60 protein-coding genes, 9 tRNA genes, 5 rRNA genes, 2 pseudogenes and 2 other annotated features (2 of these 78 cut by a window edge) are annotated in these 56,371 nt (G+C 44.0%); all 76 genes and pseudogenes read left to right on the forward strand.

The genetic code is table 11. From position 1 onward, the window contains the following. Window positions 1-2,003 (forward strand): 23S ribosomal RNA (locus tag NYE43_RS00490) (it extends 925 nt beyond the left edge of the window). Between the two features lie 53 nt (window positions 2,004-2,056). Then, window positions 2,057-2,172: ribosomal RNA gene (gene rrf / locus NYE43_RS00495) — 5S ribosomal RNA — on the forward strand. Between the two features lie 22 nt (window positions 2,173-2,194). Next, window positions 2,195-2,270, forward strand: a tRNA-Val gene (locus tag NYE43_RS00500). Between the two features lie 3 nt (window positions 2,271-2,273). Further along, window positions 2,274-2,349 (forward strand) — tRNA-Thr (locus tag NYE43_RS00505). 37 nt (window positions 2,350-2,386) lie between these two features. Then, window positions 2,387-2,462: transfer RNA gene (locus tag NYE43_RS00510), tRNA-Lys, on the forward strand. Window positions 2,463-2,469: 7 nt separating this feature from the next. Continuing rightward, window positions 2,470-2,552: transfer RNA gene (locus NYE43_RS00515), tRNA-Leu, on the forward strand. Window positions 2,553-2,594: 42 nt separating this feature from the next. Then, window positions 2,595-2,669: transfer RNA gene (locus NYE43_RS00520), tRNA-Gly, on the forward strand. Window positions 2,670-2,683: 14 nt separating this feature from the next. Then, window positions 2,684-2,769 (forward strand) — tRNA-Leu (locus NYE43_RS00525). Between the two features lie 9 nt (window positions 2,770-2,778). Next, window positions 2,779-2,855 (forward strand) — tRNA-Arg (locus NYE43_RS00530). Between the two features lie 22 nt (window positions 2,856-2,877). Further along, window positions 2,878-2,954, forward strand: a tRNA-Pro gene (locus NYE43_RS00535). Between the two features lie 7 nt (window positions 2,955-2,961). Further along, window positions 2,962-3,037, forward strand: a tRNA-Ala gene (locus NYE43_RS00540). A gap of 175 nt (window positions 3,038-3,212) precedes the next feature. Further along, window positions 3,213-4,762 (forward strand): 16S ribosomal RNA (locus NYE43_RS00545). A gap of 169 nt (window positions 4,763-4,931) precedes the next feature. Then, a 23S ribosomal RNA gene (locus NYE43_RS00550) occupies window positions 4,932-7,859 on the forward strand. Between the two features lie 53 nt (window positions 7,860-7,912). Further along, a 5S ribosomal RNA gene (gene rrf, locus NYE43_RS00555) occupies window positions 7,913-8,028 on the forward strand. Together the 16S, 23S and 5S rRNA genes with 9 tRNA genes alongside form the textbook arrangement of a ribosomal RNA operon. Before the next feature lie 244 nt (window positions 8,029-8,272). Next, the gene (gene ctsR / locus NYE43_RS00560) at window positions 8,273-8,737 is read left to right on the forward strand and encodes a transcriptional regulator CtsR (RefSeq protein ID WP_010332747.1); all 465 of its coding nucleotides are present in this window, start codon (window positions 8,273-8,275) and stop codon (window positions 8,735-8,737) included. A gap of 13 nt (window positions 8,738-8,750) precedes the next feature. Further along, entirely contained in the window at window positions 8,751-9,308 is a 558-nt protein-coding gene (locus NYE43_RS00565; protein ID WP_095714843.1) for a UvrB/UvrC motif-containing protein, read from the forward strand. Then, on the forward strand, window positions 9,308-10,399 hold the full coding sequence (locus tag NYE43_RS00570) for a protein arginine kinase (RefSeq protein WP_059291687.1): 1,092 nt from the start codon (window positions 9,308-9,310) through the stop codon (window positions 10,397-10,399). Before NYE43_RS00565 ends, NYE43_RS00570 begins: the two co-directional genes overlap by 1 nt. Further along, window positions 10,396-12,828, forward strand: a complete 2,433-nt coding sequence (gene clpC / locus NYE43_RS00575) for an ATP-dependent protease ATP-binding subunit ClpC (protein ID WP_010332750.1) — start codon at window positions 10,396-10,398, stop codon at window positions 12,826-12,828. Before NYE43_RS00570 ends, clpC begins: the two co-directional genes overlap by 4 nt. A 91-nt stretch (window positions 12,829-12,919) precedes the next feature. Next, window positions 12,920-14,296: a DNA repair protein RadA gene (gene radA, locus NYE43_RS00580; RefSeq protein ID WP_044153447.1), complete on the forward strand. Its 1,377-nt coding sequence runs from the start codon at window positions 12,920-12,922 to the stop codon at window positions 14,294-14,296. 3 nt (window positions 14,297-14,299) lie between these two features. Further along, window positions 14,300-15,382, forward strand: a complete 1,083-nt coding sequence (disA, locus tag NYE43_RS00585) for a DNA integrity scanning diadenylate cyclase DisA (protein WP_003242042.1) — start codon at window positions 14,300-14,302, stop codon at window positions 15,380-15,382. Window positions 15,383-15,501: 119 nt separating this feature from the next. Next, window positions 15,502-16,602 carry a PIN/TRAM domain-containing protein gene (locus tag NYE43_RS00590; protein WP_059291688.1) on the forward strand — a complete coding sequence of 367 codons (1,101 nt, stop codon included), beginning with the start codon at window positions 15,502-15,504 and terminating at the stop codon, window positions 16,600-16,602. Window positions 16,603-16,616: 14 nt separating this feature from the next. Next, a complete protein-coding gene (ispD, locus tag NYE43_RS00595; protein ID WP_095714844.1) occupies window positions 16,617-17,315 on the forward strand; it encodes a 2-C-methyl-D-erythritol 4-phosphate cytidylyltransferase in 699 nt (232 codons plus the stop codon). Next, window positions 17,308-17,784: a 2-C-methyl-D-erythritol 2,4-cyclodiphosphate synthase gene (ispF, locus tag NYE43_RS00600; RefSeq protein WP_101864922.1), complete on the forward strand. Its 477-nt coding sequence runs from the start codon at window positions 17,308-17,310 to the stop codon at window positions 17,782-17,784. The genes ispD and ispF overlap by 8 nt, the downstream gene beginning before the upstream one ends. 88 nt (window positions 17,785-17,872) lie before the next feature. Beyond that, a complete protein-coding gene (gene gltX / locus NYE43_RS00605; protein WP_044153440.1) occupies window positions 17,873-19,324 on the forward strand; it encodes a glutamate--tRNA ligase in 1,452 nt (483 codons plus the stop codon). A 2-nt stretch (window positions 19,325-19,326) separates the two neighbouring features. Further along, window positions 19,327-19,556: a binding site (T-box leader), on the forward strand. 80 nt (window positions 19,557-19,636) lie between these two features. Continuing rightward, entirely contained in the window at window positions 19,637-20,290 is a 654-nt protein-coding gene (cysE, locus tag NYE43_RS00610) for a serine O-acetyltransferase (RefSeq protein ID WP_059336716.1), read from the forward strand. Continuing rightward, window positions 20,287-21,687 carry a cysteine--tRNA ligase gene (gene cysS, locus NYE43_RS00615; RefSeq protein WP_059352661.1) on the forward strand — a complete coding sequence of 467 codons (1,401 nt, stop codon included), beginning with the start codon at window positions 20,287-20,289 and terminating at the stop codon, window positions 21,685-21,687. Before cysE ends, cysS begins: the two co-directional genes overlap by 4 nt. 3 nt (window positions 21,688-21,690) lie before the next feature. Beyond that, window positions 21,691-22,123: pseudogene (locus NYE43_RS00620) on the forward strand (mini-ribonuclease 3). Beyond that, window positions 22,107-22,856, forward strand: a complete 750-nt coding sequence (gene rlmB / locus NYE43_RS00625; RefSeq protein ID WP_059336713.1) for a 23S rRNA (guanosine(2251)-2'-O)-methyltransferase RlmB — start codon at window positions 22,107-22,109, stop codon at window positions 22,854-22,856. The pseudogene NYE43_RS00620 and the gene rlmB overlap by 17 nt, the downstream one beginning before the upstream one ends. A gap of 6 nt (window positions 22,857-22,862) precedes the next feature. After that, complete coding sequence (gene rae1 / locus NYE43_RS00630; protein WP_044153431.1) at window positions 22,863-23,375, forward strand: ribosome-dependent mRNA decay endonuclease Rae1/YacP; 513 nt, start codon at window positions 22,863-22,865, stop codon at window positions 23,373-23,375. A gap of 62 nt (window positions 23,376-23,437) precedes the next feature. Continuing rightward, window positions 23,438-24,094: an RNA polymerase sporulation sigma factor SigH gene (gene sigH / locus NYE43_RS00635; protein ID WP_003225758.1), complete on the forward strand. Its 657-nt coding sequence runs from the start codon at window positions 23,438-23,440 to the stop codon at window positions 24,092-24,094. Between the two features lie 92 nt (window positions 24,095-24,186). Next, a complete protein-coding gene (gene rpmG / locus NYE43_RS00640) occupies window positions 24,187-24,336 on the forward strand; it encodes a 50S ribosomal protein L33 (protein ID WP_003156421.1) in 150 nt (49 codons plus the stop codon). A gap of 33 nt (window positions 24,337-24,369) precedes the next feature. Further along, window positions 24,370-24,549, forward strand: a complete 180-nt coding sequence (gene secE, locus NYE43_RS00645; protein WP_010327716.1) for a preprotein translocase subunit SecE — start codon at window positions 24,370-24,372, stop codon at window positions 24,547-24,549. Window positions 24,550-24,732: 183 nt separating this feature from the next. Beyond that, window positions 24,733-25,266, forward strand: a complete 534-nt coding sequence (gene nusG / locus NYE43_RS00650; protein WP_010332761.1) for a transcription termination/antitermination protein NusG — start codon at window positions 24,733-24,735, stop codon at window positions 25,264-25,266. A 167-nt stretch (window positions 25,267-25,433) separates the two neighbouring features. Beyond that, window positions 25,434-25,859: a 50S ribosomal protein L11 gene (gene rplK / locus NYE43_RS00655; protein ID WP_003156430.1), complete on the forward strand. Its 426-nt coding sequence runs from the start codon at window positions 25,434-25,436 to the stop codon at window positions 25,857-25,859. A 94-nt stretch (window positions 25,860-25,953) separates the two neighbouring features. Next, a complete protein-coding gene (rplA, locus tag NYE43_RS00660) occupies window positions 25,954-26,652 on the forward strand; it encodes a 50S ribosomal protein L1 (RefSeq protein WP_003225765.1) in 699 nt (232 codons plus the stop codon). A gap of 47 nt (window positions 26,653-26,699) precedes the next feature. Further along, window positions 26,700-26,839, forward strand: a sequence feature (ribosomal protein L10 leader region). 64 nt (window positions 26,840-26,903) lie between these two features. Continuing rightward, entirely contained in the window at window positions 26,904-27,404 is a 501-nt protein-coding gene (gene rplJ / locus NYE43_RS00665) for a 50S ribosomal protein L10 (protein ID WP_044153425.1), read from the forward strand. Between the two features lie 43 nt (window positions 27,405-27,447). Continuing rightward, window positions 27,448-27,819 (forward strand): 50S ribosomal protein L7/L12, encoded by a 372-nt coding sequence (gene rplL, locus NYE43_RS00670; protein WP_003156436.1) that lies wholly within the window; start codon window positions 27,448-27,450, stop codon window positions 27,817-27,819. 90 nt (window positions 27,820-27,909) lie between these two features. Further along, window positions 27,910-28,515, forward strand: a complete 606-nt coding sequence (locus NYE43_RS00675) for a class I SAM-dependent methyltransferase (protein ID WP_101861385.1) — start codon at window positions 27,910-27,912, stop codon at window positions 28,513-28,515. 249 nt (window positions 28,516-28,764) lie between these two features. Next, window positions 28,765-32,346, forward strand: a complete 3,582-nt coding sequence (rpoB, locus tag NYE43_RS00680; RefSeq protein ID WP_044153423.1) for a DNA-directed RNA polymerase subunit beta — start codon at window positions 28,765-28,767, stop codon at window positions 32,344-32,346. Window positions 32,347-32,407: 61 nt separating this feature from the next. After that, window positions 32,408-36,007 (forward strand): DNA-directed RNA polymerase subunit beta', encoded by a 3,600-nt coding sequence (rpoC, locus tag NYE43_RS00685; protein WP_341060602.1) that lies wholly within the window; start codon window positions 32,408-32,410, stop codon window positions 36,005-36,007. Window positions 36,008-36,186: 179 nt separating this feature from the next. Then, the gene (locus tag NYE43_RS00690; RefSeq protein ID WP_341060604.1) at window positions 36,187-36,435 is read left to right on the forward strand and encodes a 50S ribosomal protein L7ae-like protein; all 249 of its coding nucleotides are present in this window, start codon (window positions 36,187-36,189) and stop codon (window positions 36,433-36,435) included. 114 nt (window positions 36,436-36,549) lie between these two features. Then, complete coding sequence (rpsL, locus tag NYE43_RS00695) at window positions 36,550-36,966, forward strand: 30S ribosomal protein S12 (RefSeq protein ID WP_003156445.1); 417 nt, start codon at window positions 36,550-36,552, stop codon at window positions 36,964-36,966. Between the two features lie 41 nt (window positions 36,967-37,007). After that, window positions 37,008-37,478, forward strand: coding sequence for a 30S ribosomal protein S7 (gene rpsG / locus NYE43_RS00700; RefSeq protein ID WP_003225784.1), 471 nt, complete (start codon window positions 37,008-37,010; stop codon window positions 37,476-37,478). A 52-nt stretch (window positions 37,479-37,530) separates the two neighbouring features. Beyond that, a complete protein-coding gene (gene fusA, locus NYE43_RS00705; protein WP_095714790.1) occupies window positions 37,531-39,609 on the forward strand; it encodes an elongation factor G in 2,079 nt (692 codons plus the stop codon). A gap of 119 nt (window positions 39,610-39,728) precedes the next feature. Next, window positions 39,729-40,919: an elongation factor Tu gene (tuf, locus tag NYE43_RS00710; RefSeq protein WP_010332768.1), complete on the forward strand. Its 1,191-nt coding sequence runs from the start codon at window positions 39,729-39,731 to the stop codon at window positions 40,917-40,919. Window positions 40,920-41,016: 97 nt separating this feature from the next. Continuing rightward, the gene (locus NYE43_RS00715; RefSeq protein ID WP_286109127.1) at window positions 41,017-41,955 is read left to right on the forward strand and encodes an alpha/beta fold hydrolase; all 939 of its coding nucleotides are present in this window, start codon (window positions 41,017-41,019) and stop codon (window positions 41,953-41,955) included. Window positions 41,956-42,214: 259 nt separating this feature from the next. After that, the gene (gene rpsJ / locus NYE43_RS00720) at window positions 42,215-42,523 is read left to right on the forward strand and encodes a 30S ribosomal protein S10 (RefSeq protein ID WP_003156464.1); all 309 of its coding nucleotides are present in this window, start codon (window positions 42,215-42,217) and stop codon (window positions 42,521-42,523) included. A gap of 39 nt (window positions 42,524-42,562) precedes the next feature. Further along, window positions 42,563-43,192, forward strand: coding sequence for a 50S ribosomal protein L3 (rplC, locus tag NYE43_RS00725; protein WP_059291697.1), 630 nt, complete (start codon window positions 42,563-42,565; stop codon window positions 43,190-43,192). Window positions 43,193-43,219: 27 nt separating this feature from the next. Further along, window positions 43,220-43,843, forward strand: a complete 624-nt coding sequence (gene rplD, locus NYE43_RS00730; RefSeq protein WP_003242004.1) for a 50S ribosomal protein L4 — start codon at window positions 43,220-43,222, stop codon at window positions 43,841-43,843. Continuing rightward, on the forward strand, window positions 43,843-44,130 hold the full coding sequence (gene rplW, locus NYE43_RS00735) for a 50S ribosomal protein L23 (RefSeq protein WP_003225793.1): 288 nt from the start codon (window positions 43,843-43,845) through the stop codon (window positions 44,128-44,130). The genes rplD and rplW overlap by 1 nt, the downstream gene beginning before the upstream one ends. A gap of 31 nt (window positions 44,131-44,161) precedes the next feature. Then, window positions 44,162-44,995, forward strand: a complete 834-nt coding sequence (gene rplB / locus NYE43_RS00740; RefSeq protein WP_003225795.1) for a 50S ribosomal protein L2 — start codon at window positions 44,162-44,164, stop codon at window positions 44,993-44,995. Window positions 44,996-45,052: 57 nt separating this feature from the next. After that, window positions 45,053-45,331 carry a 30S ribosomal protein S19 gene (rpsS, locus tag NYE43_RS00745; protein WP_003156472.1) on the forward strand — a complete coding sequence of 93 codons (279 nt, stop codon included), beginning with the start codon at window positions 45,053-45,055 and terminating at the stop codon, window positions 45,329-45,331. Between the two features lie 16 nt (window positions 45,332-45,347). Continuing rightward, window positions 45,348-45,689, forward strand: a complete 342-nt coding sequence (gene rplV / locus NYE43_RS00750; RefSeq protein ID WP_003156475.1) for a 50S ribosomal protein L22 — start codon at window positions 45,348-45,350, stop codon at window positions 45,687-45,689. A 3-nt stretch (window positions 45,690-45,692) separates the two neighbouring features. Then, entirely contained in the window at window positions 45,693-46,349 is a 657-nt protein-coding gene (gene rpsC / locus NYE43_RS00755) for a 30S ribosomal protein S3 (protein WP_010332773.1), read from the forward strand. Window position 46,350: 1 nt separating this feature from the next. Continuing rightward, window positions 46,351-46,785: a 50S ribosomal protein L16 gene (gene rplP / locus NYE43_RS00760; protein ID WP_003225801.1), complete on the forward strand. Its 435-nt coding sequence runs from the start codon at window positions 46,351-46,353 to the stop codon at window positions 46,783-46,785. Further along, window positions 46,775-46,975, forward strand: a complete 201-nt coding sequence (gene rpmC, locus NYE43_RS00765) for a 50S ribosomal protein L29 (RefSeq protein ID WP_003156482.1) — start codon at window positions 46,775-46,777, stop codon at window positions 46,973-46,975. Before rplP ends, rpmC begins: the two co-directional genes overlap by 11 nt. Window positions 46,976-46,997: 22 nt before the next feature. Next, window positions 46,998-47,261, forward strand: a complete 264-nt coding sequence (gene rpsQ, locus NYE43_RS00770) for a 30S ribosomal protein S17 (RefSeq protein WP_003178345.1) — start codon at window positions 46,998-47,000, stop codon at window positions 47,259-47,261. Window positions 47,262-47,302: 41 nt separating this feature from the next. Further along, window positions 47,303-47,671 (forward strand): 50S ribosomal protein L14, encoded by a 369-nt coding sequence (rplN, locus tag NYE43_RS00775; RefSeq protein ID WP_003225805.1) that lies wholly within the window; start codon window positions 47,303-47,305, stop codon window positions 47,669-47,671. A gap of 36 nt (window positions 47,672-47,707) precedes the next feature. After that, the gene (gene rplX, locus NYE43_RS00780; protein ID WP_003156486.1) at window positions 47,708-48,019 is read left to right on the forward strand and encodes a 50S ribosomal protein L24; all 312 of its coding nucleotides are present in this window, start codon (window positions 47,708-47,710) and stop codon (window positions 48,017-48,019) included. Between the two features lie 25 nt (window positions 48,020-48,044). Further along, a complete protein-coding gene (gene rplE, locus NYE43_RS00785; RefSeq protein WP_044153413.1) occupies window positions 48,045-48,584 on the forward strand; it encodes a 50S ribosomal protein L5 in 540 nt (179 codons plus the stop codon). Between the two features lie 22 nt (window positions 48,585-48,606). Beyond that, complete coding sequence (rpsN, locus tag NYE43_RS00790; RefSeq protein ID WP_003156488.1) at window positions 48,607-48,792, forward strand: 30S ribosomal protein S14; 186 nt, start codon at window positions 48,607-48,609, stop codon at window positions 48,790-48,792. Between the two features lie 31 nt (window positions 48,793-48,823). Next, on the forward strand, window positions 48,824-49,222 hold the full coding sequence (gene rpsH, locus NYE43_RS00795; protein WP_010332776.1) for a 30S ribosomal protein S8: 399 nt from the start codon (window positions 48,824-48,826) through the stop codon (window positions 49,220-49,222). Between the two features lie 29 nt (window positions 49,223-49,251). Then, complete coding sequence (gene rplF / locus NYE43_RS00800) at window positions 49,252-49,791, forward strand: 50S ribosomal protein L6 (RefSeq protein WP_010332777.1); 540 nt, start codon at window positions 49,252-49,254, stop codon at window positions 49,789-49,791. A gap of 32 nt (window positions 49,792-49,823) precedes the next feature. Then, complete coding sequence (gene rplR / locus NYE43_RS00805) at window positions 49,824-50,186, forward strand: 50S ribosomal protein L18 (RefSeq protein ID WP_044153410.1); 363 nt, start codon at window positions 49,824-49,826, stop codon at window positions 50,184-50,186. Between the two features lie 24 nt (window positions 50,187-50,210). Then, entirely contained in the window at window positions 50,211-50,711 is a 501-nt protein-coding gene (gene rpsE / locus NYE43_RS00810; RefSeq protein ID WP_003156493.1) for a 30S ribosomal protein S5, read from the forward strand. Window positions 50,712-50,724: 13 nt separating this feature from the next. Then, window positions 50,725-50,904 (forward strand): 50S ribosomal protein L30, encoded by a 180-nt coding sequence (rpmD, locus tag NYE43_RS00815; RefSeq protein WP_003156497.1) that lies wholly within the window; start codon window positions 50,725-50,727, stop codon window positions 50,902-50,904. A 30-nt stretch (window positions 50,905-50,934) separates the two neighbouring features. Next, entirely contained in the window at window positions 50,935-51,375 is a 441-nt protein-coding gene (rplO, locus tag NYE43_RS00820) for a 50S ribosomal protein L15 (protein ID WP_003225819.1), read from the forward strand. 1 nt (window position 51,376) lies between these two features. Beyond that, a complete protein-coding gene (gene secY / locus NYE43_RS00825; RefSeq protein WP_044153408.1) occupies window positions 51,377-52,672 on the forward strand; it encodes a preprotein translocase subunit SecY in 1,296 nt (431 codons plus the stop codon). A gap of 54 nt (window positions 52,673-52,726) precedes the next feature. After that, window positions 52,727-53,380, forward strand: a complete 654-nt coding sequence (locus tag NYE43_RS00830; RefSeq protein ID WP_010332780.1) for an adenylate kinase — start codon at window positions 52,727-52,729, stop codon at window positions 53,378-53,380. Next, window positions 53,377-54,123, forward strand: coding sequence for a type I methionyl aminopeptidase (gene map, locus NYE43_RS00835; protein WP_044153406.1), 747 nt, complete (start codon window positions 53,377-53,379; stop codon window positions 54,121-54,123). Before NYE43_RS00830 ends, map begins: the two co-directional genes overlap by 4 nt. 64 nt (window positions 54,124-54,187) lie before the next feature. Continuing rightward, window positions 54,188-54,467, forward strand: a pseudogene (locus NYE43_RS00840) (KOW domain-containing RNA-binding protein). Then, on the forward strand, window positions 54,445-54,663 hold the full coding sequence (infA, locus tag NYE43_RS00845; protein WP_003156508.1) for a translation initiation factor IF-1: 219 nt from the start codon (window positions 54,445-54,447) through the stop codon (window positions 54,661-54,663). Before NYE43_RS00840 ends, infA begins: the two are co-directional and overlap by 23 nt. 33 nt (window positions 54,664-54,696) lie before the next feature. After that, a complete protein-coding gene (rpmJ, locus tag NYE43_RS00850; protein ID WP_003156543.1) occupies window positions 54,697-54,810 on the forward strand; it encodes a 50S ribosomal protein L36 in 114 nt (37 codons plus the stop codon). 22 nt (window positions 54,811-54,832) lie between these two features. Beyond that, entirely contained in the window at window positions 54,833-55,198 is a 366-nt protein-coding gene (rpsM, locus tag NYE43_RS00855; protein ID WP_003156545.1) for a 30S ribosomal protein S13, read from the forward strand. A 20-nt stretch (window positions 55,199-55,218) separates the two neighbouring features. Continuing rightward, a complete protein-coding gene (rpsK, locus tag NYE43_RS00860; protein WP_010332782.1) occupies window positions 55,219-55,614 on the forward strand; it encodes a 30S ribosomal protein S11 in 396 nt (131 codons plus the stop codon). A gap of 176 nt (window positions 55,615-55,790) precedes the next feature. Further along, window positions 55,791-56,371, forward strand: partial view of a DNA-directed RNA polymerase subunit alpha gene (locus NYE43_RS00865; protein WP_010332783.1) — the 5' portion only. 364 nt of this gene lie beyond the right edge of the window; only the first 581 of its 945 coding nucleotides appear in the window; its start codon is at window positions 55,791-55,793; the stop codon falls past the right edge of the window.

Raw genomic sequence — 56,371 nt, forward strand, 5'->3', positions numbered from 1 at the left:
GGGGCCCCTACCGGGTTACCGAATTCAGTCAAACTCCGAATGCCAATGACTTATCCTTGGGAGTCAGACTGCGAGTGATAAGATCCGTAGTCGAAAGGGAAACAGCCCAGACCGCCAGCTAAGGTCCCAAAGTATACGTTAAGTGGAAAAGGATGTGGAGTTGCTTAGACAACCAGGATGTTGGCTTAGAAGCAGCCACCATTTAAAGAGTGCGTAATAGCTCACTGGTCGAGTGACTCTGCGCCGAAAATGTACCGGGGCTAAACGTATCACCGAAGCTGCGGACTGTTCTTCGAACAGTGGTAGGAGAGCGTTCTAAGGGCTGTGAAGCCAGACCGGAAGGACTGGTGGAGCGCTTAGAAGTGAGAATGCCGGTATGAGTAGCGAAAGAGGGGTGAGAATCCCCTCCACCGAATGCCTAAGGTTTCCTGAGGAAGGCTCGTCCGCTCAGGGTTAGTCGGGACCTAAGCCGAGGCCGAAAGGCGTAGGCGATGGACAACAGGTTGATATTCCTGTACCACCTCCTCACCATTTGAGTAATGGGGGGACGCAGGAGGATAGGGTAAGCGCGGTATTGGATATCCGCGTCCAAGCAGTTAGGCTGGGAAATAGGCAAATCCGTTTCCCATAAGGCTGAGCTGTGATGGCGAGCGAAATATAGTAGCGAAGTTCCTGATTCCACACTGCCAAGAAAAGCCTCTAGCGAGGTGAGAGGTGCCCGTACCGCAAACCGACACAGGTAGGCGAGGAGAGAATCCTAAGGTGATCGAGAGAACTCTCGTTAAGGAACTCGGCAAAATGACCCCGTAACTTCGGGAGAAGGGGTGCTCTGTTAGGGTGCAAGCCCGAGAGAGCCGCAGTGAATAGGCCCAGGCGACTGTTTAGCAAAAACACAGGTCTCTGCGAAGCCGTAAGGCGAAGTATAGGGGCTGACGCCTGCCCGGTGCTGGAAGGTTAAGAGGAGCGCTTAGCGTAAGCGAAGGTGCGAATTGAAGCCCCAGTAAACGGCGGCCGTAACTATAACGGTCCTAAGGTAGCGAAATTCCTTGTCGGGTAAGTTCCGACCCGCACGAAAGGCGCAACGATCTGGGCACTGTCTCAACGAGAGACTCGGTGAAATTATAGTACCTGTGAAGATGCAGGTTACCCGCGACAGGACGGAAAGACCCCGTGGAGCTTTACTGCAGCCTGATATTGAATGTTGGTACAGCTTGTACAGGATAGGTAGGAGCCTTGGAAACCGGAGCGCCAGCTTCGGTGGAGGCATCGGTGGGATACTACCCTGGCTGTATTGACCTTCTAACCCGCCGCCCTTATCGGGCGGGGAGACAGTGTCAGGTGGGCAGTTTGACTGGGGCGGTCGCCTCCTAAAAGGTAACGGAGGCGCCCAAAGGTTCCCTCAGAATGGTTGGAAATCATTCGCAGAGTGTAAAGGCACAAGGGAGCTTGACTGCGAGACCTACAAGTCGAGCAGGGACGAAAGTCGGGCTTAGTGATCCGGTGGTTCCGCATGGAAGGGCCATCGCTCAACGGATAAAAGCTACCCCGGGGATAACAGGCTTATCTCCCCCAAGAGTCCACATCGACGGGGAGGTTTGGCACCTCGATGTCGGCTCATCGCATCCTGGGGCTGTAGTCGGTCCCAAGGGTTGGGCTGTTCGCCCATTAAAGCGGTACGCGAGCTGGGTTCAGAACGTCGTGAGACAGTTCGGTCCCTATCCGTCGCGGGCGCAGGAAATTTGAGAGGAGCTGTCCTTAGTACGAGAGGACCGGGATGGACGCACCGCTGGTGTACCAGTTGTTCTGCCAAGGGCATCGCTGGGTAGCTATGTGCGGACGGGATAAGTGCTGAAAGCATCTAAGCATGAAGCCCCCCTCAAGATGAGATTTCCCATTCCGCAAGGAAGTAAGATCCCTGAAAGATGATCAGGTTGATAGGTCTGAGGTGGAAGTGTGGCGACACATGGAGCTGACAGATACTAATCGATCGAGGACTTAACCTAATTTCTAATGATGTCACACCTGTTATCTAGTTTTGAGAGAACACTCTCAATTGTTTGGTGGCGATAGCGAAGAGGTCACACCCGTTCCCATGCCGAACACGGAAGTTAAGCTCTTCAGCGCCGATGGTAGTCGGGGGTTTCCCCCTGTGAGAGTAGGACGCTGCCAAGCAATTGCACGTTAGTGCAATTATGGAGGATTAGCTCAGCTGGGAGAGCATCTGCCTTACAAGCAGAGGGTCGGCGGTTCGAGCCCGTCATCCTCCACCATTTGCCGGTGTAGCTCAATTGGTAGAGCAACTGACTTGTAATCAGTAGGTTGGGGGTTCAAGTCCTCTTGCCGGCACCACTTTTATATGATATAATATTCAAGTCTCTTGTAAGAAGAGCCATTAGCTCAGTTGGTAGAGCATCTGACTTTTAATCAGAGGGTCGAAGGTTCGAGTCCTTCATGGCTCACCATTTTTAAGCGGGTGTGGCGGAATTGGCAGACGCGCTAGACTTAGGATCTAGTGTCTTTATGACGTGGGGGTTCAAGTCCCTTCACCCGCATTATATAGGATGACAGTTAAATAAAAACTGGACATCCTGTCTGCGGAAGTAGTTCAGTGGTAGAACACCACCTTGCCAAGGTGGGGGTCGCGGGTTCGAATCCCGTCTTCCGCTCCAACTATACCATCCACGCCGGGGTGGTGGAATTGGCAGACACACAGGACTTAAAATCCTGCGGTAGGTGACTACCGTGCCGGTTCAAGTCCGGCCCTCGGCATTATAATTTGCGCCCGTAGCTCAATTGGATAGAGCGTTTGACTACGGATCAAAAGGTTAGGGGTTCGACTCCTCTCGGGCGCGCCATATATTTTATCAATATGGAAATCGGGAAGTAGCTCAGCTTGGTAGAGCACATGGTTTGGGACCATGGGGTCGCAGGTTCGAATCCTGTCTTCCCGACCATTTTTATGGGGCCTTAGCTCAGCTGGGAGAGCGCCTGCTTTGCACGCAGGAGGTCAGCGGTTCGATCCCGCTAGGCTCCACCAAAAAAAAGATTTAAAAAAGTTGTTGACTTTGAGAAAGCGACGTTGTATACTAATAAAGTTGCTTTAACAAAGTGATAAACAAAATGATCTTTGAAAACTAAACAAGACAAAACGTACCTGTTAATTCAAGTTTTAATAAAATCGCACAGCAATGTGCGTAGTCAGTCAAACTACTTTATCGGAGAGTTTGATCCTGGCTCAGGACGAACGCTGGCGGCGTGCCTAATACATGCAAGTCGAGCGGACAGATGGGAGCTTGCTCCCTGATGTTAGCGGCGGACGGGTGAGTAACACGTGGGTAACCTGCCTGTAAGACTGGGATAACTCCGGGAAACCGGGGCTAATACCGGATGCTTGTTTGAACCGCATGGTTCAAACATAAAAGGTGGCTTCGGCTACCACTTACAGATGGACCCGCGGCGCATTAGCTAGTTGGTGAGGTAACGGCTCACCAAGGCAACGATGCGTAGCCGACCTGAGAGGGTGATCGGCCACACTGGGACTGAGACACGGCCCAGACTCCTACGGGAGGCAGCAGTAGGGAATCTTCCGCAATGGACGAAAGTCTGACGGAGCAACGCCGCGTGAGTGATGAAGGTTTTCGGATCGTAAAGCTCTGTTGTTAGGGAAGAACAAGTACCGTTCGAATAGGGCGGTACCTTGACGGTACCTAACCAGAAAGCCACGGCTAACTACGTGCCAGCAGCCGCGGTAATACGTAGGTGGCAAGCGTTGTCCGGAATTATTGGGCGTAAAGGGCTCGCAGGCGGTTCCTTAAGTCTGATGTGAAAGCCCCCGGCTCAACCGGGGAGGGTCATTGGAAACTGGGGAACTTGAGTGCAGAAGAGGAGAGTGGAATTCCACGTGTAGCGGTGAAATGCGTAGAGATGTGGAGGAACACCAGTGGCGAAGGCGACTCTCTGGTCTGTAACTGACGCTGAGGAGCGAAAGCGTGGGGAGCGAACAGGATTAGATACCCTGGTAGTCCACGCCGTAAACGATGAGTGCTAAGTGTTAGGGGGTTTCCGCCCCTTAGTGCTGCAGCTAACGCATTAAGCACTCCGCCTGGGGAGTACGGTCGCAAGACTGAAACTCAAAGGAATTGACGGGGGCCCGCACAAGCGGTGGAGCATGTGGTTTAATTCGAAGCAACGCGAAGAACCTTACCAGGTCTTGACATCCTCTGACAATCCTAGAGATAGGACGTCCCCTTCGGGGGCAGAGTGACAGGTGGTGCATGGTTGTCGTCAGCTCGTGTCGTGAGATGTTGGGTTAAGTCCCGCAACGAGCGCAACCCTTGATCTTAGTTGCCAGCATTCAGTTGGGCACTCTAAGGTGACTGCCGGTGACAAACCGGAGGAAGGTGGGGATGACGTCAAATCATCATGCCCCTTATGACCTGGGCTACACACGTGCTACAATGGACAGAACAAAGGGCAGCGAAACCGCGAGGTTAAGCCAATCCCACAAATCTGTTCTCAGTTCGGATCGCAGTCTGCAACTCGACTGCGTGAAGCTGGAATCGCTAGTAATCGCGGATCAGCATGCCGCGGTGAATACGTTCCCGGGCCTTGTACACACCGCCCGTCACACCACGAGAGTTTGTAACACCCGAAGTCGGTGAGGTAACCTTTATGGAGCCAGCCGCCGAAGGTGGGACAGATGATTGGGGTGAAGTCGTAACAAGGTAGCCGTATCGGAAGGTGCGGCTGGATCACCTCCTTTCTAAGGATATTTACGGAATATAAGACCTTGGGTCTTATAAACAGAACGTTCCCTGTCTTGTTTAGTTTTGAAGGATCATTCCTTCGAAACGTGTTCTTTGAAAACTAGATAACAGTAGACATCACATTCAATTAGTAACACAAGATATCACATAGTGATTCTTTTTAACGGTTAAGTTAGAAAGGGCGCACGGTGGATGCCTTGGCACTAGGAGCCGATGAAGGACGGGACGAACACCGATATGCTTCGGGGAGCTGTAAGCAAGCTTTGATCCGGAGATTTCCGAATGGGGAAACCCACCACTCGTAATGGAGTGGTATCCATATCTGAATTCATAGGATATGAGAAGGCAGACCCGGGGAACTGAAACATCTAAGTACCCGGAGGAAGAGAAAGCAAATGCGATTCCCTGAGTAGCGGCGAGCGAAACGGGATTAGCCCAAACCAAGAGGCTTGCCTCTTGGGGTTGTAGGACACTCTATACGGAGTTACAAAGGAACGAGGTAGATGAAGAGGTCTGGAAAGGCCCGCCATAGGAGGTAACAGCCCTGTAGTCAAAACTTCGTTCTCTCCAGAGTGGATCCTGAGTACGGCGGAACACGTGAAATTCCGTCGGAATCCGGGAGGACCATCTCCCAAGGCTAAATACTCCCTAGTGACCGATAGTGAACCAGTACCGTGAGGGAAAGGTGAAAAGCACCCCGGAAGGGGAGTGAAAGAGATCCTGAAACCGTGTGCCTACAAGTAGTCAGAGCCCGTTAACGGGTGATGGCGTGCCTTTTGTAGAATGAACCGGCGAGTTACGATCCCGTGCAAGGTTAAGCAGAAGATGCGGAGCCGCAGCGAAAGCGAGTCTGAATAGGGCGCATGAGTACGTGGTCGTAGACCCGAAACCAGGTGATCTACCCATGTCCAGGGTGAAGTTCAGGTAACACTGAATGGAGGCCCGAACCCACGCACGTTGAAAAGTGCGGGGATGAGGTGTGGGTAGGGGTGAAATGCCAATCGAACCTGGAGATAGCTGGTTCTCTCCGAAATAGCTTTAGGGCTAGCCTCAAGGTAAGAGTCTTGGAGGTAGAGCACTGATTGGACTAGGGGCCCCTACCGGGTTACCGAATTCAGTCAAACTCCGAATGCCAATGACTTATCCTTGGGAGTCAGACTGCGAGTGATAAGATCCGTAGTCGAAAGGGAAACAGCCCAGACCGCCAGCTAAGGTCCCAAAGTATACGTTAAGTGGAAAAGGATGTGGAGTTGCTTAGACAACCAGGATGTTGGCTTAGAAGCAGCCACCATTTAAAGAGTGCGTAATAGCTCACTGGTCGAGTGACTCTGCGCCGAAAATGTACCGGGGCTAAACGTATCACCGAAGCTGCGGACTGTTCTTCGAACAGTGGTAGGAGAGCGTTCTAAGGGCTGTGAAGCCAGACCGGAAGGACTGGTGGAGCGCTTAGAAGTGAGAATGCCGGTATGAGTAGCGAAAGAGGGGTGAGAATCCCCTCCACCGAATGCCTAAGGTTTCCTGAGGAAGGCTCGTCCGCTCAGGGTTAGTCGGGACCTAAGCCGAGGCCGAAAGGCGTAGGCGATGGACAACAGGTTGATATTCCTGTACCACCTCCTCACCATTTGAGTAATGGGGGGACGCAGGAGGATAGGGTAAGCGCGGTATTGGATATCCGCGTCCAAGCAGTTAGGCTGGGAAATAGGCAAATCCGTTTCCCATAAGGCTGAGCTGTGATGGCGAGCGAAATATAGTAGCGAAGTTCCTGATTCCACACTGCCAAGAAAAGCCTCTAGCGAGGTGAGAGGTGCCCGTACCGCAAACCGACACAGGTAGGCGAGGAGAGAATCCTAAGGTGATCGAGAGAACTCTCGTTAAGGAACTCGGCAAAATGACCCCGTAACTTCGGGAGAAGGGGTGCTCTGTTAGGGTGCAAGCCCGAGAGAGCCGCAGTGAATAGGCCCAGGCGACTGTTTAGCAAAAACACAGGTCTCTGCGAAGCCGTAAGGCGAAGTATAGGGGCTGACGCCTGCCCGGTGCTGGAAGGTTAAGAGGAGCGCTTAGCGTAAGCGAAGGTGCGAATTGAAGCCCCAGTAAACGGCGGCCGTAACTATAACGGTCCTAAGGTAGCGAAATTCCTTGTCGGGTAAGTTCCGACCCGCACGAAAGGCGCAACGATCTGGGCACTGTCTCAACGAGAGACTCGGTGAAATTATAGTACCTGTGAAGATGCAGGTTACCCGCGACAGGACGGAAAGACCCCGTGGAGCTTTACTGCAGCCTGATATTGAATGTTGGTACAGCTTGTACAGGATAGGTAGGAGCCTTGGAAACCGGAGCGCCAGCTTCGGTGGAGGCATCGGTGGGATACTACCCTGGCTGTATTGACCTTCTAACCCGCCGCCCTTATCGGGCGGGGAGACAGTGTCAGGTGGGCAGTTTGACTGGGGCGGTCGCCTCCTAAAAGGTAACGGAGGCGCCCAAAGGTTCCCTCAGAATGGTTGGAAATCATTCGCAGAGTGTAAAGGCACAAGGGAGCTTGACTGCGAGACCTACAAGTCGAGCAGGGACGAAAGTCGGGCTTAGTGATCCGGTGGTTCCGCATGGAAGGGCCATCGCTCAACGGATAAAAGCTACCCCGGGGATAACAGGCTTATCTCCCCCAAGAGTCCACATCGACGGGGAGGTTTGGCACCTCGATGTCGGCTCATCGCATCCTGGGGCTGTAGTCGGTCCCAAGGGTTGGGCTGTTCGCCCATTAAAGCGGTACGCGAGCTGGGTTCAGAACGTCGTGAGACAGTTCGGTCCCTATCCGTCGCGGGCGCAGGAAATTTGAGAGGAGCTGTCCTTAGTACGAGAGGACCGGGATGGACGCACCGCTGGTGTACCAGTTGTTCTGCCAAGGGCATCGCTGGGTAGCTATGTGCGGACGGGATAAGTGCTGAAAGCATCTAAGCATGAAGCCCCCCTCAAGATGAGATTTCCCATTCCGCAAGGAAGTAAGATCCCTGAAAGATGATCAGGTTGATAGGTCTGAGGTGGAAGTGTGGCGACACATGGAGCTGACAGATACTAATCGATCGAGGACTTAACCTAATTTCTAATGATGTCACACCTGTTATCTAGTTTTGAGAGAACACTCTCAATTGTTTGGTGGCGATAGCGAAGAGGTCACACCCGTTCCCATGCCGAACACGGAAGTTAAGCTCTTCAGCGCCGATGGTAGTCGGGGGTTTCCCCCTGTGAGAGTAGGACGCCGCCAAGCAATTAACAAAAGGGCAGCTCAAATGAGCTGCCCTTTTTTGCGTTCTGCTTATTGGTATCATAAAATTTCATTTAGTTATATAATATAATAACTTCACAGAGAAATTTTAAGTGAATAATCAGGTTTTATGGATTTAGAAAATGGAAATACTTAAGATAGAGCGAGAAAGTTGAAAATTCTCGAAAAACACCTTATAGTAAGATTAAAGTCAAATATAGTCAAAGTCAATAAAGGAGGGGGTTGAGTGGGACATAATATTTCTGACATCATTGAACAGTACTTGAAACAAGTGTTAGATCAAAATGGCAAGGAAATTTTAGAAATTAAACGTAGTGAAATTGCAGATAAATTTCAATGTGTTCCTTCCCAAATAAATTATGTCATCAACACCAGATTTACAAGCGAGAGAGGATATATTGTTGAGAGCAAACGCGGGGGCGGCGGTTATATCAGAATCATTAAAATTAAAATGAATAATGAAGTTGTCCTAATCAATAATATTATTTCTCAAATTAATACCCATTTGTCTCAAGCAGCCTCTGATGACATTATTTTAAGGCTATTAGAAGACAAGGTGATCTCTGAAAGAGAAGCAAAAATGATGGTCAGCGTGATGGATCGCTCCGTACTGTACATTGATTTGCCTGAACGTGATGAATTAAGAGCGAGAATGATGAAAGCTATGCTGACCGCTTTAAAATTAAAATAAGCGGGTGAAAAGATTGATTTGTCAAGAGTGCAATGAGAGACCAGCCACTTTTCACTTTACAAAGGTTGTTAACGGAGAGAAAAAAGAGGTTCACATCTGCGAACAATGTGCAAAAGAACATAGCGATTCATATGGTATAAGTGCAAGTCATGGTTTCTCTATTCATAATTTACTATCAGGTTTACTGAACATGGATTCTTCATTTCAGAATGCTGGAACTCAAATGTTCAGCCATTCCGAGCAAATATCTGCTTGTCCGAAGTGCGGAATGACATTTCAGCAATTTAGAAAAACCGGTCGATTTGGCTGTGCCGAATGTTATAAAACATTTCATAGCAACATTACACCGATCTTACGCAAAGTTCACAGCGGAAACACTGTGCATGGCGGGAAAATACCGAAACGTATAGGCGGCAACCTGCATGTCAGACGACAGATCGAAATGCTGAAAAAAGAATTAGAAGCTTTAATACAACAAGAAGAATTTGAAAATGCAGCCCATGTGAGAGATCAAATTCGTTCATTAGAACAGTCACTCAAAAGTACAGATAGTGAGGAGGAACAGGGGTAATGTCGCTAAAGCATTTTATTCAGGACGCATTAAGCAGTTGGATGAAGCAGAAAGGCCCTGAAAGTGACATTGTACTCAGCAGCCGCATACGTTTAGCTAGGAACTTTGAAAATATTCGGTTCCCTACGCGATATTCCAATGAAGAAGCCTCATCCATCTTACAACAGTTTGAAGAACAGTTTTCAGAACAAGAAATTCCCGGTGTCGGCAAATTCCTTTTGATCAGAATGAACGACGCACAGCCTTTAGAAAAACGGGTGCTTGTTGAAAAGCATCTCATCAGCCCTAATTTGACAGAGTCTCCTTTTGGCGGCTGTTTGCTTTCTGAAAATGAGGAAGTAAGCGTCATGTTGAATGAGGAGGACCACATAAGAATTCAGTGTCTTTTCCCAGGATTTCAGCTTCCGCAAGCAATGAAAGCCGCAAACCAAGTTGATGACTGGATTGAGGAAAAGGTTGATTATGCATTTAGTGAGCAAAGAGGTTACTTAACCAGCTGTCCTACAAATGTAGGTACGGGCTTAAGGGCTTCAGTCATGATGCATCTTCCGGCACTGGTTTTAACTAGGCAAATAAATCGAATTATACCGGCTATTAATCAATTAGGCTTAGTTGTTAGAGGAATTTATGGGGAAGGCAGCGAAGCAGTAGGAAATATCTTTCAAATTTCAAATCAAATCACGCTTGGAAAGTCGGAGCAGGATATTGTCGATGACCTTAACAGCGTAGCTGCCCAACTGATTGAACAGGAACGATCTGCCCGAGAAGCGCTTTACCAAACCTCTAAGATTGAGCTTGAGGATCGTGTGTATCGATCCTATGGAGTCTTGTCCAATTGCCGAATGATAGAATCGAAAGAAACTGCAAAGTGTCTTTCAGATGTTCGGTTGGGTATAGACCTAGGCATTATAAAAGGACTTTCAAGCAATATACTTAATGAACTGATGATTTTAACACAGCCGGGATTTTTACAGCAGTACTCGGGAGGCGCTTTGCGTCCGAACGAAAGAGATATACGAAGAGCGGCTCTTATCAGAGAACGGCTTCACTTAGAAATGAATGGGAATAGACAGGAGGATGAATCGATATGATGTTTGGAAGATTTACAGAACGAGCTCAAAAGGTACTGGCGCTTGCACAGGAAGAAGCACTTCGTTTAGGTCATAATAATATCGGCACTGAGCATATTTTATTAGGACTGGTGCGAGAAGGAGAGGGCATCGCTGCTAAAGCACTTCAAGCGCTTGGACTTGGTTCAGATAAAATCCAAAAAGAAGTTGAGAGTTTAATTGGGCGCGGACAGGAAATGTCTCAAACGATTCATTATACTCCGAGAGCTAAAAAAGTCATTGAGCTTTCAATGGATGAGGCCAGAAAACTTGGCCATTCTTATGTGGGAACAGAGCATATTCTTCTTGGTCTTATTCGCGAAGGTGAAGGTGTGGCTGCGAGAGTGCTTAACAATCTCGGAGTCAGCTTGAATAAAGCAAGACAGCAAGTGCTTCAGCTTCTTGGAAGTAATGAAACAGGTTCATCAGCGGCTGGAACAAACAGCAATGCGAATACGCCTACACTAGATAGCCTGGCAAGAGATTTAACAGCGATTGCGAAGGAAGACAGCCTTGATCCGGTTATCGGCAGAAGCAAAGAAATTCAGCGTGTCATTGAAGTGCTGAGCCGCAGAACGAAAAACAATCCTGTTCTGATTGGGGAACCGGGCGTAGGGAAAACGGCTATCGCAGAAGGTCTTGCACAGCAAATTATCAATAATGAAGTTCCCGAAATTTTACGGGATAAACGCGTTATGACATTAGACATGGGAACAGTTGTTGCCGGTACGAAATATCGCGGTGAATTTGAGGACCGCTTGAAAAAAGTGATGGATGAAATCCGTCAGGCAGGAAATATCATTCTATTCATTGATGAGCTCCACACACTAATCGGAGCGGGCGGAGCAGAAGGTGCCATTGATGCATCCAACATTTTGAAACCTTCACTTGCTCGCGGAGAACTTCAGTGCATTGGTGCGACAACTCTTGATGAGTACCGTAAATATATTGAAAAAGATGCAGCTCTGGAACGCCGTTTTCAGCCAATCCAGGTTGATCAGCCGTCTGTAGACGAAAGCATTCAAATCCTAAAAGGCTTGCGTGACCGATATGAAGCCCACCACCGCGTTTCTATCACTGACGAAGCCATTGAGGCTGCGGTTAAGCTTTCTGACAGATATATCTCTGACCGTTTCCTTCCGGATAAAGCTATTGACTTGATCGATGAAGCGGGTTCAAAGGTCAGATTGCGTTCCTTTACAACGCCTCCTAATTTAAAAGAGCTTGAACAGAAACTTGATGAAGTTCGTAAAGAGAAGGATGCTGCGGTGCAAAGCCAAGAATTTGAAAAAGCGGCTTCCTTGCGTGATACGGAACAGCGTTTGCGTGAACAAGTGGAAGATACAAAAAAATCATGGAAAGAGAAGCAGGGACAGGAAAACTCAGAGGTTTCTGTGGATGATATTGCGATGGTTGTATCCAGCTGGACTGGGGTGCCTGTATCAAAAATCGCTCAAACTGAAACTGATAAGCTTCTTAATATGGAGAGCATTCTTCATTCCCGTGTCATCGGCCAAGATGAAGCTGTTGTAGCCGTTGCTAAAGCGGTCAGACGTGCAAGAGCAGGGCTAAAAGACCCTAAACGCCCAATCGGCTCATTCATTTTCTTAGGCCCTACAGGTGTAGGTAAAACGGAGCTTGCACGGGCACTTGCTGAGTCTATCTTCGGTGATGAAGAAGCCATGATCAGAATTGATATGTCTGAATACATGGAAAAACACTCGACTTCTAGACTTGTAGGTTCACCTCCAGGGTATGTGGGATACGATGAGGGCGGCCAATTAACAGAGAAGGTAAGAAGAAAACCATACTCTGTTGTGCTTCTTGATGAGATTGAGAAAGCGCACCCTGACGTCTTCAATATCCTCCTTCAAGTACTTGAGGACGGACGATTGACTGATTCTAAAGGCCGTACAGTTGATTTCCGCAACACGATTCTGATCATGACGTCAAACGTCGGAGCAAGTGAGCTGAAACGCAACAAATATGTCGGCTTCAACGTTCAGGATGAGACGCAAAATCATAAAGACATGAAGGATAAAGTGATGGGTGAACTGAAACGTGCGTTCAGACCGGAATTCATCAACCGTATTGATGAAATTATCGTCTTCCATTCACTCGAGAAAAAACATCTGGCTGAAATCGTGTCATTGATGTCTGATCAATTAACGAAACGTCTTAAAGAACAGGATCTTTCTATTGAATTGACGGAAGCTGCGAAAGCAAAAGTCGCGGAAGAGGGCGTGGACCTTGAATACGGTGCCCGCCCGCTCAGAAGAGCCATTCAAAAACATGTGGAGGATCGTTTATCTGAAGAGCTGCTCAGAGGTAACATTCATAAAGGGCACCATATCGTTCTTGATGTAGAAGATGGCGAATTTGTCGTAAAAACGACAGCTAAAACGAATTAATATAGAAGACGAAAAAGAGGCATACAGCATGTAAGTGTATGCCTCAATTTCGTATCAAGAAATAGAACAAGGGAGAGGTCTTACACTATTTATGGCTAAAACAAAATCCAAATTCATCTGCCAATCCTGCGGCTACGAGTCTCCAAAATGGATGGGGAAATGTCCGGGCTGCGGTGCTTGGAATACAATGGTGGAAGAAATGATTAAAAAAGCACCGGCCAATCGGAGAGCGGCTTTTTCTCATTCTGTTCAAACCGTACAGAAACCTTCCCCCATAACATCAATCGAAACATCAGAAGAACCCCGGGTTAAAACACAGCTCGGCGAGTTTAACAGAGTGCTCGGCGGCGGTGTGGTGAAGGGCTCACTTGTTTTAATTGGCGGGGACCCCGGCATCGGAAAATCGACCTTATTACTGCAAGTATCCGCTCAGTTATCTGGTTCAACACGTCATGTTCTGTACATTTCAGGAGAAGAATCGGTAAAACAAACGAAATTAAGAGCAGACCGTCTGGGCATAAATAATCCCTCACTGCATGTTTTATCCGAAACCGATATGGAGTATATTTCGTCTGCTATAGAAGAGATGAATCCAGCGTTTGTGGTTGTTGACTCTATTCAAACGGTCTATCAAAGCGATATCACCTCGGCTCCCGGCAGTGTGTCACAGGTAAGAGAATGTACAGCCGAGCTGATGAAAATTGCAAAGACAAAAGGTATTCCGATATTTATTGTAGGTCACGTAACGAAAGAAGGATCCATCGCGGGGCCGAGACTGCTGGAGCATATGGTTGACACTGTTTTATACTTTGAAGGAGAACGTCACCATACTTTCCGAATCTTACGGGCTGTAAAAAACCGCTTTGGTTCTACAAACGAAATGGGTATTTTTGAAATGCGGGAAGAAGGGCTTACTGAGGTACTGAATCCTTCAGAGATCTTCTTAGAAGAGCGTTCGGCGGGATCTGCGGGGTCGAGCATAACGGCTTCTATGGAAGGTACAAGGCCGATTCTTGTTGAAATTCAGGCGCTCATCTCGCCAACAAGCTTTGGCAATCCGCGGCGCATGGCAACAGGGATAGATCATAACAGGGTGTCACTGTTAATGGCTGTGTTAGAAAAAAGAGTAGGGCTGCTGCTGCAAAATCAGGATGCATATTTGAAGGTAGCGGGCGGCGTCAAACTTGATGAACCTGCGATTGATCTTGCTATAGCGGTCAGTATCGCATCAAGCTTTAGAGACACACCTCCAAATCCTGCAGATTGCTTTATAGGAGAAGTGGGATTAACCGGAGAAGTCCGCCGGGTATCAAGAATTGAACAGCGTGTAAAAGAAGCGGCAAAGCTTGGTTTTAAACGCATGATCATACCTGCGGCAAATCTGGATGGATGGACGAAACCAAAAGGGATTGAGGTCATCGGAGTAGCAAATGTTGCAGAGGCACTTCGTACTTCATTAGGAGGATAATAGATGGAAAAAGAGAAAAAAGGGGCGAAACATGAGTTAGACCTGTCTTCTATTTTGCAGTTTGTTGCTCCTGGAACACCGCTCAGAGCGGGGATAGAAAATGTACTGAGAGCAAATACAGGCGGTCTGATTGTTGTTGGATATAATGATAAAGTAAAAGAAGTGGTGGATGGCGGTTTCCACATTAACACTGCTTTTTCTCCGGCGCATTTATATGAACTGGCTAAAATGGATGGTGCGATTATTTTAAGTGATTCTGGTCAAAAAATCCTATATGCCAATACACAATTGATGCCTGAAGCCACAATTTCTTCGTCAGAAACAGGAATGAGGCACCGCACCGCCGAAAGAGTAGCTAAGCAAACCGGCTGTCTCGTTATCGCAATTTCTGAGAGAAGAAATGTCATAACGTTATATCAGGAAAGTATGAAGTATACACTTAAAGACATAGGATTTATTTTAACAAAAGCGAACCAAGCCATTCAAACTCTAGAAAAATATAAAACAATTCTGGACAAAACGATTAATGCACTAAACGCATTAGAGTTTGAGGAACTCGTTACATTCAGCGATGTTCTGTCTGTGATGCACCGTTATGAAATGGTGCTGCGAATCAAAAATGAAATCAACATGTATATCAGGGAACTGGGAACAGAAGGTCATTTGATTAAGCTGCAGGTCATCGAACTGATTACTGATATGGAAGAAGAGGCTGCTTTATTTATTAAGGATTATGTGAAAGAAAAGATTAAAGATCCATTTGTCCTTTTAAAAGAGCTGCAGGATATGTCCAGCTACGATTTGCTTGATGATTCCATTGTTTATAAGCTGCTTGGTTATCCGGCTTCTACAAATCTTGATGACTATGTTCTGCCTAGAGGATACAGGCTGCTAAATAAGATTCCGCGCCTTCCGATGCCGATTGTGGAGAATGTGGTGGAGGCATTTGGCGTACTGCCGAGAATTATTGAGGCCAGCGCAGAAGAATTAGATGAAGTAGAGGGTATCGGTGAAGTACGAGCCCAAAAAATCAAAAAGGGCTTAAAACGCCTTCAAGAGAAGCATTATTTAGACAGACAGCTATGATTTTCGGTTAAAACCATATCTTTACGGGTATATTATTGTTGGTTTTTGTTTATTCTGATATTCGTAGGTTGCGTAAAATCTTGTGAAATACAATAATTTTCTTTAAAGGAGGTGGGGGTATGTTAAAACGAATAGTTCAGGCGTTCTTCATTATCTTCGGCGGCGTTGTTGGTATATTTTTAATACCTGAATTGTTTGTACTGTTAAGTTTACAGGACATACCTTTAATAACAAACGCATATACGTCTGCGGCAATAGGTGCAATTATCTTTTTTCTCATCAGTATATGGGGTACAGATTACGTTGTGAACTGGGTTAAGTGGATAGAGGATTCATTATTAAAAGCGCCGGTCCCAGATTTGTTATTTGGAAGTCTTGGCTTAGTATTTGGACTTATAATTGCTTATCTTATCGTAAACGTTATTCCTTTAGACAATATACCTTACCGCATACTCAGCACAATCATCCCTGTGTTTTTAGCTTTCTTTCTCGGTTATCTTGGCTTTCAGGTGGGCTTTAAGAAAAAGGATGAATTGATCAGCCTATTCTCCATTTCCGCCAGAATGCAAAAGAAAAAAGGAACAGCTGATGAAGAGCACGAGGTCCAAGACAAAAAGCTGAAAATCCTGGACACAAGTGTTATTATTGATGGGAGAATTGCAGATATTTGTCAGACTGGTTTTTTAGAGGGAATTATCGTGATTCCGCAGTTTGTCCTTGAGGAATTGCAGCATATCGCTGACTCCTCAGATGTGTTAAAACGCAACAGAGGGCGCCGCGGTCTTGATATCCTGAACCGCATTCAAAAAGAATTAGATATTAAAGTTGAAATTTATGAAGGTGACTTTGAAGATATCCAGGAGGTTGACAGCAAGCTGGTCAAACTCGCTAAACTGACATCCGGAGTCGTTGTGACGAATGATTTTAATTTAAATAAAGTGTGCGAGCTTCAGAAGGTAGCAGTGTTAAACATTAATGACCTTGCCAACGCGGTCAAGCCTGTTGTGCTTCCGGGTGAGGAAATGAATGTTCAGGTCATTAAAGACGGCAAAGAGCATAATCAGGGAGTCGCTTACTTGGATGACGGCACTATGATTGTCGTTGAAGAAGGACGGAATTATATCGGCAAACACATTGATGTTCTCGTCACAAGCGTGCTGCAGACAGCAGCGGGACGAATGATTTTTGCCAAGCCTAAGCTGTTGGAGAAGGCGCTGTAAAGGGAGAAAGAACAATGAATTATGATGTGGTAATTCTTGCGGCCGGACAGGGGAAACGGATGAAGGCAGGGAGAAATAAACTGTTTATCGAGCTGAAAGGAGACCCGGTTATCATTCACACTTTACGGGTGTTTGACAGCCATCGTCCGTGCGGCAGAATCATTTTGGTGATTAACGAGCGCGAACGGGACGACTTTCAGCAATTGCTGAACCAATATCCGTTTCAAACCGCTATCGAGCTTGTAGCAGGCGGAGATGAACGCCAGCACAGTGTTTATAAAGGGCTCAAAGCCGTTAAACACGAAAAGATTGTCCTCGTTCACGACGGCGCTCGTCCTTTTATAAAGCATGAACAGATTGACGAACTGATTGCAGAAGCGGAGCAGACCGGAGCGGCCATCCTGGCTGTTCCGGTAAAAGATACGATTAAACGCGTTCAAGATTTAGAAGTCAGTGAGACGATTGAACGTTCAAGCTTGTGGGCTGTCCAAACGCCACAAGCTTTTCGTCTTTCTTTATTGATGGAGGCTCACGCTGAGGCAGAGCGCAGAGGGTTTTTAGGAACGGATGACGCCAGTCTCGTCGAACAGCTGGAGGGCCGTTCGGTTCGTGTTGTAGAAGGTAACTATACAAATATTAAGCTGACGACTCCTGATGATTTAACGTCAGCTGAAGCTATCATGGAAGCAGAAAGTGGGAATAATCATGTTTAGAATCGGACAAGGTTTTGATGTGCACCAATTAGTAGAGGGCCGGCCTCTCATTATCGGCGGAGTTGAAATCCCGTATGAAAAAGGATTGCTCGGACATTCTGACGCGGATGTATTATTGCACACAGTTGCTGACGCATGCCTCGGAGCTGTCGGGGAGGGCGACATCGGCAAGCATTTCCCGGATACAGATCCGGAGTTCAAGGATGCTGATTCGTTTAAATTACTTCAGCATGTCTGGGGGATTGTGAAACAGAAAGGGTATATACTTGGAAATATTGACTGTACGATCATTGCACAGAAGCCGAAGATGGCGCCGTACATAGAAGACATGAGAAAAAGAATCGCTGAAGGGCTTGAGGCAGAGGTTTCCCAAGTGAATGTTAAAGCGACCACGACCGAAAAGCTTGGATTTACAGGAAGAGCGGAAGGAATAGCGGCTCAAGCCACAGTGCTGATACAAAAAGGCTAACTTGTTTTGATGCCCGGTCTATTTGGTGGTAGAATAGATGCATACATTTAGCCTGAGGCCATACATGAGATGAAAGGAAGTATATGAAATGGGAAACGAAGTACGCGTCCGTTATGCACCGAGTCCAACAGGACATTTGCATATTGGAAATGCCAGAACGGCGCTTTTTAATTATTTATTTGCCCGCAACCAAGGCGGCAAGTTTATTATTCGTGTTGAGGACACTGATAAAAAACGCAACATTGAGGGCGGAGAACAAAGCCAGCTCAACTATTTAAAATGGCTTGGCATCGACTGGGATGAGAGTGTGGATGTCGGCGGAGAGTACGGCCCATACCGTCAGTCCGAGCGTAACGATATCTATAAGGTTTACTATGAAGAGCTGCTTGAAAAAGGGCTTGCTTATAAATGTTTCTGTACAGAAGAAGAACTTGAAAAAGAACGTGAAGAGCAGATTGCCCGCGGAGAGATGCCGCGTTATTCCGGAAAGCACAGAGATCTGACTCAGGAAGAACAGGAAAAATTCCTTGCAGAGGGCAGAAAGCCGAGTATTCGTTTCCGTGTCCCTGAAGGAAAAATCATTGCGTTTAATGATATTGTAAAAGGTGAAATTTCTTTCGAATCTGATGGCATCGGCGACTTTGTTATTGTAAAAAAAGACGGAACGCCGACTTATAACTTTGCAGTAGCTGTGGATGACTATCTAATGAAAATGACGCACGTGCTGCGCGGTGAGGACCATATTTCGAATACACCAAAACAGATCATGATCTTTCAAGCGTTCGGCTGGGATATTCCTCAGTTCGGCCACATGACGTTGATTGTAAATGAAAGCCGTAAAAAGCTCAGCAAACGTGATGAATCGATTATTCAATTCATTGAGCAATATAAAGAGCTTGGCTACTTACCGGAGGCGCTGTTCAACTTTATCGGCCTGCTGGGCTGGTCGCCGGTGGGAGAAGAAGAGCTTTTCACAAAAGAAGAGTTTATTGAAATTTTTGATGTAAATCGTTTATCTAAATCACCAGCTCTGTTTGATATGCATAAGCTGAAATGGGTCAACAACCAATATGTGAAAAAATTGGATCTTGATCAGGTTGTTGAGCTTACGCTTCCGCATCTTCAAAAAGCCGGCAAAGTTGGCAATGAACTATCTCCTGAAGAACAAGAATGGGTTCGCAAACTGATTTCTCTATATCATGAGCAATTGAGCTACGGTGCGGAAATTGTTGAGCTGACTGATTTGTTCTTTACGGATGAGATCGAGTATAATCAAGAAGCAAAAGCTGTTCTAGAAGAAGAACAGGTGCCTGAAGTACTCAGCACATTCGCTGCGAAGCTTGAAGAGCTGGAGGAGTTCACTCCGGACCAGATCAAAGCTTCTATCAAAGCAGTGCAGAAAGAAACAGGTCATAAAGGGAAAAAACTGTTTATGCCGATCCGTGTTGCTGTAACAGGCCAGACTCACGGTCCTGAGCTTCCGCAATCAATTGAACTGATCGGAAAAGAATCTGCAATTCAGCGGTTGAAAAATATCTAAATAGATGATTGTTGACAGGGAAGAGTATAAAGCTTTAGACCAATACAGAAAGGATCTTCATTGGCTGAGAGAGATCCAGGAGTCGGGTTTTAGAAGTGCGCCCTTAAGACCTTTGAAGAACGTTTTTCGAAACCAGTATTCAAAGGCGGCCGCCGCCGTTACAGGCTGAAGTTGGGAGAGCAGGAGTCTGCTTTTCAAACAGAGTGGAACCGCGCGGTCAAGCGTCTCTGTCATGTTTACATGCAGAGGCGCTTTTTTTATTGGGTCTAGAGGAAATAGATAGATGATAGCGGGTAGAATGGGGGGAAGCATGTGTTTTTTAAAATGCTCAAAGAAGACATTGATACGGTGTTCGATCAAGATCCTGCAGCACGAAGTTATTTTGAAGTGATTTTAACTTATTCCGGTTTACATGCTATATGGGCGCATCGGATTGCACATGCTTTATATAAACGAAAATTTTATTTCCTTGCACGCCTTATATCTCAGGTGAGCCGATTTTTTACAGGAATTGAAATCCACCCAGGGGCTACGATCGGAAGAAGATTTTTCATAGACCATGGGATGGGGGTTGTCATTGGGGAGACATGTGAAATCGGCAATAACGTAACCGTTTTTCAGGGGGTTACTCTTGGAGGAACGGGGAAAGAAAGGGGCAAAAGGCATCCGACAATTAAAGATGACGCTTTGATAGCGACAGGTGCTAAAGTGCTCGGTTCAATAACTGTCGGTGAAGGCTCTAAAATAGGGGCTGGTTCAGTTGTGCTGCACGATGTTCCGGACTACTCTACAGTTGTCGGCATCCCGGGAAGGGTTGTCGTGCAAAACGGCAAGAAAATCAAACGGGATTTAAACCATCAGGATTTACCCGATCCGGTTGCTGACCGGTTTAAGTCTTTGGAACAGCAGATTTTAGAGCTGAAGACGGAACTTGAAGACAGAAAAGAAAGGATTAATCAAAAATGACAATCACTCTTTATAATACATTGACTAGACAGAAGGAAACGTTCGTTCCTCTTGAAGAGGGAAAAGTAAAAATGTACGTGTGCGGACCGACGGTTTACAATTATATTCATATTGGAAATGCCCGTCCGGCCATCGTTTATGACACGGTTCGAAACTATTTGGAGTATAAAGGCTACGATGTCCAATATGTCTCTAACTTCACAGATGTAGATGATAAATTAATTAAAGCGGCAAATGAACTTGGTGAAGATGTTCCAACCATTTCTGAGCGTTTTATTAAGGCATACTTTGAAGATGTGGGCGCTCTTGGCTGCAGAAAAGCGGACCTTCATCCGCGCGTCATGGAAAACATGGACGCGATTATTGATTTCATAGATCAGCTGGTGAAAAAGGGCTATGCTTATGAATCTGAAGGAGATGTTTATTTCAAAACAAGAGCATTTGAGGGATACGGAAAGCTCTCGCAGCAATCGATTGATGAATTGAGATCTGGCGCGCGCATCCGAGTTGGCGAGAAAAAAGAAGATGCTCTTGATTTCGCTCTGTGGAAAGCGGCTAAAGAAGGAGAAATCTCTTGGGATAGCCCTTGGGGGAAAGGACGTCCGGGCTGGCACATTGAATGCTCTGCGATGGTGAAAAAGTACTTAGGTGATCAAATTGATATCCATGCAGGCGGCCAGGATTTAACATTCCCTCACCATGAAAATGAAATTGCTCAATCAGAAGCGCTGACTGGCAAAACATTTGCGAAATACTGGCTTCATAACGGCTATATCAATATCGATAATGAAAAAATGTCAAAATCACTCGGCAACTTTGTGCTTGTGCATGACATTATTAAACAGCATGATCCGCAGCTGCTCAGATTCTTTATGCTGTCTGTTCACTATCGTCACCCAATTAACTATTCAGAAGAGCTTCTGGAGAACACAAAGAGCGCGTTTAACCGGTTGAAAACAGCGTACAGCAACCTTCAGCACCGTTTAAACAGCAGCACGAATTTAACAGAAGATGATGATAAATGGCTTGCAAAGATTGAAGAACATCGAACAGCATTTGAAGAAGCAATGGATGATGATTTTAATACAGCGAATGCCATTTCTGTTTTATTCGATTTGGCGAAGAATGCGAACTATTATCTTCAGGAAGATCATACGGCAGATCACGTTATTACAGCGTTTATTGACATGTTTGACCGAATTGTTTCTGTCCTCGGTTTCTCACTGGGTGAGCAGGAGCTTCTGGATCAAGAGATTGAAGATTTGATTGAAAAAAGAAATGAAGCGCGCCGCAATCGTGATTTTGCTCTGTCTGATCAGATCCGCGACCAGCTGAAAAGCATGAATATCATTCTTGAAGATACGGCTCAAGGCACTCGCTGGAAACGGGGAGAATAACGGATGCTTGATTTTGAAACGATAAAAGATTCAAAGCAGCTTAACGGCCTTGCGCTTGCTTATATAGGTGATGCCATTTTTGAAGTTTATGTGAGGCATCACCTGCTTAAGCAGGGATTTACCAAACCAAATGATCTTCACAAGAAATCAAGCCGGATCGTATCGGCAAAGTCACAGGCTGAGATCCTTTTCTTTCTGCGGAATCAATCCTTTTTCACGGAAGAAGAGGAAGCGGTGCTGAAAAGAGGCAGAAATGCCAAGTCGGGAACGATACCTAAAAATACAGATGTTCAGACGTACCGCTATAGTACAGCATTTGAAGCACTGCTGGGCTATCTTTTTCTTGAGAAAAAAGAAGAAAGACTGAATCAGCTTGTTGCTGAAGCTATACAATTCGGAACGGTCAGGGAGGAAAACAAATGAGTCAGCAACATGATTACGTCATAGGAAAAAATGCAGTGATCGAGACGTTAAAATCAGATCGCAAGCTGTATAAGCTGTGGATGGCGGAAAACACCGTAAAGGGACAAGCACAGCAGGTGATTGAGCTCGCGAAAAAGCAGGGCATTACCATTCAATACGTCCCTAGAAAAAAACTCGACCAAATGGTGACGGGGCAGCACCAAGGTGTAGTGGCGCAGGTCGCAGCGTATGAGTACGCGGAACTGGACGACTTATATAAAGCGGCAGAGGAAAGAAATGAACAGCCTTTCTTTCTCATTCTGGACGAGCTTGAGGACCCTCATAATCTCGGTTCAATTATGAGAACAGCTGATGCAGTCGGCGCCCATGGCATTGTAATTCCAAAACGCAGAGCTGTCGGTCTGACAACTACAGTGGCAAAAGCTTCAACAGGCGCAATTGAGCATATTCCAGTGGCGAAGGTCACCAATTTGGCGCGAACGCTAGAGGAAATGAAAGAGCGGGGAATCTGGGTTGTCGGAACGGATGCATCCGCGCGGGAGGATTACCGCACAATGGACGGCAGCATGCCTTTGGCTCTCGTCATCGGAAGTGAAGGAAAAGGAATGGGACGCCTGATTAAAGAAAAATGTGATTTTCTTATTAAACTCCCGATGGCAGGTAAAGTTACTTCACTCAATGCATCTGTAGCGGCGGGGCTTTTGATGTATGAAGTCTACCGGAAGCGAAACCCTCTGGGAGAATAATGATCAATGGATATCCTGTTAGTAGACGGATACAACATGATTGGAGCCTGGCCGCAGCTGAAGGATTTAAAAGCGAATAGTTTTGAAGAGGCGAGAGACGTACTGATTCAGAAAATGGCGGAATATCAATCGTATACAGGAAACAGGGTTATTGTCGTATTTGACGCGCATCTTGTGAAGGGAATTGAGAAAAAACAGACTAACCACAGAGTTGAAGTGATTTTCACAAAAGAAAATGAGACTGCGGATGAGCGGATAGAAAAGCTGGCACAGGATCTGAATAACATTGCGACTCAAATTCATGTTGCGACCTCTGACTACACTGAGCAGTGGGCGATTTTCGGACAAGGGGCATTGCGAAAATCGGCCCGGGAGCTCTTGAGAGAGGTAGAAGCGATAGAAAGGCGAATCGAAAGGCGGGTAAGAAAGATCACTTCCGAAAAGCCAGCGGGTAAAATTGCTTTATCGGAAGAGGTTTTGAAAACGTTTGAAAAATGGCGGAGGGGCGACCTAGATTAAGTTGACGCTTTTTTGTCCAGTAATGTATAATATTTCTATCTACGTGCGCCGGGGGGATCGGAGTGAATCTACAGAACAACAAGGGAAAATTCAACAAAGAGCAGTTTTGCCAGTTGGAGGACGAGCAGGTCATTGAAAAGGTTCATGTTGGGGACAGTGATGCGTTAGATTACTTGATTACGAAGTACCGAAACTTTGTTCGTGCAAAAGCAAGATCCTATTTTTTAATAGGTGCGGACAGAGAAGATATTGTTCAGGAAGGAATGATAGGCCTCTATAAGTCTATTCGTGACTTCAAAGAGGACAAGCTTACCTCTTTCAAAGCTTTCGCAGAATTATGTATTACCCGCCAAATTATTACCGCAATAAAGACAGCTACTCGCCAGAAACACATTCCTTTGAATTCCTACGTCTCATTAGATAAACCGATTTTTGATGAAGAATCAGACCGAACGCTGCTTGATGTCATTTCGGGAGCGAAAACGTTAAACCCAGAAGAAATGATTATCAATCAGGAAGAATTTGATGATATTGAAATGAAAATGGGAGAACTTTTAAGTGATTTAGAGAGAAAAGTACTTGTATTATATCTAGACGGAAGAAGCTACCAAGAGATTTCAGATGAGCTGAACCGCCATGTCAAATCGATCGATAACGCCCTTCAGCGAGTCAAACGCAAGCTGGAGAAGTACCTGGAAATTCGCGAGATCAGTTTGTAATAGGGATTTATGGTATATTGACAGTATTTTTCTGACTATGATATGTTACTTAAGATAAGAACTAATGTCTATTTAGAAAAAGGTGTAATGACATGAGAAAAAAGATTACGTTAGCATGCAAGACATGCGGAAACCGTAACTATACGACAATGAAGAGCTCTGCATCAGCGGCTGAGCGATTAGAAGTAAAGAAATACTGCAGTACTTGCAATTCACATACAGCTCATCTTGAAACAAAATAGTGTTTGCGCTTTTAAATTGTGGAGGTCTTTTACATGCGTATTATGAGATTCTTTAAAGATGTTGGGAAAGAAATGAAAAAGGTAAGCTGGCCTAAAGGAAAAGAGTTAACTCGCTATACCATCACGGTTATTTCAACAGTTATCTTTTTTATTATCTTTTTTGCCCTCCTTGACACAGGAATTTCTCAATTAATTCGTTTAATAGTTGAATAATGATCAGCAATACGTGCTATAATAGATCATAATATCACTTGCCAAAACCCGTTCAGCGGGTTTTTTATTGTGGGTTAAAAATGAAAGTTATCATAGGCTTACGGCCTATTTTTTGCATGAAGCGTTATGGTAGTACACTAAAACCAAATGCGGGGAGGGAAGGACTGGACAGTCCTGAAGAGAATGGAAAAGAATTGGTATGTTGTTCACACGTACTCTGGTTATGAGAACAAAGTAAAAGCCAACTTGGAAAAACGTGTTGAATCAATGGGGATGCAGGATAAGATTTTTCGCGTAGTCGTACCTGAAGAAGAAGAGACAGATATCAAAAACGGCAAGAAAAAAGTCGTTAAAAAGAAAGTATTCCCTGGTTACGTCCTTGTTGAAATCGTCATGACGGATGATTCTTGGTATGTTGTCCGCAATACACCAGGTGTTACTGGATTCGTAGGTTCTGCCGGCTCTGGTTCAAAACCGACGGCGCTTCTTCCTGGCGAAGCAGAAACCATTCTGAAGAGAATGGGTATGGACGAACGCAAAACTGACATTGACTTTGAATTAAAAGAGACAGTGAAAGTGATAGACGGACCTTTTGCCAACTTTACGGGATCAATTGAAGAGATTGACTACGATAAAAGCAAGGTTAAAGTTTTCGTTAATATGTTCGGCCGTGAAACGCCGGTTGAGCTGGAATTTACCCAGATCGACAAATTGTAATGTGAAAAAACTTGAAATTGCTATATATAAATGATAATATAGCAAAGGTACGTCTTGGACTTATCCAAGGCAGCTAGCTTGATATTTCATCATTCATATAAAGAATGAAACCTTGAGTGGGAGGGTTTACCCTATTACCACATCACGGACTTAAGGAGGTGTGTCTCGTGGCTAAAAAAGTAGTAAAAGTTGTAAAATTGCAAATTCCTGCTGGAAAAGCTAACCCAGCGCCGCCAGTTGGACCTGCACTAGGTCAAGCCGGTGTTAATATCATGGGATTCTGTAAGGAGTTTAACGCTCGTACAGCTGACCAAGCTGGTTTAATCATTCCTGTTGAAATTTCGGTTTACGAAGACCGTTCATTTACATTTATTACAAAAACTCCACCTGCTGCAGTATTGCTTAAAAAAGCAGCTGGAATTGAGTCTGGTTCTGGTGAACCAAACCGTAATAAAGTGGCAACCGTTAAGCGCGATAAAGTACGCGAAATCGCTGAAACGAAAATGCCTGACTTAAACGCAGCAGACGTTGAAGCGGCAATGCGCATGGTTGAAGGTACTGCACGCAGTATGGGTATTGTAATCGAGGATTAATTTGTTTCTTGTCGGGTTGCGAGTTTTCACAAGTTCGCAACCCTTATTCGTGGGAGGTTATTCCGCTATAACCACATAAGGAGGAAATTTTAAAATGGCTAAAAAAGGTAAAAAGTACGCAGAAGCTGCTAAGCTTGTAGATCGTGCGAAAGCTTACGATGTTTCTGAAGCAGTAGCTCTCGTTAAAAAAACAAACACAGCTAAATTCGACGCTACAGTTGAAGTTGCATTCCGTCTAGGGGTTGACCCTCGTAAAAACGACCAGCAAATCCGCGGAGCAGTTGTGCTTCCAAACGGAACTGGTAAAACTCAGCGCGTTCTCGTTTTCGCAAAAGGCGAAAAAGCGAAAGAAGCTGAAGCTGCTGGTGCAGATTACGTTGGAGATACTGACTACATCAACAAAATTCAACAAGGCTGGTTCGATTTCGATGTAATCGTAGCTACACCTGACATGATGGGTGAAGTTGGTAAAATCGGTCGTGTGCTTGGACCAAAAGGTTTAATGCCAAACCCTAAAACTGGTACAGTTACTTTCGAAGTTGAAAAAGCAATCGGCGAAATCAAAGCTGGTAAAGTTGAATACCGCGTTGATAAAGCTGGAAACATCCATGTTCCTATCGGTAAAGTTTCTTTCGAGGATGAAAAACTTGTTGAGAACTTCACAACAATGTATGATACAATCCTGAAAGCAAAACCTGCTGCAGCAAAAGGTGTTTACGTGAAAAACGTTGCTGTAACTTCTACTATGGGACCTGGTGTCAAAGTAGACGCTTCAACTTTCAACGTAAAATAATATTGACATGAATTCAACATTCTGATATGATTCAAAATGTTGTAAAATATAATATATCATTTATACCGTAGACAGTAGGGGCTTAACAGCTTAATATCCTACCGAGGTGTATATTATCACAGCTATTACGTTACGTATGCTTGTATATACAGCCTCCATGTCTCATGGAGGCTTTTTATATGGAATCCGTTTCTCAGTCGTGATCACCTGACGGTATAAGTGTTACACAAGAATCTACAGGAGGTGTAACCATGAGCAGCGCAATTGAAACAAAAAAAGTTGTTGTTGAAGAAATTGCTTCTAAATTAAAAGAAAGCAAATCAACGATCATCGTTGATTACCGCGGACTTAACGTTTCTGAAGTAACAGAACTTCGTAAACAGCTTCGTGAAGCTAACGTTGAGTTCAAAGTTTACAAAAACACAATGACTCGCCGTGCGGTTGAACAAGCTGAACTTGATGGTTTGAATGATGTCTTAACTGGACCGAATGCAATTGCATTCAGTACTGAGGATGTTGTCGCTCCAGCTAAAGTTCTAAACGAGTTTGCTAAACAGCATGAAGCTCTTGAAATCAAAGCTGGCGTTATCGAAGGTAAAGTTTCTACTGTTGAAGAAGTGAAAGCTCTTGCTGAACTTCCATCACGCGAAGGCTTGCTTTCTATGTTGCTTAGCGTACTTCAAGCTCCAGTTCGCAACCTTGCTCTTGCTGCAAAAGCTGTGGCAGATCAAAAGGAAGAACAAGGCGCTTAATCTAATCAGTTTTTAAAAATCAAAACAAATGGAGGAATTACAAATGGCTTTAAATATCGAAGAAATCATTGCTTCCGTTAAAGAAGCAACTGTACTTGAATTGAACGACCTAGTAAAAGCAATCGAAGAAGAATTTGGCGTAACTGCTGCTGCTCCTGTAGCTGTAGCTGGCGGAGCTGCTGCAGGCGGAGCTGCTGAAGAGCAAAGCGAATTCGACCTTATCCTTGCTGGTGCAGGTTCTCAAAAAATCAAAGTTATCAAAGTTGTACGTGAAATCACTGGTCTTGGCTTGAAAGAAGCTAAAGAACTTGTTGACAACACTCCAAAACCACTTAAAGAAGGTATTGCTAAAGAAGAAGCTGAAGAGCTTAAAGCTAAACTTGAAGAAGTTGGCGCTTCTGTAGAAGTTAAGTAATCTTCACTTGCCTGTAGGGGAAGCTCGCTTTTATAAGGCGGGCTTTTTCTTTGCCATTCTTTAAGTTATGAAAAAAAGGAGGTTCTAATAATGAGTGAGCACTATTATTCAGAAAAACCTTCAGTAAAAAGCAACAAACAAACATGGTCTTTTAGGCTTCGAAACAAGGAGTTTACGTTTACCAGCGACAGCGGTGTATTTTCTAAAAAGGAAGTCGATTTTGGCTCGCGCCTGCTGGTCGAATCTTTTGAAGAGCCTGAAGTTGAGGGCAGCTTTCTAGATGTAGGCTGCGGCTATGGCCCGATTGGATTATCGCTGGCCGGCGACTTTAAAGACCGGACCATCCACATGATTGATGTTAATGAAAGAGCCGTAGAGTTATCAAATGAAAATGCAGAACAAAACGGAATAACAAACGTTGAGATTTACCAAAGCGATTTGTTTTCAAACGTTGACTCTGCTCAAACATTTGCTTCTATTCTTACAAATCCCCCAATCCGAGCCGGAAAAAAAGTTGTCCATGCTATCTTTGAGAAAAGCGCTGAACACTTAAAAGCTTCAGGTGAATTGTGGATCGTCATACAGAAAAAACAAGGTGCGCCTTCTGCCATTGAAAAGCTTGAGGAACTGTTCGAAGAAGTTTCTGTCGTTCAAAAAAAGAAAGGCTATTATATCATAAAAGCAAAAAAAGTTTGACTCGGTATTTTGGCTATGTTAATATTATAAAATGCCAATGTATATATTTAGATTGATATGATGAAATGTCAATATCTATGTATAAATTATACAAGTATGGAAATGCTAATAAAATCGGTATTTGTTTTTGGATGTGGTTTTCTTAATTAGAAACCCTTTTTTCTTTTGTCTTGTAAAAGTGTTTTCTTTCTTTCTTTGGAAGAAATGCTTATTACACATATAATACGCATGATTTGAGGGGTGAATCAGTTGACAGGTCAACTAGTTCAGTATGGACGACACCGCCAGCGCAGAAGCTATGCTCGCATTAGCGAAGTGTTAGAATTACCAAATCTCATTGAAATTCAAACCTCTTCTTATCAGTGGTTTCTTGATGAGGGTCTTAGAGAGATGTTTCAAGACATATCGCCAATTGAGGATTTCACTGGTAACCTCTCTCTTGAGTTCATTGATTACAGTTTAGGGGAGCCTAAATATCCTGTAGAGGAATCAAAAGAACGTGATGTGACTTACTCAGCTCCGCTAAGAGTGAAGGTTCGTTTAATTAACAAAGAAACTGGAGAGGTAAAAGACCAAGATGTCTTCATGGGGGATTTCCCTATTATGACAGATACAGGTACTTTTATCATAAACGGTGCGGAACGCGTTATCGTTTCCCAGCTTGTTCGGTCTCCAAGTGTATATTTCAGTGGTAAAGTAGACAAAAACGGTAAAAAAGGTTTTACCGCAACTGTCATTCCAAACCGTGGCGCATGGTTAGAATACGAAACTGATGCGAAAGATGTTGTTTATGTACGCATTGATCGCACACGTAAGTTGCCGGTTACGGTTCTTTTGCGTGCTCTCGGCTTCGGCTCCGATCAAGAGATTCTTGATCTTGTAGGAGAAAACGAATACCTGCGAAATACGCTTGATAAAGATAACACAGAAAACAGCGATAAAGCGCTGCTCGAAATCTACGAGCGCCTCCGTCCTGGAGAGCCGCCTACAGTGGAAAATGCGAAAAGCTTGCTTGATTCTCGTTTCTTTGATCCGAAACGATACGATCTTGCCAATGTAGGACGCTATAAAATTAATAAAAAGCTTCATATTAAAAATCGCCTCTTTAATCAGAGACTTGCTGAAACGCTTGTTGATCCTGAAACAGGAGAAATCCTGGCTGAAAAAGGTCAGATTCTTGATAGAAGAACTCTTGATAAAGTACTGCCATACTTAGAAAACGGAATCGGTTTCAGAAAGCTGTATCCGAACGGCGGTGTTGTTGAGGACGAAGTAACGCTTCAATCCATTAAGATCTTTGCTCCTACTGATCAAGAAGGAGAACAGGTTATTAATGTCATCGGCAATGCTTACGTTGAAGAAGAGATTAAAAACATTACACCTGCTGATATTATTTCTTCTATCAGCTACTTCTTCAACTTGCTGCACGGAGTAGGCGACACAGATGATATTGACCATCTTGGAAACCGCCGTTTACGTTCTGTAGGTGAACTTCTCCAGAACCAATTCCGTATCGGTTTAAGCCGTATGGAGCGTGTGGTTCGTGAGAGAATGTCAATTCAAGATACGAATACAATTACACCTCAGCAGCTGATCAATATTCGTCCTGTTATTGCGTCCATTAAAGAGTTCTTTGGAAGCTCTCAGCTTTCTCAATTCATGGACCAGACGAACCCGCTTGCTGAATTAACACATAAGCGCCGTCTGTCGGCTCTTGGACCGGGCGGATTGACACGTGAGCGTGCCGGAATGGAAGTGCGTGACGTTCACTACTCCCACTATGGCCGTATGTGTCCGATTGAGACGCCAGAGGGACCGAACATCGGTTTGATCAACTCACTATCATCATATGCAAAAGTAAACCGTTTTGGCTTTATTGAAACGCCATATCGCCGCGTTGATCCTGAAACAGGAAAAGTGACGCCAAGAATCGATTACTTAACTGCTGATGAAGAAGATAACTACGTTGTTGCTCAGGCAAATGCACGACTCGATGACGAAGGTGCGTTTGTGGATGACAGCATTGTAGCCCGTTTCCGCGGTGAGAACACCGTTGTTCCTAGAAACCGTGTTGATTACATGGATGTATCGCCTAAGCAGGTAGTATCTGCTGCGACAGCATGTATCCCGTTCTTAGAAAACGATGACTCGAACCGTGCCCTAATGGGAGCGAACATGCAGCGTCAGGCTGTGCCTTTGATGCAGCCGGAAGCGCCATTCGTAGGAACTGGTATGGAATACGTATCAGGTAAAGACTCTGGTGCCGCTGTGATTTGTAAACACCCTGGTATCGTTGAACGTGTAGAAGCGAAAAACGTTTGGGTTCGCCGCTATGAAGAAGTAGACGGTCAAAAAGTAAAAGGCAACCTGGATAAATACAGCTTGCTGAAATTTGTCCGCTCTAACCAAGGTACTTGCTACAACCAGCGTCCGATCGTAAGTGTCGGCGATGAAGTGGTAAAAGGAGAAATCCTTGCTGACGGTCCTTCTATGGAGCTTGGTGAACTTGCACTTGGCCGTAACGTAATGGTCGGCTTCATGACATGGGATGGCTACAACTATGAGGATGCCATCATCATGAGTGAACGTCTTGTGAAAGATGATGTTTATACATCTATTCACATTGAAGAATATGAATCAGAAGCACGTGATACTAAACTCGGGCCTGAAGAAATCACTCGCGATATTCCGAACGTCGGTGAAGATGCGCTTCGCAATCTTGATGACCGCGGAATTATCCGTATCGGGGCAGAAGTAAAAGACGGAGATCTTCTCGTTGGTAAAGTAACGCCTAAGGGTGTAACAGAACTTACTGCAGAAGAACGCCTTCTTCACGCCATCTTTGGTGAAAAAGCCCGCGAGGTTCGTGATACTTCTCTTCGTGTGCCTCACGGCGGCGGCGGAATTATTCACGATGTTAAAGTCTTCAACCGTGAGGACGGAGACGAACTTCCTCCAGGTGTAAACCAGTTAGTACGCGTATATATCGTTCAGAAGCGTAAAATTTCTGAAGGGGATAAAATGGCCGGTCGTCACGGTAACAAAGGTGTTATTTCTAAGATTCTTCCTGAAGAGGATATGCCTTATCTTCCTGACGGCACGCCAATTGATATCATGCTTAACCCGCTGGGCGTACCATCACGTATGAACATCGGGCAGGTATTAGAGCTTCACATGGGTATGGCCGCTCGTTACCTCGGCATCCACATTGCGTCACCGGTATTTGACGGAGCGCGTGAAGAGGATGTTTGGGAAACACTTGAAGAAGCCGGAATGTCTCGTGACGCTAAAACCGTTCTTTACGACGGACGTACCGGAGAGCCGTTTGATAACCGTGTATCTGTCGGTATCATGTACATGATTAAACTGGCTCACATGGTTGACGATAAACTTCATGCACGCTCTACAGGTCCTTACTCACTTGTTACGCAGCAGCCTCTTGGCGGTAAAGCTCAATTTGGCGGACAGCGTTTTGGTGAGATGGAGGTTTGGGCACTTGAAGCTTACGGTGCAGCTTACACTCTTCAAGAGATTCTGACTGTTAAGTCTGATGACGTGGTTGGACGTGTGAAAACATACGAAGCCATCGTTAAAGGCGACAACGTTCCTGAACCTGGTGTTCCGGAATCATTCAAAGTATTAATTAAAGAACTTCAAAGTTTAGGTATGGATGTGAAAATCCTTTCTAGCGATGAAGAAGAAATAGAAATGAGAGATTTAGAAGACGAAGAAGATGCAAAACAAGCTGACGGCCTGGCGTTATCAGGTGATGAAGAGCCGGAAGAAACAGCATCTGCAGACGTTGAACGCGATGTAGTAACAAAAGAATAATCTCTAGTTATAAAGGCAAGTGACATCGGTTAATCCGAAGATAAAAAGGGAGGTAGGCCCCTTGCTAGATGTGAACAATTTTGAGTATATGAACATCGGTCTTGCTTCACCGGATAAAATCCGTTCATGGTCTTTTGGTGAAGTGAAAAAGCCTGAAACGATAAACTATCGTACGTTAAAACCTGAGAAGGACGGTCTATTCTGCGAACGCATTTTCGGACCGACTAAGGACTGGGAATGTCATTGCGGGAAGTACAAGCGAGTTCGTTATAAAGGCGTAGTTTGTGACCGCTGCGGAGTTGAAGTAACACGGGCTAAAGTCCGTCGTGAGAGAATGGGGCACATTGAACTGGCTGCCCCAGTTTCCCACATTTGGTATTTCAAAGGTATCCCAAGTCGTATGGGTCTAGTGTTAGATATGTCGCCTCGTGCACTGGAAGAAGTTATTTACTTTGCTTCTTACGTTGTAACTGATCCGGCAAACACACCGCTTGAAAAGAAACAGCTTCTATCAGAAAAGGAATACCGTGCGTATCTTGATAAGTACGGTAATAAGTTCCAAGCATCTATGGGTGCGGAAGCGATTCATAAACTTCTTCAAGATATCGATCTTGTAAAAGAAGTTGATATGTTAAAAGAAGAGCTGAAAACATCTCAAGGACAGCGTCGTACTCGTGCGATCAAACGCCTTGAAGTTTTGGAAGCCTTCCGTAACTCAGGAAACAAGCCTTCTTGGATGATCCTTGATGTGCTTCCTGTTATTCCTCCTGAGCTCAGACCGATGGTTCAGCTTGATGGCGGACGTTTTGCGACTTCCGATTTGAACGACCTTTATCGTCGTGTCATCAACCGTAACAATCGTTTGAAACGCCTTTTAGACCTTGGTGCGCCTAGCATTATCGTTCAAAACGAAAAGCGTATGCTTCAAGAGGCTGTCGATGCTTTAATTGACAACGGCCGTCGCGGACGCCCTGTAACAGGTCCTGGTAACAGACCATTAAAATCTCTTTCTCACATGCTGAAAGGGAAGCAAGGCCGTTTCCGTCAAAACCTTCTTGGTAAACGTGTCGATTACTCCGGACGTTCTGTAATCGTCGTTGGTCCTCATCTGAAAATGTACCAATGCGGATTACCGAAGGAAATGGCGCTCGAACTTTTCAAACCTTTCGTTATGAAAGAGCTTGTTGAAAAGGGTCTTGCTCACAACATTAAGAGTGCGAAACGTAAAATTGAGCGCGTACAGCCTGAAGTATGGGATGTACTAGAATCAGTTATCAAGGAGCACCCGGTCCTTCTGAACCGTGCCCCTACGCTTCACAGATTAGGTATCCAAGCGTTTGAACCGACACTTGTTGAAGGACGCGCAATCCGTCTTCACCCGCTCGTATGTACAGCTTATAACGCTGACTTTGACGGTGACCAAATGGCGGTTCACGTACCATTATCTGCAGAAGCTCAAGCTGAAGCACGCATCTTGATGCTTGCCGCTCAAAACATCTTGAACCCTAAAGATGGTAAACCAGTTGTAACACCGTCTCAGGATATGGTACTGGGTAACTATTACCTGACTCTGGAGCGTGCTGGTGCTGTTGGTGAAGGTATGGTCTTCAAGAATACGGATGAAGCGCTTCTTGCTTATCAAAACGGATATGTTCACCTTCATACGAGAGTGGCTGTTGCAGCGAACTCCCTTAAGAACGTGACATTTACCGAAGAACAGCGCTCAAAATTGTTAATTACAACTGTCGGTAAATTGGTCTTCAATGAAATTCTTCCAGAATCATTCCCTTACATGAATGAACCAACGAAGAGCAACATTGAAGAGAAAACACCAGACCGTTTCTTCTTAGAAAAAGGTGCCGATGTAAAAGCTGCCATCGCACAGCAGCCAATCAATGCACCGTTTAAAAAAGGTATTCTGGGTAAAATCATCGCGGAAATCTTTAAACGATTCCACATTACGGAAACGTCTAAAATGCTTGACCGCATGAAAAACCTAGGTTTCAGACATTCAACAAAAGCTGGTATTACAGTTGGGGTTTCTGATATCGTCGTTCTCGATGATAAACAAGAAATTCTTGAAGAAGCACAGGGCAAAGTTGATAACGTTATGAAGCAGTTCCGCCGCGGTCTGATCACTGAAGAAGAACGCTATGAGAGAGTTATCTCTATCTGGAGTTCTGCAAAAGACGTTATCCAAGGCAAACTGATGAAATCACTTGATGAGCTCAACCCGATCTACATGATGAGTGACTCTGGTGCCCGTGGTAACGCGTCTAACTTTACTCAGCTTGCCGGAATGCGCGGTCTGATGGCCAACCCGGCTGGACGTATCATTGAGTTACCGATCAAATCTAGTTTCCGTGAAGGTCTGACAGTATTGGAGTACTTTATCTCCACTCACGGTGCGCGTAAAGGTCTTGCCGATACCGCCCTTAAAACTGCTGACTCAGGTTACCTTACACGCCGTCTTGTTGACGTTGCACAGGATGTTATCATCCGTGAAACTGATTGCGGGACTGACCGAGGCATCCTTGCTCAACCGCTTAGAGAAGGCACTGAAATCATTGAGCGCTTAGAAGAACGCTTAATCGGCCGTTTTGCAAGAAAACAAGTGAAACACCCTGAAACAGGTGAAGTGCTTGTAAACGAAAACGAACTGATCGATGAAGATAAAGCGATTGAAATCGTTGAAGCCGGCATTGAAGAAGTGTGGATCCGTTCTGCCTTCACATGTAATACGCCTCATGGTGTATGTAAACGATGCTATGGCCGAAACCTTGCGACTGGTACCGATGTAGAAGTCGGAGAAGCAGTTGGAATCATCGCTGCCCAATCAATCGGTGAGCCTGGTACACAGTTAACAATGCGTACATTCCATACAGGCGGGGTTGCAGGAGACGATATCACACAGGGTCTTCCGCGTATCCAAGAGCTTTTCGAAGCGCGTAATCCAAAAGGTCAGGCAACAATTACCGAAATCGACGGTACAGTCGTTGAAATCAATGAAGTTCGCGACAAACAGCAGGAAATTGTGGTTCAAGGCGCAGTTGAAACACGCTCTTATACGGCACCATATAACTCCCGCTTAAAAGTAGCGGAAGGAGATAAAATTACTCGAGGCCAAGTGCTGACAGAAGGTTCAATCGATCCGAAAGAACTTCTTAAAGTGACTGACCTGACTACAGTTCAAGAGTATCTTCTTCATGAGGTTCAAAAGGTTTACCGTATGCAGGGTGTTGAAATCGGCGATAAACACGTAGAAGTAATGGTTCGCCAAATGCTTCGCAAAGTACGTGTGATTGATGCCGGTGAGACTGATGTGCTTCCTGGCTCATTACTTGATATTCACCAATTTACTGAAGCGAACAAAAAGGTATTGCTGGAAGGCAAACGTCCTGCTACAGGCCGTCCTGTCTTACTCGGTATTACCAAAGCTTCTCTTGAAACTGATTCATTCTTATCTGCTGCTTCCTTCCAGGAAACAACACGTGTCCTTACAGACGCAGCGATCAAAGGTAAGCGTGACGAACTTCTCGGCCTGAAAGAGAATGTTATCATCGGTAAGCTTGTTCCGGCTGGTACTGGAATGATGAAATACCGAAAAGTAAAACCTGTTTCAAATGTTCAGCCGACTGAGGACATGGTTCCGGTTGAATAACTGATATCATGCTGCTGAGAGACTGCAAAACAGTCTTTCAGCAGTCATATTTAAATAAAAAAATCACTCTATGAGAAGATAGAAACTAAAAAATGTCATACCTTGTTGACATTCGTCTCCTAGAATGATAATATAACCAAGGTGCTCGAAATAAACCTGTTACTTTGGAGGATATGTTTATGTCTTATGATAAAGTATCACAGGCCAAATCAATTATTATTGGTACGAAGCAAACAGTGAAAGCTCTAAAACGAGGTTCAGTAAAGGAAGTAGTCGTTGCAAAAGACGCGGATCCTATTCTTACGTCAAGTGTGATAACACTTGCGAAAGATAATGGGATTGTTGTCTCAATGGTTGAATCCATGAAAAAGCTCGGCAAAGCCTGCGGAATTGAAGTAGGAGCAGCAGCTGTTGCCATTATGTTATAACGTACTTTTTGTTTTTGCGTGAGATTTATTCTCGTGTAAAGACATTGTTTTTTGCCTATTGATGAACCACCTGGGTATGTGGGTTATAAAACGTAATGAAGGGAGGAACAAAACATGCCTACAATTAATCAGCTAATTCGCAAAGGACGCGTGAGTAAAGTAGAAAACTCAAAGTCTCCTGCACTTAACAAAGGATACAACAGCTTTAAAAAAGAGCACACTAATGTATCTTCTCCACAAAAACGCGGGGTATGTACTCGTGTTGGTACAATGACACCGAAAAAACCGAACTCAGCACTTCGTAAATATGCTCGTGTTCGTTTGACTAACGGAATTGAGGTTACTGCTTACATTCCTGGTATCGGTCACAACCTGCAAGAGCACAGTGTTGTACTTATCCGCGGCGGACGTGTAAAAGACTTACCAGGGGTACGTTACCACATCGTTCGTGGTGCGCTTGACACTGCTGGAGTTGAAAACCGTGCGCAAGGCCGTTCTAAATACGGTACTAAACGTCCTAAAGCAAAATAATAAACGTATAAACGTATAATTGATGAAGGGAGGATATTCAGATGCCACGTAAAGGTCCTGTAGCAAAAAGAGACGTTTTACCTGATCCGATTTACAACTCTAAGCTTGTATCTCGTCTAATCAACAAAATGATGATCGACGGTAAAAAAGGTAAGTCTCAAACAATCCTATACAAGTCATTCGATATCATTAAAGAACGTACTGGCAATGATGCAATGGAGGTTTTCGAACAAGCATTGAAAAACATCATGCCTGTACTTGAAGTAAAAGCACGCCGTGTAGGTGGTGCGAACTACCAAGTTCCTGTAGAAGTTCGTCCTGAACGTCGTACTACTCTTGGACTTCGCTGGTTAGTTAACTATGCTCGTCTTCGCGGAGAAAAAACGATGGAAGAGCGTTTAGCTAACGAAATCCTTGACGCAGCTAACAACACTGGTGCTGCTGTTAAGAAACGTGAAGATACTCATAAGATGGCTGAAGCAAACAAAGCATTTGCTCACTATCGTTGGTAGGATTTATATACTAAAAAACACAATTTCCCAATAAGGAAGGAGAAATTACCCAATGGCAAGAGAGTTCTCCTTAGACAAAACTCGTAATATCGGGATCATGGCTCACATTGATGCCGGTAAAACGACTACTACAGAACGTATCTTGTTCTATACTGGTCGTATCCACAAAATTGGTGAAACTCATGAAGGAGCTTCACAAATGGACTGGATGGAGCAGGAACAAGAACGTGGTATCACAATCACTTCCGCTGCGACAACTGCACAGTGGAAAGGATACCGCGTAAACATCATCGATACTCCAGGACACGTAGACTTCACAGTTGAAGTTGAACGTTCTCTTCGTGTACTTGATGGTGCTGTTGCTGTACTTGACGCACAGTCTGGCGTTGAGCCTCAAACAGAAACTGTTTGGCGTCAAGCAACAACTTACGGAGTACCGCGTATCGTTTTCGTCAACAAAATGGACAAAATCGGTGCAGACTTCCTTTACTCTGTAGGAACTTTAAGAGATCGTCTTCAAGCTAACGCGCATGCAATTCAATTGCCGATCGGTGCTGAAGACAACTTCGAAGGTATCATTGACCTAGTAGAAAACGTTGCGTATTTCTACGAAGATGATCTCGGAACTCGTTCTGATGCGAAAGAAATCCCTGAAGAGTACAAAGAGCAAGCTGAAGAGCTTCGCAACAGCCTCATTGAAGCTGTATGTGAGCTTGATGAAGAGCTTATGGACAAATACCTTGAGGGTGAAGAGATCACTATTGACGAGTTAAAAGCAGGTATCCGTAAAGGTACTTTAAATGTTGAATTCTACCCAGTTCTTGTGGGTTCTGCCTTCAAAAACAAAGGTGTTCAATTAGTACTTGATGCTGTTCTTGACTACCTTCCTGCACCAACAGACGTTGCTGCAATCAAAGGTATACGTCCTGATACAAATGAAGAGATTGAGCGTCATTCTTCTGATGACGAGCCATTCTCTGCATTAGCATTTAAAGTTATGACTGACCCTTACGTTGGTAAGCTGACGTTCTTCCGTGTGTACTCTGGAACACTTGATTCTGGTTCATACGTGAAAAACTCAACTAAAGGCAAACGTGAGCGTGTTGGACGTATCCTTCAAATGCACGCCAACAGCCGTGAAGAAATCTCTACTGTATATGCAGGAGATATCGCAGCTGCTGTAGGTCTAAAAGATACTTCTACTGGAGATACTCTATGTGATGAAAAGGATCTAGTTATCCTTGAATCAATGGAATTCCCAGAACCAGTTATCGACGTTGCAATTGAGCCTAAATCAAAAGCTGACCAAGATAAAATGGGTATCGCTTTAGCAAAACTTGCTGAAGAGGATCCAACTTTCCGTACTCAAACAAACCCGGAAACTGGTCAGACAATCATCTCTGGTATGGGTGAGCTTCACCTTGATATCATTGTTGATCGTATGAAGCGTGAATTCAAAGTAGAAGCTAACGTTGGTGCTCCTCAAGTTGCGTACCGTGAAACATTCCGTTCCGGTGCAAAAGTTGAAGGTAAATTCGTACGTCAGTCTGGTGGACGCGGTCAGTTCGGTCACGTTTGGATTGAATTCGAACCAAACGAAGAAGGCGCTGGCTTTGAATTCGAAAATGCGATTGTCGGTGGGGTTGTTCCTCGTGAATACATCCCAGCTGTTCAAGCAGGTCTAGAAGATTCACTTGAAAATGGTGTATTAGCTGGATTCCCGCTTATCGACATTAAAGCAAAACTTTTTGATGGATCTTACCATGATGTTGACTCAAACGAAATGGCATTTAAAGTTGCTGCTTCTATGGCATTGAAAAATGCAGTCAGCAAATGTAACCCAGTTCTTCTTGAACCAATCATGAAAGTAGAAGTGGTTATTCCTGAAGAATACATGGGAGATATCATGGGGGATGTTACTTCTCGTCGCGGACGCGTAGAAGGTATGGAAGCTCGCGGTAACGCGCAAGTTGTTCGTGCGATGGTTCCTCTTGCTGAAATGTTCGGTTACGCTACTGCCCTTCGTTCTAACACGCAAGGTCGTGGTACGTTCACTATGCACATGGATCACTACGAAGAAGTGCCGAAGAGCATTGCTGAAGAAATTATCAAAAAAAATAAAGGCGAATAATTGATTTTGCCTCTTAACTCAAGTATAACTACTATTGTAAGATGAGGAAGTGAAAGCTTTCTTTCACTTCCTATCACTCTATACATTACTAATTAAAAGCTCTTAAGGAGGATTTTAGAATGGCTAAAGAAAAATTCGACCGTTCCAAATCACATGCCAATATCGGTACAATTGGACACGTTGACCATGGTAAAACAACTTTAACTGCTGCTATCACAACAGTACTTCATAAGAAATCTGGTAAAGGTACAGCTATGGCGTACGATCAAATTGATGGTGCACCAGAAGAACGTGAGCGCGGTATCACAATCTCTACTGCACACGTTGAGTATGAAACTGAAACTCGTCACTATGCACACGTTGACTGCCCAGGACACGCTGACTATGTTAAAAACATGATCACTGGTGCTGCGCAAATGGACGGAGCTATCCTAGTAGTATCTGCTGCTGATGGCCCAATGCCACAAACTCGTGAGCACATCCTTCTTTCTAAAAACGTTGGTGTACCATACATCGTTGTATTCTTAAACAAATGCGACATGGTAGACGACGAAGAGCTTCTTGAACTAGTTGAAATGGAAGTTCGCGATCTTCTTAGCGAATACGACTTCCCTGGTGATGATGTACCAGTTATCAAAGGTTCTGCTCTTAAAGCTCTTGAAGGAGATGCTGAGTACGAAGCTAAAATCTTCGAACTTATGGATGCAGTTGATGAGTACATCCCAACTCCAGAACGTGACACTGAAAAACCATTCATGATGCCAGTTGAGGACGTATTCTCAATCACTGGTCGTGGTACAGTTGCTACTGGACGTGTTGAGCGTGGACAAGTTAAAGTCGGTGACGAAGTTGAAATCATCGGTCTTCAAGAAGAAAACAGCAAAACAACTGTTACTGGTGTTGAAATGTTCCGTAAGCTTCTTGATTACGCTGAAGCTGGAGACAACATTGGAGCCCTTCTTCGCGGTGTAGCTCGTGAAGATATCCAACGTGGTCAAGTACTTGCTAAACCAGGTACAATCACTCCACACAGCAAATTCAAAGCTGAAGTTTACGTTCTTTCTAAAGAAGAGGGTGGACGTCATACTCCATTCTTCTCTAACTACCGTCCTCAGTTCTACTTCCGTACAACTGACGTAACTGGTATCATCCATCTTCCAGAAGGCGTAGAAATGGTTATGCCTGGAGACAACACTGAAATGAACGTTGAACTTATCTCTACAATCGCTATCGAAGAAGGAACTCGTTTCTCTATTCGTGAAGGCGGACGTACTGTTGGTTCAGGCGTTGTTTCTACAATCACTGAGTAATAGTATATTGAAAACGAGACCCTTTGGGTCTCGTTTTTTGTGTACTTATTTGTTTGCTTGTATAATAAGGTTTATCTTATTTGAGGAGCTATGGGTTATGAGTGAAAACACATCAATTTCTTTCATGAAAAAACTGAGGATCGAAAATACGAAGCAAATGCTCATGATCAATGGAAATGATATAGCGAACCCATTGCTGCTTTTTTTACATGGTGGACCCGGAGCATCCCAAATCGGATTTATCAGGAGCTATCAAAAGGAACTGGAACAGCACTTTACAGTTGTAAATTGGGATCAAAGGGGTTCAGGTCTTTCCTATACTAAACAGATTCCGCAGAGTTCAATGACAATCAGTCAAATCATTAAAGATACAATTCAAGTAACCGAATGGCTTTTAGACCATTTCTCAAAAACAAAAGTGTACCTTGCAGGACATTCTTGGGGTTCGCTGCTGGCTCTTCATGTTCTGCAAGAGAGGCCGGATCTTTTTCACGCTTATTATGGAATCAGTCAGGTCACTAATACTCAGATGGAAGAAAAAACAGCCTATGATTCTCTGCGCAAGACAAATCGCTTTCTTTCAGTAGCCTTAGGCTTACTCGGCCCTCCACCTTGGAACAAGAAAATTCAGCACTTCATCTTTCGAGTCTGTATTGAACTGAGCAGGGGAGGATTCACTCATCATCGCCGGCACATTCTTACAGTATTGTGTCAGTTGCTTGCTGGAAATGAGTATGGAATAAAAAACATCTCTCGTTTCATCAGAGGACAGCTTTTCAGCGCAAAGTATTTAACTGATGATTTATTTCGTTTTGATGCATTTAAATCAGTTTCTTCTATTAAAGTACCGAGCTTTTTTATTTCGGGGAGACATGATTTGATCGTTCCTGCTGAAACATCGAAACAGTATTATCTGTTTGTGGATGCTCCTGAAAAGCGCTGGCATTATTTTAAAAACTCCGCCCACACGCCGCATATCGAGGAGCCTTCATTATTTGCCAATACTCTGAGTAAACACGCAGTGTACCATTTATGATAGAACAAAATTCCCTTATTCACTCGCTTCTTGATAAATAAGAAAAACACCTGTATAATACTAAAAGTGTGCAAATCATGCATATTCTAAATAAGTCTTGCAACATACGTCTATTTTCTGTATAATGGTGTATGTTGGTCTTTGACTGCGATGAAGTGAGAGGTTGCTGACACACCCGGCCGCTTTGCCATGGCAAGGTGTTCAGGTTTTTCTCACGGAGAACTGTCTAACGTGAAGTAGGCGAAAAGGAGGGAAAATAATGGCAAAACAAAAAATTCGTATTCGTTTGAAAGCATATGATCATAGAATCCTTGATCAATCTGCAGAGAAGATTGTTGAAACGGCAAAACGTTCTGGTGCCAGCGTATCTGGTCCGATTCCGTTGCCAACTGAAAAATCAGTTTACACAATCCTTCGTGCGGTGCACAAATACAAAGATTCTCGTGAGCAATTTGAAATGCGTACACATAAACGTTTAATCGACATTGTGAACCCAACACCACAAACTGTTGATGCGCTCATGCGATTAGACTTACCATCTGGTGTCGATATCGAAATTAAACTTTAATTCTAAAATATAGAATGATCTTAATAGGAGGTGTGACGAATGACCAAAGGAATCTTAGGAAGAAAAATTGGTATGACGCAAGTATTCGCAGAAAACGGTGATCTTATTCCGGTAACTGTTATTGAAGCTGCTCCGAACGTTGTTCTCCAAAAGAAAACAGCTGAAAACGACGGCTACGAAGCAATCCAGCTTGGTTTTGACGACAAGCGCGAAAAGCTTTCTAACAAACCTGAACAAGGACACGTTGCTAAAGCGGAAACTGCTCCTAAGCGCTTCGTAAAAGAATTACGCGGAGTGGAAATGGATGCGTATGAAGTTGGTCAGGAAGTCAAGGTTGAAATTTTCTCTGCTGGAGAAATTGTAGATGTAACAGGAGTATCTAAAGGTAAAGGTTTCCAAGGTGCGATCAAGCGCCACGGACAATCTCGCGGACCTATGTCTCACGGTTCACGCTACCACCGTCGTCCTGGTTCAATGGGACCTGTAGATCCTAACCGTGTATTCAAAGGTAAATTATTACCTGGACGTATGGGCGGAGAGCAGATCACTGTTCAAAACCTTGAAGTCGTAAAAGTTGATGCGGAACGCAATCTTCTTTTGATCAAAGGTAACGTACCTGGTGCGAGAAAATCTTTAATCACTGTTAAAAGTGCTGTTAAATCTAAATAACTCTCTTAGGAAAGGAGGAAATTGATCATGCCAAAAGTAGCATTATACAACCAAAACGGTTCTACTGCTGGTGACATCGAATTAAACGCTTCTGTATTTGGAATTGAGCCAAATGAAAGTGTTGTATTCGACGCTATTCTTATGCAAAGAGCTTCCTTACGTCAAGGATCTCACAAAGTAAAAAATCGTTCTGAAGTACGCGGCGGAGGTCGTAAACCATGGCGTCAAAAAGGTACTGGACGTGCCCGTCAAGGTTCTATCCGTTCACCGCAATGGCGCGGAGGTGGTGTCGTATTCGGCCCAACACCACGCAGCTATTCTTATAAATTACCTAAAAAAGTTCGCCGCTTGGCAATCAAATCAGTATTGTCTTCTAAAGTAAACGACAACAACATCATCGTACTTGAAGATCTTACTCTTGATACGGCTAAAACAAAAGAAATGGCAGCTATCCTTAAAGGATTATCTGTTGAGAAAAAAGCTTTAATCGTAACTGCAGATGCTAACGAAGCAGTAGCTTTATCTGCTCGCAACATTCCTGGAGTTACTGTAGTTGAAGCTAACGGAATCAACGTTTTAGACGTTGTCAACCACGAGAAGCTTCTGATTACAAAAGCAGCGGTTGAAAAAGTAGAGGAGGTGCTTGCATAATGAAAGATCCTCGTGATGTTCTAAAGCGCCCCGTCATTACTGAACGTTCTGCTGATTTAATGGCTGAAAAGAAATATACTTTTGAAGTTGATGTAAGAGCTAACAAAACAGAAGTGAAAGACGCGGTTGAAAGCATCTTTGGAGTGAAAGTTGACAAAGTCAACATCATGAACTACAAAGGTAAATCAAAACGTGTTGGACGCTACACTGGTATGACTAGCCGTCGCAGAAAAGCGATCGTAAAACTTACTGCAGACAGCAAAGAAATCGAAATTTTTGAAGCTTAATTATCTGTAAAAAGAAGGAGGGAAATTCAAAATGGCGATTAAAAAGTATAAACCGACCTCTAATGGACGTCGTGGCATGACAACTTCAGATTTTGCTGAAATCACGACTGACAAGCCGGAAAAATCCTTGCTTGCTCCCCTTCACAAAAAAGGCGGACGTAACAACCAAGGTAAATTGACTGTACGTCACCAAGGTGGCGGACATAAACGCCAATACCGTGTTATCGACTTCAAACGCGATAAAGATGGTATACCTGGACGCGTTGCTACAGTTGAATACGATCCAAACCGTTCAGCTAACATCGCTCTAATCAACTATGCAGACGGAGAAAAACGTTACATTCTTGCTCCAAAAGGAATTCAAGTGGGTACTGAAATCATGTCAGGTCCAGAAGCTGACATCAAAGTAGGTAATGCACTTCCACTTATCAACATCCCTGTTGGTACAGTTGTGCATAACATTGAATTAAAACCTGGAAAAGGCGGACAGCTTGTACGTTCAGCTGGTACATCTGCTCAGGTTCTTGGTAAAGAAGGTAAATACGTTCTTGTACGTCTTAACTCTGGAGAAGTTCGCATGATTCTTTCTGCTTGCCGTGCTTCTATCGGTCAAGTAGGTAACGAACAGCACGAACTTATCAACATTGGTAAAGCTGGACGTTCTCGCTGGAAAGGCATCCGTCCAACAGTTCGTGGTTCTGTAATGAACCCTAACGATCACCCACACGGTGGTGGTGAAGGACGTGCGCCAATCGGACGTAAATCACCAATGTCTCCATGGGGCAAACCAACTCTTGGATTCAAGACACGTAAGAAAAAGAACAAATCTGATAAATTTATCGTACGTCGTCGCAAAAATAAATAACGGGGTTGTCTACGGTTCACTTCGGACCGTAGTGCAATCACGAAGGGAGGTTCCAAAATGGCTCGCAGCTTGAAAAAAGGACCATTTGTCGATGGACACTTGATGACAAAAATCGAGAAATTAAATGAAACAGACAAGAAACAAGTCGTAAAAACTTGGTCTCGTCGTTCTACTATTTTCCCACAGTTTATTGGTCACACAATCGCAGTCTATGACGGACGTAAACACGTGCCTGTATTCATCTCTGAAGATATGGTAGGGCATAAGTTGGGTGAATTCGCTCCAACTCGTACGTACAAAGGTCATGCTAGTGATGACAAAAAAACAAGACGCTAAGAGAGGAGGCTTTTAAATGCAAGCTAAAGCTGTTGCAAGAACAGTCCGTATTGCTCCTCGTAAAGCACGTCTAGTAATGGACCTGATTCGAGGCAAGCAAGTAGGTGAAGCAGTGTCAATCTTGAACCTAACACCGAGAGCTGCTTCTCCAATTATCGAGAAAGTATTAAAATCCGCTATTGCAAATGCTGAGCATAACTATGAAATGGACGCTAATAACCTGGTTATTTCTCAAGCATTCGTTGACGAAGGCCCTACGTTAAAAAGATTCCGCCCACGTGCTATGGGACGTGCGAGCCAAATCAACAAACGTACGAGCCACATTACAATCGTTGTATCAGAAAAGAAGGAGGGATAAGTAGTGGGTCAAAAGGTAAATCCAGTCGGTCTTCGTATCGGAGTCATTCGTGATTGGGAATCTAAGTGGTACGCTGGTAAAGATTACGCTGACTTCCTGCACGAAGATTTAAGAATTCGTGAATACATTAGCAAACGACTTTCTGACGCTTCTGTTTCTAAAGTTGAAATCGAGCGCGCAGCAAATCGTGTTAACATTACGATCCACACAGCTAAGCCTGGTATGGTTATCGGTAAAGGCGGTTCTGAAGTTGAAGCACTTCGTAAAGCCCTTAACAGCCTTACTGGCAAGCGTGTACACATTAACATTCTTGAAATCAAAAGAGCAGATCTTGATGCACAGCTAGTTGCTGACAACATCGCTCGTCAATTAGAAAACCGTGTTTCTTTCCGCCGTGCGCAGAAACAACAAATCCAACGCACAATGCGTGCTGGAGCACAAGGTGTGAAAACAATGGTTTCTGGTCGTCTTGGCGGTGCAGATATCGCTCGTTCTGAATACTACAGTGAAGGAACTGTTCCATTGCACACATTACGTGCGGACATTGACTATGCAACATCTGAAGCTGACACTACTTACGGTAAGCTTGGTGTAAAAGTCTGGATCTATCGTGGAGAGGTTCTTCCTACTAAGAAGAAAACTGAGGAAGGAGGAAAATAATATGTTATTACCTAAACGCGTTAAATATCGCAGAGAGCATCGCGGAAAAATGCGTGGCCGTGCGAAAGGCGGTACTGAAGTACATTTCGGTGAGTTCGGTATCCAAGCTCTAGAAGCTTCTTGGATCACTAACCGTCAAATCGAAGCTGCCCGTATTGCGATGACTCGTTACATGAAACGTGGCGGTAAAGTTTGGATCAAAATTTTCCCTTCTAAACCTTACACTGCTAAACCACTTGAGGTACGTATGGGATCCGGTAAAGGGGCTCCAGAAGGTTGGGTAGCTGTTGTAAAACCGGGCAAAGTTTTATTTGAAATTTCTGGTGTGTCTGAAGAGGTTGCTCGTGAAGCACTTCGTCTTGCATCTCACAAATTGCCAATTAAAACGAAGTTCGTAAAACGTGAAGAAATTGGTGGTGAATCAAATGAAAGCTAATGAAATTCGTGACCTTACCACTGCTGAAATTGAACAAAAAGTAAAGTCTCTTAAAGAAGAACTTTTCAATCTTCGCTTTCAATTAGCGACAGGACAACTTGAAAATACTGCTCGCATTCGTGAAGTGCGCAAAGCTATCGCGCGCATGAAAACTGTGATTCGTGAAAGAGAAATTGCTGCTAATAAATAATCACTGAGGGGAGGTCGTGAGCATGAGCGAACGTAACCAACGCAAAGTTTACCAAGGCCGTGTTGTTTCTGACAAAATGGATAAAACCATCACTGTTGTTGTTGAAACATACAAGAAACATTCACTTTACGGTAAACGCGTAAAATACTCAAAGAAATTCAAAGCACATGATGAAAATAATCAAGCGAAAATCGGTGACATCGTAAAGATCATGGAAACTCGTCCATTGTCTGCAACTAAGCGTTTCCGTCTAGTTGAAGTTGTCGAAGAAGCTGTTATTATCTAATAAAGTTCGGAATTCTTTTTTCCGAAGGGAGGTAACAAATAATGATTCAACAAGAGACTCGTTTAAAAGTAGCTGACAACTCTGGCGCACGTGAAGTACTTACTATTAAAGTTCTTGGTGGTTCTGGTCGTAAAACAGCTAACATTGGTGATGTAATTGTTTGCACGGTTAAACAAGCAACACCAGGAGGCGTTGTCAAAAAAGGTGAAGTCGTAAAAGCTGTTATCGTTCGCACTAAAAGCGGAGCGCGCAGAAGTGACGGTTCATACATCAGCTTCGATGAGAATGCATGTGTTATCATCCGTGACGACAAGAGCCCGCGTGGAACTCGTATCTTCGGACCAGTTGCTCGTGAATTGCGTGAAAACAACTTTATGAAAATTGTTTCTCTAGCTCCAGAAGTTATCTAATGAAATAAATGCCTTATTCAAGGAGGTGCGATCAGGATGCATGTAAAAAAAGGCGATAAAGTTATGGTTATCTCTGGTAAAGATAAAGGCAAACAAGGAACAATCCTTGCTGCTTTCCCTAAAAAGGACCGCGTTTTAGTTGAAGGAGTTAACATGGTAAAGAAACACTCTAAACCAACTCAAGCTAACCCTCAAGGCGGTATTTCTAATCAAGAGGCGCCAATTCATGTATCAAACGTTATGCCGCTCGATCCTAAAACAGGTGAAGTGACTCGCGTAGGATACAAAGTGGAAGATGGCAAAAAAGTTCGTGTAGCAAAAAAATCTGGGCAAGTTCTAGATAAATAGTATTAAAGGAAGGGAGGTCTATCTCATGAACCGCCTTAAAGAAAAGTACAATAAAGAAATTGCACCTGCTTTAATGACTAAGTTCAACTATGACTCAGTTATGCAAGTGCCTAAAATTGAAAAAATCGTAATCAACATGGGTGTTGGTGACGCTGTTCAAAACGCAAAAGCAATCGACAGTGCTGTTGAAGAATTAACGTTTATCGCAGGTCAAAAACCTGTCGTTACTCGTGCGAAGAAATCAATTGCTGGATTCCGTCTTCGTGAAGGAATGCCTATCGGTGCGAAAGTAACTCTTCGCGGAGAGCGCATGTATGATTTCCTTGATAAACTTATTTCTGTATCTTTACCGCGTGTACGTGACTTCCGCGGGGTTTCTAAAAAATCTTTCGACGGTCGCGGTAACTACACACTTGGTATCAAAGAACAGTTAATCTTCCCTGAAATTGACTACGATAAAGTAACAAAGGTTCGCGGAATGGACATCGTTATTGTAACGACTGCTAATTCTGATGAAGAGGCTCGTGAGCTATTAACTCAAGTAGGTATGCCGTTCCAGAAATAATCAATGAAAGGGAGGCGAAATCGTGGCTAAGAAGTCAATGATTGCGAAACAACAACGTACACCAAAGTTTAAAGTACAAGAGTACACTCGCTGTGAACGCTGCGGACGTCCGCATTCAGTCATTCGTAAATTTAAACTTTGCCGTATTTGTTTCCGTGAGCTTGCATATAAAGGACAAATTCCTGGCGTGAAAAAAGCCAGCTGGTAATCCCCAAGAAAGGGAAGGAGGTAATTATATAATGGTTATGACAGATCCAATTGCAGATATGCTGACTCGTATTCGTAATGCAAACATGGTACGTCATGAGAAGCTTGAAATTCCTGCTTCTAAATTGAAAAGAGAAATTGCTGAAATTTTAAAGCGTGAAGGTTTCATTCGTGACGTTGAGTTCGTAGAAGACAGTAAACAAGGTATCATCCGCGTTTTCTTGAAATACGGACAAAATAACGAGCGCGTAATTACTGGTCTTAAAAGAATCAGCAAACCTGGTTTGCGTGTTTATGCTAAATCTAATGAAGTACCGCGTGTACTTAACGGTCTAGGAATCGCAATTCTTTCTACATCACATGGCGTTTTAACGGACAAAGAAGCCCGTGCAAAACAAGCTGGTGGAGAAGTATTAGCATACGTTTGGTAAAAAGTTTAACATGAATGGAGGTGTTTGGTATGTCTCGTGTAGGTAAGAAGCTACTTGAGATTCCTTCTGATGTTACAGTAACGTTAAACGATAACAATACTGTAGCTGTGAAAGGACCAAAAGGAGAATTAACTCGTACGTTTCACCCTGATATGGAGATTAAAATAGAGGACAATGTGCTTACAGTCGCTCGTCCTTCTGATCAAAAAGAGCACCGTGCCCTGCATGGTACGACTCGCAGTCTGCTTGGCAACATGGTGGAAGGCGTATCTAAAGGATTTGAAAGAGGTTTGGAATTAGTCGGTGTCGGTTACCGTGCGTCTAAATCCGGAAATAAACTTGTTTTAAACGTTGGATACTCTCACCCTGTTGAGATCGTCCCTGAAGAAGGCATCGATATCGAAGTTCCTTCTCAAACTAAAGTAGTCGTTAAAGGTACAGACAAAGAACGTGTAGGAGCTATTGCTGCTAACATTCGCGCTGTCCGTTCTCCAGAGCCTTACAAAGGTAAAGGAATCCGCTACGAAGGTGAAGTTGTTCGCCGTAAAGAAGGTAAATCTGCTAAGTAAGATCGCTTAAAGTGAAGAAAGGAGTGACCTAGATGATTACGAAAACTAGCAAAAATGCTGCTCGTCTTAAAAGACACGCTCGTGTTCGCGCTAAACTTTCTGGTACTGCTGAAAGACCGCGTCTTAACGTTTTCCGTTCAAACAAGCACATTTACGCTCAAATCATCGATGATGTAAATGGTGTAACACTTGCTAGTGCATCTACTCTCGATAAAGACTTGAACGTTGAAAGCACTGGAGATACTTCAGCTGCTGCTAAAGTTGGAGAATTAGTTGCAAAACGCGCTGCTGAAAAAGGCGTTTCTGACGTAGTATTTGACCGTGGCGGATACTTATACCATGGACGTGTAAAAGCTTTGGCTGATGCCGCTCGTGAAGCTGGACTTAAATTTTAATAAAAGAAGGAGGGACACATGATTATGCGTCGTATTGACCCAAGCAAATTAGAGTTAGAAGAACGCTTAGTTACGGTTAACCGCGTAGCGAAAGTTGTTAAAGGTGGTCGTCGTTTCCGCTTCGCAGCTCTAGTCGTTGTCGGTGACAAAAACGGACACGTAGGATTCGGTACTGGTAAAGCACAAGAAGTACCAGAAGCGATCCGCAAAGCTGTTGAAGATGCGAAAAAGAATTTAATTGAAGTACCAATGGTTGGAACTACAATTCCACATGAAATCATCGGACGTTTCGGTGCAGGTAACATCTTGTTAAAACCTGCTTCTGAAGGTACTGGAGTTATCGCTGGAGGCCCTGTACGTGCGGTACTTGAGCTTGCTGGTGTAGCTGACATCCTTTCTAAGTCTTTAGGTTCTAACACACCGATCAACATGATTCGTGCAACACTTCAAGGCTTAAGTGAACTTAAGCGTGCTGAAGAGGTTGCGAAGCTTCGTGGAAAATCTGTAGAAGAACTGTTAGGATAAGGAGGGAATATTAATGGCTAAATTAGAAATTACCCTCAAACGAAGTGTAATCGGTCGCCCGGAAGATCAACGCGTTACTGTGAGAACACTTGGTTTAAAGAAAACAAACCAAACTGTTGTTCATGAAGACAACGCTGCGATTCGTGGTATGATTAATAAAGTATCTCATTTAGTTTCTGTTAAAGAACAATAAAAATAATTGATCGGATAAGGAGGTGTCCTAATGAAACTTCATGAATTAAAACCTTCAGAAGGTTCACGCAAAACGCGTAATCGCGTAGGTCGTGGTATTGGTTCTGGCAACGGTAAAACAGCTGGTAAAGGTCACAAAGGTCAAAACGCTCGTTCTGGCGGCGGTGTACGCCCAGGGTTCGAGGGGGGACAAATGCCTTTATTCCAACGTCTTCCTAAACGCGGTTTTACTAACATTAACCGTAAGGAATACGCTGTAGTCAACCTAGACAAATTGAACGGTTTTGCAGAAGGAACGGAAGTCACTCCTGAACTTCTTCTTGAGACTGGTGTTATAAGCAAACTTAATGCAGGAGTAAAGATTCTTGGCAACGGTAAATTAGAGAAAAAATTAACTGTAAAAGCCAATAAATTCTCTGCTTCTGCGAAAGAAGCTGTTGAAGCTGCTGGCGGTACAGCTGAGGTGATCTAACTTGTTTAAAACAATCTCCAACTTTATGCGTGTGAGTGATATCCGGAATAAAATCATATTCACTTTACTCATGCTTATCGTCTTTCGCATAGGTGCGTTTATTCCTGTGCCGTATGTTAACGCTGATGTGTTACAGGCACAGTCTCAAATGGGAGTATTTGATCTTCTTAATACATTTGGCGGCGGTGCGCTTTACCAATTCTCTATTTTCGCAATGGGGATTACTCCTTATATCACAGCTTCAATCATCATCCAGCTGCTTCAGATGGATGTTGTGCCGAAGTTTACTGAGTGGTCTAAGCAGGGTGAAGTCGGCCGCCGTAAATTGGCTCAGTTCACAAGATACTTTACGATTGTCCTTGGATTTATCCAAGCGTTGGGTATGTCATACGGATTTAACAATTTGGCTAACGGATTGCTGATTGAAAAATCCGGCGTATCCACATATCTGATTATCGCTTTAGTACTCACTGGCGGAACTGCCTTTTTAATGTGGCTTGGAGAACAAATCACTTCTCATGGAGTAGGCAACGGAATATCGATCATTATCTTCGCGGGGATTGTGTCTAGTATTCCGAAAACGGTTGGACAAATATATGAGACTCAATTTGTCGGCAGCAACGATCAGCTGTTTATTCATATTGTGAAAGTCGCTCTTCTTGTGATTGCGATTTTAGCAGTTATTGTTGGAGTTATTTTCATTCAGCAAGCTGTACGGAAAATTGCGATTCAATATGCTAAAGGCACAGGTCGTTCACCTGCTGGCGGAGGTCAGTCTACTCACCTTCCATTGAAAGTGAATCCTGCCGGTGTTATTCCAGTAATCTTTGCGGTTGCGTTTTTAATAACACCGCGTACGATCGCGTCATTCTTTGGAACAAACGATGTGACAAAGTGGATTCAAGCCAACTTTGACAATACACATCCGGTGGGGATGACTATATATGTTGCGTTAATTATTGCCTTTACGTACTTTTATGCTTTTGTCCAGGTTAATCCTGAACAAATGGCTGATAACCTTAAAAAACAGGGTGGCTATATCCCGGGGGTTCGTCCAGGGAAAATGACTCAAGATAGAATTACGAGCATTTTGTATCGACTTACGTTTGTGGGTGCTTTATTCTTAGCCGTGATTTCCATTCTTCCTATCTTTTTCATTCAATTCGCTGGATTGCCTCAAAGTGCACAAATTGGCGGAACATCTTTGTTAATTGTTGTCGGGGTAGCCTTGGAGACAATGAAACAACTAGAAAGCCAGTTGGTGAAACGAAACTACCGTGGATTTATGAAAAACTAGAGGAAATGGATTTATCCATTCCCTCTTAATTAAGAGAGGACGGGGGAAATCCGAATGAACTTAGTCTTAATGGGGCTTCCTGGTGCCGGTAAAGGTACACAGGGCGAACGAATTGTTGAGGATTATGGAATACCTCACATCTCAACAGGAGATATGTTCCGTGCTGCTATGAAAGAGGAAACATCACTCGGACTCGAAGCAAAGTCTTATATTGATAAGGGAGAGCTCGTACCTGATGAAGTCACAATTGGAATTGTCAAAGAAAGACTTGGCAAAGATGATTGTGAAAGAGGTTTTCTTCTGGACGGATTTCCGCGAACAGTCGCTCAAGCCGAAGCTCTTGAAGAAATTCTTGAAGAATACGGCAAGCCGATTGATTATGTCATTAACATTAAAGTTGATAAAGATTCTTTAATGGAACGTCTGACTGGACGCAGAATTTGCAGTGTTTGCGGCACAACCTATCATTTAGTCTTTAATCCGCCGAAAACGCCGGGTGTTTGTGATAAAGACGGAGGCGAACTCTATCAACGGGCAGATGATAATGAGGAAACAGTCTCTAAACGGCTTGAGGTAAACATGAAGCAGACTCAGCCTTTACTCGATTTCTATTCTGAGAAAGGTTATCTTGTAAACGTGAATGGCCAGCAGGACATTCAAGATGTTTATGCAGATGTGAAGGATCTTCTTGGAGGATTAAAAAAATGATTATCTGTAAAACCCCACGTGAACTTGGTATCATGCGGGAAGCAGGGCGAATCGTGGCTTTGACTCACGAAGAGTTAAAAAAGCACATTAAACCAGGAATCTCGACAAAAGAATTGGATCAAATTGCCGAACGTTTTATTAAGAAGCAGGGTGCAATCCCATCTTTTAAGGGGTATAATGGGTTTCGCGGGAGCATTTGCGTATCAGTGAATGAAGAGCTCGTTCACGGCATTCCTGGCAGCAGGGTGCTGCGTGACGGTGACATCATCAGTATTGATATCGGTGCTAAATTAAATGGTTATCATGGTGACTCTGCATGGACATATCCGGTAGGAAACATCAGTGATGATGATAAAAAACTTCTGGAAGTGACAGAGGAATCTTTATATAAAGGCTTGCAGGAAGCAAAACCAGGTGAACGTTTGTCGAATATTTCCCACGCAATACAAACGTATGTCGAAAATGAGCAGTTTTCAGTTGTTAGGGAGTATGTCGGACATGGTGTTGGTCAAGACTTGCATGAGGACCCGCAAATTCCTCATTACGGTCCGCCCAACAAAGGACCACGGCTTAAACCTGGCATGGTTCTCGCTATTGAACCTATGGTGAACGCTGGCAGCCGCTATGTGAAAACTTTGGCTGATAACTGGACGGTTGTAACGGTAGATGGGAAAAAGTGTGCTCATTTTGAACATACAATTGCGATTACGGAAACGGGTTTTGATATACTGACAAAAGTCTAGATGATGACATCATTCCGAAGGCAGATGTTTTTCCGGCTTGATAGGGCAGAAGGTTCGGTTTAACATTGGCAGGAACGAATTCATCTTGCCGTTGTCGGTGGAATTGTAATCATCATGTACTAATAGCAGACGGAGAAAAGCGTACATTTCATTCTCCTAAGAAATAGAATATCAATCATTTAACCCTTTATGATTGCGTATCTCCGGAAGTTCAGAACAGTATAAACGAAACAGGGCGTGTGACAAACGGAAAACTGAGATTTTCTCTTTTGAAATTTGTCAGAAAGCAAGTTACTGATTTGAAGAAGGGAGAACACTTGAATGGCGAAAGACGATGTAATTGAAGTGGAAGGTACGATAGTCGAAACATTGCCAAACGCGATGTTCAAAGTTGAACTCGAAAATGGACACACTGTTTTGGCTCACGTATCTGGTAAAATCCGCATGCACTTCATTCGCATTTTACCTGGAGACAAAGTTACGGTAGAATTATCTCCATATGACTTAACTCGTGGCAGGATTACGTACCGTTACAAATAAAGCACTCCGGAAACTGAAGGAGGTTGGAAACACATGAAAGTGAGACCATCAGTTAAACCAATCTGCGAAAAATGTAAAGTTATTCGCAGAAAAGGAAAAGTAATGGTGATCTGTGAAAATCCAAAGCATAAACAAAAACAAGGATAATTTATAAGGAGGTGCCCAGAGAATGGCTCGTATTGCTGGTGTAGATATCCCACGTGACAAACGTGTTGTTATTTCTTTAACATATGTCTTCGGAATTGGCCGCACAACGGCTCAGCAAGTCTTGAAAGAGGCTGGTGTTTCAGAAGATACTCGTGTGCGTGATCTTACTGAAGAAGAACTTGGTAAAATCCGTGATGTTATTGACAAACTGAAAGTAGAAGGTGACCTTCGCCGTGAAGTTTCTCTTAACATTAAGCGTCTGATCGAAATCGGAAGCTACCGCGGAATCCGTCATCGCAGAGGTTTGCCTGTTCGCGGACAAAACTCTAAAAACAATGCGCGTACTCGTAAAGGTCCGCGTCGTACTGTAGCTAACAAGAAAAAATAAGTAAGGGAGGTACCTAAACAATGGCTGCTGCTCGTAAATCTAACACGCGTAAACGTCGCGTGAAAAAGAATATTGAGTCTGGAATTGCTCATATTCGTTCAACTTTCAATAACACGATCGTTACGATCACTGACACTCATGGTAATGCTCTTTCTTGGTCTAGTGCCGGAGCTCTAGGATTCAGAGGTTCTCGTAAATCTACTCCTTTTGCTGCACAAATGGCTGCAGAAACAGCTGCTAAAGGTTCAATCGAACATGGACTTAAAACTCTTGAGGTTACTGTAAAAGGCCCTGGTTCAGGTCGTGAAGCTGCTATCCGTGCGCTTCAAGCTGCTGGATTAGAAGTCACTGCTATCAGAGACGTAACTCCTGTTCCTCATAACGGATGCCGTCCACCAAAACGTCGCCGCGTGTAATTTGTTTGTATAGATTTTGTGTCCCTGTCAATAATGGGTTATGATACAGTTATTTATTAAACGAATGCACCGACTCGTTGCCTGAGCACATACGGGACTAAACAATGGGGAATTTCGGATGGAATCTCATATGATTCTATTCGAGGTTTCGACGTTTTGAAGGAGGGTTTTAAGTAATGATCGAGATTGAAAAACCAAAAATCGAAACGGTTGAAATCAGCGACGATGCCAAATTTGGTAAGTTTGTCGTAGAGCCACTTGAGCGTGGATATGGTACAACTCTGGGTAACTCCTTACGTCGTATCCTCTTATCCTCACTCCCTGGTGCCGCTGTAACATCAATCCAGATAGATGGTGTACTGCACGAATTCTCGACAATTGAAGGCGTTGTGGAAGATGTTACAACGATTATCTTAAACATTAAAAAGCTTGCATTGAAAATCTACTCTGATGAAGAGAAGACGCTAGAAATTGATGTACAGGGTGATGGAACTGTAACAGCAGCTGATATTACACACGATAGTGATGTAGAGATCTTAAATCCTGATCTTCATATCGCGACTCTTGGTGAGAATGCGAGTTTCCGAGTTCGCCTTACTGCTCAAAGAGGACGTGGGTATACGCCTGCTGACGCAAACAAAAGAGACGATCAGCCTATCGGCGTGATTCCGATCGATTCAATCTATACGCCAGTTTCTCGTGTATCTTATCAAGTAGAGAACACTCGTGTAGGCCAGGTTGCAAACTATGACAAACT

This window comes from Bacillus sp. FSL R5-0434 (assembly GCF_038004745.1).
In the GTDB taxonomy this organism is placed as follows: domain Bacteria; phylum Bacillota; class Bacilli; order Bacillales; family Bacillaceae; genus Bacillus; species Bacillus halotolerans.

Excerpts from the sequence above, each read along its gene's own strand:
- rplN (WP_003225805.1), top strand. The coding sequence starts at position 47,303 with ATGATTCAACAAGAGACTCGTTTAAAAGTAGCTGACAACTCTGGCGCA.
- rpmJ (WP_003156543.1), top strand. The coding sequence starts at position 54,697 with ATGAAAGTGAGACCATCAGTTAAACCAATCTGCGAAAAATGTAAAGTT.
- cysS (WP_059352661.1), top strand. The coding sequence starts at position 20,287 with ATGACAATCACTCTTTATAATACATTGACTAGACAGAAGGAAACGTTC.
- rplE (WP_044153413.1), top strand. The coding sequence starts at position 48,045 with ATGAACCGCCTTAAAGAAAAGTACAATAAAGAAATTGCACCTGCTTTA.
- NYE43_RS00830 (WP_010332780.1), top strand. The coding sequence starts at position 52,727 with ATGAACTTAGTCTTAATGGGGCTTCCTGGTGCCGGTAAAGGTACACAG.
- rpsQ (WP_003178345.1), top strand. The coding sequence starts at position 46,998 with ATGAGCGAACGTAACCAACGCAAAGTTTACCAAGGCCGTGTTGTTTCT.
- ispD (WP_095714844.1), top strand. The coding sequence starts at position 16,617 with ATGAATTATGATGTGGTAATTCTTGCGGCCGGACAGGGGAAACGGATG.
- rpsJ (WP_003156464.1), top strand. The coding sequence starts at position 42,215 with ATGGCAAAACAAAAAATTCGTATTCGTTTGAAAGCATATGATCATAGA.
- NYE43_RS00570 (WP_059291687.1), top strand. The coding sequence starts at position 9,308 with ATGTCGCTAAAGCATTTTATTCAGGACGCATTAAGCAGTTGGATGAAG.
- rlmB (WP_059336713.1), top strand. The coding sequence starts at position 22,107 with ATGAGTCAGCAACATGATTACGTCATAGGAAAAAATGCAGTGATCGAG.
- clpC (WP_010332750.1), top strand. The coding sequence starts at position 10,396 with ATGATGTTTGGAAGATTTACAGAACGAGCTCAAAAGGTACTGGCGCTT.
- ispF (WP_101864922.1), top strand. The coding sequence starts at position 17,308 with ATGTTTAGAATCGGACAAGGTTTTGATGTGCACCAATTAGTAGAGGGC.
- rae1 (WP_044153431.1), top strand. The coding sequence starts at position 22,863 with ATGGATATCCTGTTAGTAGACGGATACAACATGATTGGAGCCTGGCCG.
- rpmG (WP_003156421.1), top strand. The coding sequence starts at position 24,187 with ATGAGAAAAAAGATTACGTTAGCATGCAAGACATGCGGAAACCGTAAC.
- rplV (WP_003156475.1), top strand. The coding sequence starts at position 45,348 with ATGCAAGCTAAAGCTGTTGCAAGAACAGTCCGTATTGCTCCTCGTAAA.
- infA (WP_003156508.1), top strand. The coding sequence starts at position 54,445 with ATGGCGAAAGACGATGTAATTGAAGTGGAAGGTACGATAGTCGAAACA.
- rplJ (WP_044153425.1), top strand. The coding sequence starts at position 26,904 with ATGAGCAGCGCAATTGAAACAAAAAAAGTTGTTGTTGAAGAAATTGCT.
- NYE43_RS00675 (WP_101861385.1), top strand. The coding sequence starts at position 27,910 with ATGAGTGAGCACTATTATTCAGAAAAACCTTCAGTAAAAAGCAACAAA.
- rplP (WP_003225801.1), top strand. The coding sequence starts at position 46,351 with ATGTTATTACCTAAACGCGTTAAATATCGCAGAGAGCATCGCGGAAAA.
- rplF (WP_010332777.1), top strand. The coding sequence starts at position 49,252 with ATGTCTCGTGTAGGTAAGAAGCTACTTGAGATTCCTTCTGATGTTACA.
- rplO (WP_003225819.1), top strand. The coding sequence starts at position 50,935 with ATGAAACTTCATGAATTAAAACCTTCAGAAGGTTCACGCAAAACGCGT.
- rpsK (WP_010332782.1), top strand. The coding sequence starts at position 55,219 with ATGGCTGCTGCTCGTAAATCTAACACGCGTAAACGTCGCGTGAAAAAG.
- NYE43_RS00690 (WP_341060604.1), top strand. The coding sequence starts at position 36,187 with ATGTCTTATGATAAAGTATCACAGGCCAAATCAATTATTATTGGTACG.
- rplL (WP_003156436.1), top strand. The coding sequence starts at position 27,448 with ATGGCTTTAAATATCGAAGAAATCATTGCTTCCGTTAAAGAAGCAACT.
- radA (WP_044153447.1), top strand. The coding sequence starts at position 12,920 with ATGGCTAAAACAAAATCCAAATTCATCTGCCAATCCTGCGGCTACGAG.
- rpsE (WP_003156493.1), top strand. The coding sequence starts at position 50,211 with ATGCGTCGTATTGACCCAAGCAAATTAGAGTTAGAAGAACGCTTAGTT.
- rplW (WP_003225793.1), top strand. The coding sequence starts at position 43,843 with ATGAAAGATCCTCGTGATGTTCTAAAGCGCCCCGTCATTACTGAACGT.
- fusA (WP_095714790.1), top strand. The coding sequence starts at position 37,531 with ATGGCAAGAGAGTTCTCCTTAGACAAAACTCGTAATATCGGGATCATG.
- rpmC (WP_003156482.1), top strand. The coding sequence starts at position 46,775 with ATGAAAGCTAATGAAATTCGTGACCTTACCACTGCTGAAATTGAACAA.
- rpsG (WP_003225784.1), top strand. The coding sequence starts at position 37,008 with ATGCCACGTAAAGGTCCTGTAGCAAAAAGAGACGTTTTACCTGATCCG.
- rplC (WP_059291697.1), top strand. The coding sequence starts at position 42,563 with ATGACCAAAGGAATCTTAGGAAGAAAAATTGGTATGACGCAAGTATTC.
- rplR (WP_044153410.1), top strand. The coding sequence starts at position 49,824 with ATGATTACGAAAACTAGCAAAAATGCTGCTCGTCTTAAAAGACACGCT.
- rpsL (WP_003156445.1), top strand. The coding sequence starts at position 36,550 with ATGCCTACAATTAATCAGCTAATTCGCAAAGGACGCGTGAGTAAAGTA.
- map (WP_044153406.1), top strand. The coding sequence starts at position 53,377 with ATGATTATCTGTAAAACCCCACGTGAACTTGGTATCATGCGGGAAGCA.
- rplA (WP_003225765.1), top strand. The coding sequence starts at position 25,954 with ATGGCTAAAAAAGGTAAAAAGTACGCAGAAGCTGCTAAGCTTGTAGAT.
- secE (WP_010327716.1), top strand. The coding sequence starts at position 24,370 with ATGCGTATTATGAGATTCTTTAAAGATGTTGGGAAAGAAATGAAAAAG.
- NYE43_RS00590 (WP_059291688.1), top strand. The coding sequence starts at position 15,502 with ATGTTAAAACGAATAGTTCAGGCGTTCTTCATTATCTTCGGCGGCGTT.
- rpmD (WP_003156497.1), top strand. The coding sequence starts at position 50,725 with ATGGCTAAATTAGAAATTACCCTCAAACGAAGTGTAATCGGTCGCCCG.
- rplD (WP_003242004.1), top strand. The coding sequence starts at position 43,220 with ATGCCAAAAGTAGCATTATACAACCAAAACGGTTCTACTGCTGGTGAC.
- rpsH (WP_010332776.1), top strand. The coding sequence starts at position 48,824 with ATGGTTATGACAGATCCAATTGCAGATATGCTGACTCGTATTCGTAAT.
- gltX (WP_044153440.1), top strand. The coding sequence starts at position 17,873 with ATGGGAAACGAAGTACGCGTCCGTTATGCACCGAGTCCAACAGGACAT.
- rpsS (WP_003156472.1), top strand. The coding sequence starts at position 45,053 with ATGGCTCGCAGCTTGAAAAAAGGACCATTTGTCGATGGACACTTGATG.
- rpsM (WP_003156545.1), top strand. The coding sequence starts at position 54,833 with ATGGCTCGTATTGCTGGTGTAGATATCCCACGTGACAAACGTGTTGTT.
- tuf (WP_010332768.1), top strand. The coding sequence starts at position 39,729 with ATGGCTAAAGAAAAATTCGACCGTTCCAAATCACATGCCAATATCGGT.
- nusG (WP_010332761.1), top strand. The coding sequence starts at position 24,733 with ATGGAAAAGAATTGGTATGTTGTTCACACGTACTCTGGTTATGAGAAC.
- rplB (WP_003225795.1), top strand. The coding sequence starts at position 44,162 with ATGGCGATTAAAAAGTATAAACCGACCTCTAATGGACGTCGTGGCATG.
- NYE43_RS00715 (WP_286109127.1), top strand. The coding sequence starts at position 41,017 with ATGAGTGAAAACACATCAATTTCTTTCATGAAAAAACTGAGGATCGAA.
- rplX (WP_003156486.1), top strand. The coding sequence starts at position 47,708 with ATGCATGTAAAAAAAGGCGATAAAGTTATGGTTATCTCTGGTAAAGAT.
- disA (WP_003242042.1), top strand. The coding sequence starts at position 14,300 with ATGGAAAAAGAGAAAAAAGGGGCGAAACATGAGTTAGACCTGTCTTCT.